39 protein-coding genes, 1 rRNA gene and 1 pseudogene are annotated in these 44331 nt (G+C 70.0%); 19 read left to right on the plus strand and 22 right to left on the minus strand.

Annotated features, from left to right (window positions below; all coding sequences use genetic code 11):
• Positions 1-86: ribosomal RNA gene (gene rrf / locus Amac_RS25640) — 5S ribosomal RNA — on the plus strand; the annotation flags it as partial.
• A 59-nt stretch (positions 87-145) separates the two neighbouring features.
• Here the strand turns inward: rrf and Amac_RS25645 are convergent.
• Both Amac_RS25645 and Amac_RS25650 read right to left on the minus strand, forming a co-directional pair.
• A complete protein-coding gene (locus Amac_RS25645; RefSeq protein ID WP_155356958.1) occupies positions 146-2542 on the minus strand; it encodes an ATP-binding cassette domain-containing protein in 2397 nt (798 codons plus the stop codon).
• Positions 2543-2624: 82 nt separating this feature from the next.
• Positions 2625-2978, minus strand: a complete 354-nt coding sequence (locus Amac_RS25650; protein WP_155356959.1) for a VOC family protein — start codon at positions 2976-2978, stop codon at positions 2625-2627.
• Between the two features lie 256 nt (positions 2979-3234).
• On the opposite strand from Amac_RS25650, the gene Amac_RS25655 reads away from it, so the two are divergent.
• The gene (locus Amac_RS25655; protein ID WP_155356960.1) at positions 3235-4113 is read left to right on the plus strand and encodes a phenylalanine 4-monooxygenase; all 879 of its coding nucleotides are present in this window, start codon (positions 3235-3237) and stop codon (positions 4111-4113) included.
• Here Amac_RS25655 and Amac_RS25660 read toward each other — a convergent pair.
• From Amac_RS25660 to Amac_RS25680, 5 genes are all read right to left on the minus strand, one after another.
• Positions 4103-5587 carry a phosphodiester glycosidase family protein gene (locus Amac_RS25660; protein WP_155356961.1) on the minus strand — a complete coding sequence of 495 codons (1485 nt, stop codon included), beginning with the start codon at positions 5585-5587 and terminating at the stop codon, positions 4103-4105. The two genes, Amac_RS25655 and Amac_RS25660, sit on opposite strands and share 11 nt — an antisense overlap.
• A gap of 107 nt (positions 5588-5694) precedes the next feature.
• Complete coding sequence (locus tag Amac_RS25665) at positions 5695-5940, minus strand: hypothetical protein (RefSeq protein ID WP_155356962.1); 246 nt, start codon at positions 5938-5940, stop codon at positions 5695-5697.
• A 138-nt stretch (positions 5941-6078) separates the two neighbouring features.
• Positions 6079-7143, minus strand: coding sequence for a DmpA family aminopeptidase (locus tag Amac_RS25670; RefSeq protein ID WP_155356963.1), 1065 nt, complete (start codon positions 7141-7143; stop codon positions 6079-6081).
• A complete protein-coding gene (locus Amac_RS25675; RefSeq protein ID WP_155356964.1) occupies positions 7140-8750 on the minus strand; it encodes a PucR family transcriptional regulator in 1611 nt (536 codons plus the stop codon). The genes Amac_RS25670 and Amac_RS25675 overlap by 4 nt, the downstream gene beginning before the upstream one ends.
• Before the next feature lie 38 nt (positions 8751-8788).
• A complete protein-coding gene (locus tag Amac_RS25680) occupies positions 8789-9637 on the minus strand; it encodes a nucleoside hydrolase (RefSeq protein WP_155356965.1) in 849 nt (282 codons plus the stop codon).
• Between the two features lie 59 nt (positions 9638-9696).
• On the opposite strand from Amac_RS25680, the gene Amac_RS25685 reads away from it, so the two are divergent.
• Genes Amac_RS25685 through Amac_RS25705 form a run of 5 tightly spaced genes read left to right on the plus strand, consistent with a single transcriptional unit; the run spans position 9697 to position 13313 of the window.
• The gene (locus tag Amac_RS25685) at positions 9697-10224 is read left to right on the plus strand and encodes an RNA polymerase sigma factor (RefSeq protein WP_155356966.1); all 528 of its coding nucleotides are present in this window, start codon (positions 9697-9699) and stop codon (positions 10222-10224) included.
• Positions 10221-11039, plus strand: coding sequence for a zf-HC2 domain-containing protein (locus Amac_RS25690; RefSeq protein WP_155356967.1), 819 nt, complete (start codon positions 10221-10223; stop codon positions 11037-11039). The genes Amac_RS25685 and Amac_RS25690 overlap by 4 nt, the downstream gene beginning before the upstream one ends.
• Positions 11036-11881: an ABC transporter ATP-binding protein gene (locus Amac_RS25695; RefSeq protein ID WP_155356968.1), complete on the plus strand. Its 846-nt coding sequence runs from the start codon at positions 11036-11038 to the stop codon at positions 11879-11881. The genes Amac_RS25690 and Amac_RS25695 overlap by 4 nt, the downstream gene beginning before the upstream one ends.
• Complete coding sequence (locus tag Amac_RS25700; protein WP_155356969.1) at positions 11878-12675, plus strand: hypothetical protein; 798 nt, start codon at positions 11878-11880, stop codon at positions 12673-12675. Before Amac_RS25695 ends, Amac_RS25700 begins: the two co-directional genes overlap by 4 nt.
• Positions 12676-12704: 29 nt before the next feature.
• A complete protein-coding gene (locus tag Amac_RS25705; protein WP_155356970.1) occupies positions 12705-13313 on the plus strand; it encodes a hypothetical protein in 609 nt (202 codons plus the stop codon).
• On the opposite strand, the gene Amac_RS25710 is transcribed toward Amac_RS25705, so the two are convergent.
• Complete coding sequence (locus Amac_RS25710; protein ID WP_155356971.1) at positions 13196-13975, minus strand: TetR family transcriptional regulator; 780 nt, start codon at positions 13973-13975, stop codon at positions 13196-13198. The two genes, Amac_RS25705 and Amac_RS25710, sit on opposite strands and share 118 nt — an antisense overlap.
• A gap of 53 nt (positions 13976-14028) precedes the next feature.
• Between Amac_RS25710 and Amac_RS25715 the strand changes: the two genes are divergently transcribed.
• The 3 genes from Amac_RS25715 to Amac_RS25725 are packed head-to-tail and all read left to right on the plus strand — an operon-like array spanning position 14029 to position 18300.
• A complete protein-coding gene (locus Amac_RS25715) occupies positions 14029-15504 on the plus strand; it encodes an MFS transporter (RefSeq protein ID WP_155356972.1) in 1476 nt (491 codons plus the stop codon).
• 40 nt (positions 15505-15544) lie between these two features.
• Entirely contained in the window at positions 15545-16828 is a 1284-nt protein-coding gene (locus Amac_RS25720; RefSeq protein WP_155356973.1) for an aspartate aminotransferase family protein, read from the plus strand.
• Positions 16825-18300 carry a CoA-acylating methylmalonate-semialdehyde dehydrogenase gene (locus Amac_RS25725; protein ID WP_155356974.1) on the plus strand — a complete coding sequence of 492 codons (1476 nt, stop codon included), beginning with the start codon at positions 16825-16827 and terminating at the stop codon, positions 18298-18300. The genes Amac_RS25720 and Amac_RS25725 overlap by 4 nt, the downstream gene beginning before the upstream one ends.
• 221 nt (positions 18301-18521) lie before the next feature.
• On the opposite strand, the gene Amac_RS25730 is transcribed toward Amac_RS25725, so the two are convergent.
• Positions 18522-19949 (minus strand): DHA2 family efflux MFS transporter permease subunit, encoded by a 1428-nt coding sequence (locus tag Amac_RS25730; protein ID WP_218041280.1) that lies wholly within the window; start codon positions 19947-19949, stop codon positions 18522-18524.
• A gap of 470 nt (positions 19950-20419) precedes the next feature.
• Between Amac_RS25730 and Amac_RS25735 the strand changes: the two genes are divergently transcribed.
• Together Amac_RS25735 and Amac_RS25740 are read left to right on the plus strand one after the other, a co-directional pair.
• Positions 20420-21418, plus strand: coding sequence for an extracellular solute-binding protein (locus tag Amac_RS25735; protein ID WP_170322640.1), 999 nt, complete (start codon positions 20420-20422; stop codon positions 21416-21418).
• A 291-nt stretch (positions 21419-21709) separates the two neighbouring features.
• On the plus strand, positions 21710-22912 hold the full coding sequence (locus tag Amac_RS25740; RefSeq protein ID WP_155356977.1) for a saccharopine dehydrogenase family protein: 1203 nt from the start codon (positions 21710-21712) through the stop codon (positions 22910-22912).
• A 4-nt stretch (positions 22913-22916) separates the two neighbouring features.
• Here the strand turns inward: Amac_RS25740 and Amac_RS25745 are convergent, their stop codons facing one another.
• Together Amac_RS25745 and gabT are read right to left on the minus strand one after the other, a co-directional pair.
• The gene (locus Amac_RS25745; protein ID WP_155347677.1) at positions 22917-23129 is read right to left on the minus strand and encodes a hypothetical protein; all 213 of its coding nucleotides are present in this window, start codon (positions 23127-23129) and stop codon (positions 22917-22919) included.
• Positions 23130-23306: 177 nt separating this feature from the next.
• The gene (gene gabT / locus Amac_RS25750; protein ID WP_155356978.1) at positions 23307-24659 is read right to left on the minus strand and encodes a 4-aminobutyrate--2-oxoglutarate transaminase; all 1353 of its coding nucleotides are present in this window, start codon (positions 24657-24659) and stop codon (positions 23307-23309) included.
• 103 nt (positions 24660-24762) lie between these two features.
• Between gabT and Amac_RS25755 the strand changes: the two genes are divergently transcribed.
• Positions 24763-26232, plus strand: coding sequence for a PucR family transcriptional regulator (locus Amac_RS25755; RefSeq protein WP_155356979.1), 1470 nt, complete (start codon positions 24763-24765; stop codon positions 26230-26232).
• Here the strand turns inward: Amac_RS25755 and Amac_RS25760 are convergent.
• Positions 26216-26842: a TetR/AcrR family transcriptional regulator gene (locus tag Amac_RS25760; protein WP_155356980.1), complete on the minus strand. Its 627-nt coding sequence runs from the start codon at positions 26840-26842 to the stop codon at positions 26216-26218. The two genes, Amac_RS25755 and Amac_RS25760, sit on opposite strands and share 17 nt — an antisense overlap.
• A gap of 255 nt (positions 26843-27097) precedes the next feature.
• On the opposite strand from Amac_RS25760, the gene Amac_RS25765 reads away from it, so the two are divergent.
• Positions 27098-28525: an aldehyde dehydrogenase family protein gene (locus Amac_RS25765; RefSeq protein ID WP_155357052.1), complete on the plus strand. Its 1428-nt coding sequence runs from the start codon at positions 27098-27100 to the stop codon at positions 28523-28525.
• Positions 28526-28561: 36 nt separating this feature from the next.
• Positions 28562-29482 carry a polyphosphate kinase 2 gene (gene ppk2, locus Amac_RS25770; RefSeq protein WP_155356981.1) on the plus strand — a complete coding sequence of 307 codons (921 nt, stop codon included), beginning with the start codon at positions 28562-28564 and terminating at the stop codon, positions 29480-29482.
• On the opposite strand, the gene Amac_RS25775 is transcribed toward ppk2, so the two are convergent.
• Together Amac_RS25775 and Amac_RS25780 are read right to left on the minus strand one after the other, a co-directional pair.
• Positions 29479-30372 (minus strand): trypsin-like serine peptidase, encoded by an 894-nt coding sequence (locus tag Amac_RS25775; RefSeq protein ID WP_246268689.1) that lies wholly within the window; start codon positions 30370-30372, stop codon positions 29479-29481. The genes ppk2 and Amac_RS25775 overlap by 4 nt on opposite strands.
• Before the next feature lie 51 nt (positions 30373-30423).
• Positions 30424-31473: a trypsin-like serine peptidase gene (locus Amac_RS25780; RefSeq protein ID WP_218041281.1), complete on the minus strand. Its 1050-nt coding sequence runs from the start codon at positions 31471-31473 to the stop codon at positions 30424-30426.
• 165 nt (positions 31474-31638) lie between these two features.
• On the opposite strand from Amac_RS25780, the gene dxr reads away from it, so the two are divergent.
• Together dxr and ispG are read left to right on the plus strand one after the other, a co-directional pair.
• A complete protein-coding gene (dxr, locus tag Amac_RS25785) occupies positions 31639-32811 on the plus strand; it encodes a 1-deoxy-D-xylulose-5-phosphate reductoisomerase (RefSeq protein WP_155356982.1) in 1173 nt (390 codons plus the stop codon).
• Between the two features lie 106 nt (positions 32812-32917).
• Positions 32918-34084: a flavodoxin-dependent (E)-4-hydroxy-3-methylbut-2-enyl-diphosphate synthase gene (ispG, locus tag Amac_RS25790; RefSeq protein ID WP_155356983.1), complete on the plus strand. Its 1167-nt coding sequence runs from the start codon at positions 32918-32920 to the stop codon at positions 34082-34084.
• On the opposite strand, the gene Amac_RS25795 is transcribed toward ispG, so the two are convergent.
• Positions 34077-34766 (minus strand): hypothetical protein, encoded by a 690-nt coding sequence (locus tag Amac_RS25795; RefSeq protein ID WP_155356984.1) that lies wholly within the window; start codon positions 34764-34766, stop codon positions 34077-34079. The two genes, ispG and Amac_RS25795, sit on opposite strands and share 8 nt — an antisense overlap.
• 78 nt (positions 34767-34844) lie before the next feature.
• Positions 34845-36017, minus strand: a complete 1173-nt coding sequence (locus tag Amac_RS25800; protein WP_155356985.1) for a lytic polysaccharide monooxygenase auxiliary activity family 9 protein — start codon at positions 36015-36017, stop codon at positions 34845-34847.
• 438 nt (positions 36018-36455) lie between these two features.
• Here Amac_RS25800 and Amac_RS25805 point away from each other — a divergent pair, with 438 nt between their 5' ends.
• Together Amac_RS25805 and Amac_RS25810 are read left to right on the plus strand one after the other, a co-directional pair.
• Positions 36456-38045: an alpha/beta hydrolase gene (locus Amac_RS25805; protein WP_155356986.1), complete on the plus strand. Its 1590-nt coding sequence runs from the start codon at positions 36456-36458 to the stop codon at positions 38043-38045.
• 39 nt (positions 38046-38084) lie between these two features.
• Entirely contained in the window at positions 38085-38927 is an 843-nt protein-coding gene (locus Amac_RS25810; RefSeq protein WP_155357055.1) for a GNAT family N-acetyltransferase, read from the plus strand.
• A gap of 6 nt (positions 38928-38933) precedes the next feature.
• Here the strand turns inward: Amac_RS25810 and Amac_RS25815 are convergent, their stop codons facing one another.
• The 6 genes and pseudogenes from Amac_RS25815 to Amac_RS53810 all read right to left on the minus strand — a co-directional run.
• The gene (locus Amac_RS25815) at positions 38934-39332 is read right to left on the minus strand and encodes a PIN domain-containing protein (protein ID WP_155356987.1); all 399 of its coding nucleotides are present in this window, start codon (positions 39330-39332) and stop codon (positions 38934-38936) included.
• A complete protein-coding gene (locus Amac_RS25820; RefSeq protein WP_155356988.1) occupies positions 39317-39574 on the minus strand; it encodes a type II toxin-antitoxin system Phd/YefM family antitoxin in 258 nt (85 codons plus the stop codon). Before Amac_RS25820 ends, Amac_RS25815 begins: the two co-directional genes overlap by 16 nt.
• A gap of 39 nt (positions 39575-39613) precedes the next feature.
• Positions 39614-40939, minus strand: a complete 1326-nt coding sequence (locus Amac_RS25825) for an alkyl sulfatase dimerization domain-containing protein (protein WP_155356989.1) — start codon at positions 40937-40939, stop codon at positions 39614-39616.
• 48 nt (positions 40940-40987) lie between these two features.
• Entirely contained in the window at positions 40988-43042 is a 2055-nt protein-coding gene (locus Amac_RS57715; RefSeq protein WP_307729757.1) for a LuxR C-terminal-related transcriptional regulator, read from the minus strand.
• Positions 43043-43186: 144 nt separating this feature from the next.
• Positions 43187-43606, minus strand: a pseudogene (locus Amac_RS57415) (ATP-binding protein); the annotation flags it as partial.
• A gap of 199 nt (positions 43607-43805) precedes the next feature.
• On the minus strand, positions 43806-44331 hold a 526-nt coding region (locus tag Amac_RS53810; RefSeq protein ID WP_170322639.1), incomplete at its 5' end, for an LPXTG cell wall anchor domain-containing protein.

The raw sequence follows: 44331 nt of genomic DNA on the forward strand, positions 1-44331 counted from the left end.
GTTACATTCCGAACCCGGAAGTTAAGCCCTCCAGCGCCGATGGTACTGCACCGGGGACGGTGTGGGAGAGTAGGACGCCGCCGGACAATCTTTATCGAAAGGCCCCAGCCGTTTGGCTGGGGCCTTTCGTATTCCCGGGGTACGGTCAGGCGCCGACGTAAGCCGCGAGGTGTTCGCCGGTGAGGGTGGAGCGGGTGGAGACGAGGTCGGTGGGGGTGCCCTCGAAGACGATACGGCCGCCGTCGTGGCCGGCGCCGGGGCCGAGGTCGATGATCCAGTCGGCGTGGGCCATGACCGCCTGGTGGTGCTCGATGACGATGACCGACTTGCCGGAGTCGACGAGCCGGTCGAGCAGGCCGAGGAGCTGTTCGACGTCGGCGAGGTGCAGGCCGGTGGTCGGCTCGTCGAGGATGTAGACGCCGCCCTTCTCGGCCATGTGGGTGGCCAGCTTGAGCCGCTGCCGCTCGCCGCCGGACAGCGTGGTGAGCGGCTGGCCGAGGCTGAGGTAGCCGAGCCCGACGTCGGCGAGCCGGTGCAGGATGGCGTGCGCGGCCGGCGTGCGCGCCTCGCCGGTGCCGAAGAACTCCTCGGCCTCGGTCACCGACATCGCGAGCACCTCGCTGATGTCGCGCCCGCCGAGGTGGTATTCGAGCACCGACGCCTCGAACCGCTTCCCCTCGCACTCCTCGCAGGTGGTGGCGACGCTGGCCATGATCCCCAGGTCGGTGTAGATGACGCCGGCCCCGTTGCAGTTGGGGCAGGCACCCTCGGAGTTGGCGCTGAACAGCGCCGGCTTCACGCCGTTGACCTTGGCGAACGCCTTGCGGATCGGATCAAGCAGTCCGGTGTAGGTCGCCGGGTTGCTCCGTCGCGAGCCGCGGATCGCGGCCTGGTCGATCGACACCACACCCGCGCTGGCGGGGATCGACCCGTGCACGAGCGAGCTCTTGCCGGAGCCCGCCACGCCGGTGATCACGCAGAGCACCCCGAGCGGGATGTCGACGTCGACGTCTTGCAGGTTGTTGGCGGTGGCCCCGCGGATCTCCAGCGTGCCGGTGGACGTCCGCACCGTCTTCTTGAGGGTGGCTCTGTCGTCGAGGTGGCGGCCGGTGATGGTGCCGCTGGCACGCAGCCCCTCGACGGTGCCCTCGTAGCAGACGGTGCCGCCCGCGGTGCCGGCACCGGGGCCGAGGTCGACGACGTGGTCGGCGATCGCGATCGCCTCCGGCTTGTGCTCGACGACGAGCACCGTGTTGCCCTTGTCCCGCAGCCGCAGCAGCAGGTCGTTCATCCGCTGGATGTCGTGCGGGTGCAGGCCGATGGTGGGCTCGTCGAAGACGTAGGTCGTGTCGGTGAGCGAGGAGCCGAGGTGGCGGATCATCTTGACGCGCTGCGCCTCGCCGCCCGACAGCGTGCCCGCCGGCCGCTCGAGCGAGAGGTAGCCCAGCCCGATCTCCACGAACGAGTCGAGGGTCTGCAGCAACGCGGCCAGCAACGGCGCGACCGACGGCTCGTCGAGGCCACGGACCCAGTCGGCGAGGTCGCTGATCTGCATCGCGCAGGCGTCGGCGATGTTGATCCCGCCGATCAGGGAGGAGCGGGCCGCCTCGCTGAGCCGGGTGCCGCCGCACTCGGGACAGGAGGCGAAGGTGACCGCCCGGTCCACGAACGCCCGGATGTGCGGCTGCAGCGCGTCGGGGTCCTTGGAGAGGAACGACTTCTGCACCTTGGGGATCAGCCCCTCGTAGGTGAGGTTGATGCCGTCGACCTTCACCTTGGTCGGTTCCTTGTAGAGGAAGTCGTGGAGCTCCTGCTTGGTGAACTTGTGGATCGGCTTGTCCGGGTCGATGAAGCCCGACTCGGCGAAGATCTTTACGGTCCAGAAGCTGTCCACCTTGTAGCCGGGCACGGTGATCGCGCCCTCGGCGATCGACTTGGAGTCGTCGTAGAGCTGGGTGAGGTCGATATCGGTGACCCTGCCCCGGCCTTCGCAGCGCGTACACATGCCGCCGGTACGGGTGAAGGTCTGTTTCACGGCCTTGCCGGCACTGGCGCCGCGCTCGACCGTGATCGCACCGCTCGCCCGGACCGTGGGGACGTTGAAGGAGAACGCGTTGGGCGAGCCGATGTGCGGCTGCCCGAGCCGGCTGAAGAGGATGCGCAGCATCGCGTTGGTGTCGGTGGCGGTGCCGACCGTGGAGCGGGGGTCGGCACCCATGCGCTGCTGGTCGACGATGATCGCGGTCGTCAGCCCGTCGAGCACGTCGACCTCGGGCCGCGCCAGCGTCGGCATGAAGCCCTGCACGAAGGCGCTGTAGGTCTCGTTGATCAGCCGCTGCGACTCCGCGGCGATCGTGCCGAAGACCAGCGAGCTCTTGCCCGAGCCGGAGACGCCGGTGAACACCGTCAGCCGGCGCTTCGGGAGCTCGACGCTGACGTCCTTGAGGTTGTTCACGCGCGCGCCGTGCACGCGGATCAGGTCGTGGCTGTCGGCAACGTGCGGCGCAGGCGACAGCGTCTCCGGTCTCGTGGCAATGCTCATCGTGTCTCCATATCTGTTAGGCGAGGCCGCCGATGCTCGGTGTCGCGGCGACGCTGAGCGGGGGAGCGGGGATCGGCACTCATCAGTCCTGAAGCAGCCCGAGGACGTTACCATCGGGGTCGGTGAAGGTGGCCACCAGTCTGCCGCCACCGACGTCGTGCGCGGGCTCCTTCACGGTGGCGCCCGCGGCGGTCACCTCGGCCAGTTTCGCCTCGATGTCCGGCACGTGCCAGTAGGCCACCGGGGTGGTCATGCCCTGCGGTCCACCGCCCGGCACCAGCCCGATGTGCTGGCCCTCGGCCTCGAAGCCGACGTAGTAGGGCGCGTCGGCGATCGGCGGCACGCCGAGCAGGGCGGCGTACACCTCCTTGGCCTTCGCCAGGTCGGAAACGGGGTGCAGCACGGTCTTGATTCCCTGGGTGGATGAGCCGGTCATGGTCACTCCTGAAGTCGTGGGGAGCGGACGAACGGGCAGTCCGGTGACGTCCGTGCAGGTCACGCTAGCTGCGGCTCGGGGGTCCGCGCTTCTCGAATCCTGACCGATGTGGTCGCCCGTCTCGCGACGCAGCCTTAGTACGGACCTGGTCAGATTGTCCAGTCGTGACCGGCAGACTTCGGGCACGTTAGGCGGATTGTCTAGGTTTGGCTGAGCACACTTGCCAGTGGCAGGCCCAAGTTGATGTCATTTATAGATGTTCGAGGAAGCTCAGTATTTCGCTCCGGTCGCAGCGAATGAGGACGGTTCCGTCACCGTACAGCTCGCGGCCAGCCACCCCGGCTTCGCCGACCCGGTGTACCGCGCCCGCAGAAACGCGATCGCCGCCCTGGCAGTGGGCCACACCAAGGGCGATCCCATCCCCCACGCGGAGTACACCGACGAGGAACACGAGGTCTGGGCCCTGGTCACCAGAGAACTGGCCGCCAAGCACCACAAGTACGCGGTGACCGAGTTCGTGAACGCCGCTGAGGAGCTAGGTCTCCCCACCGACCACATCCCCCAGCTGGAAGAGGTCAGCGACCTGCTCACCCCGCTGACGGGATTCCGCTACCTCCCGGCCGCCGGCCTGGTCCCCCTCCGCGAGTTCTACGGCGTTCTGGCTGACGGCTACTTCCACTCAACCCAGTACATTCGCCACCACTCGGTGCCGTTCTACACCCCAGAGCCCGACATCATCCACGAGGTGATCGGCCACGGCAACACCCTGGCCTCCCGCCGCTTCGCCGACCTCTACCGGGTGGCCGGCCGCGCCGCCCAGCACGTGGAAACCGAAGAAGCCCTGGAGTTCGTCTCCAAGATCTTCTGGTTCACCCTGGAGTTCGGCGTCATGAACGAGAACAACGAACTCAAGGCGTACGGCGCGGGCATCCTGAGCTCGTACGGCGAGATCGAGGAGTTCCGCGGCATGGACATCCGCCCCCTCGACCTGGCCGCCATGGGCGCCACCGAATACGACATCACGAAATATCAGGATGTCCTGTTCGCCGCGGCCTCCCTGAACCACCTGGAGGACGTCGTCGGCTCCTTCTGGGCCACCTGCGACGACGACATGATCGACAAACTCAGGGCTTGACCAGCAACGCGTCCCCGACCGCACGCTCCGAGCCGTCGGACGGCTTGTTGACGACCTTTCCGCGGACGACCATGGCGCTGGACCCGCCGCCATCGAGGTTGATCGCGTCCCGCGCCCCGAGCCACCGCATCACCTGGGCCGCCTCCAGGAAGGACGCCCCCACGGTGGCGCCGGGCGCCCGCCCGTCGATGACCGCGAGGATCAGCTTCCCGGTCTTGCTCACGCCCACCAGTGTCCGCGGATGCCGCCGCAAGATCATGTTGAGATTGGCCATGCCATCCGTCGACGCCGTGATCCAGGTCTTGCCATTGCGGATGAGCCCCACCCCGCCACCGACGACATAGGTGTCAGGCGTCAACGGGATGGTCCGCTTCTTCCGCAGATCACTGACGATCGTCTTGACGGTGACGGTCTGCCCTTCCGTAGCGTGCGCCGTCAGCCATTCGGCCGCGGTGCCAACCCCGTGCAGCACCCGCCGGCCCTTGGTGACCTTCCCCCCAGCCGTCCGCACTCCCAGCACCTGACCGGTCTCGTCGAGCACGACTTCCGTCCCCCCGGTGGACGGCGTCTTCGTGCCGAACTCCTCGGTGTACAGCACGAGCTCGTTGGGCTTGGGCACCCGGTTCACCCCGGAGACAGCCAAGTTCGCCTTATCCGCGGCCGTCGCCGTCACCCTTGAGGCGAGCTCGGTGATGCGCACGGTCCGCCCCTTCATCACCACCGCCGTACGCCCGGAAACAGCTTCACTGAGCAACTTGCCCCCCACTATCGAGATCCCCGTCGGATCCCCCCGGTAGGCGGCGGAGGTGTGGATGTCGAAGAACCCCCCGTTGACGGCGATCGACGCGCCCCCGGCTTTCGCCATCGCGGACACCTTCTCCCGCTTGGCGGTGCTGCTCCCCAGCGAGGAGGCGAACGTGCCGCGGAAGGTCCGCGGATCGACGGTGACCACCCGCATCGACCAGGGCCCTGAGGTCAGGAAGCCGTCGTCGCCGAGATAGTCCACCTTGGAGCTGATCCCCGCGTCCTTGAGCTCATTGGCGACCTCGGCCGCCTGCTTCTTCTGCTTCAGGGTCCAGTTGCCGATCCGTACCATCCAGTAGTCCTGGGCGGGGAAGTCGGCGACGGCGGGACGCGTGAACTGCACGATGGTCGGCTCGAAGCCGGCCGACTGGGCGGAGACGGCGAGGTTCTGGGCGGTGGTCTCGGTGAAGGCGTCCTTGCCGGCGCTCAGGAGGCTGACGGTGTAGCCGTCCTCGGCGGTGCCGTGCTTGAGGGTGAAGTATTCGATTCCGGCGCCGAGCGCCTTTCCGGCCGAGGTGGGAATGCCTGGGACCCCGAGGGGGAACTTGGTGGAGGGCAGTCCGGCCGGTATGGATTCCGTTGATGCGGCTGTCGCGGACAGTGCTGGTGCCGACACAGCGGTGACTGTGGCGATCAACGCGGCGGTTCCGACGGTCAGGCGGCGTCGCATGTTGGTTCTCTCCCAATTAATGGCCTAAGGGACCATCGTGGCGACATTGATCGTGCAGGGAGAGCGAAACACGCCAAAGAGTATGAGAATTCGGCGTTGTCAGCCTTTTACAGGTTGTTTTGTGGTGAGCGGTATTCGATGTCTCGCGCCTTTTGTACGAATTCGGCCGCGGATTGCGCTTCGACGGAGACGAACGCGCCTCCCGCTCGGCGGGACATCCCCCAGTAGTGGTTGGTGGACTCCCCCCACCAGATCGTCCAGCCGGGGAAGCGGCGGGAGAGAGCGCGGACCGTGGTCGCGGGATCGGGCGGCGGGACCGTCCCATTCGTGATCGCTGGCTCGGTTAGGGTCACCGCAGCAGCCAAGCACGATCGGTCCGTGATGGCGAGCATACGGAGGGTAATCAAGTGGAGTAGCTCTTACACCCGGTGGGGTGTGATTTCTCCCCCGCGCCCCTGACCTGCGGCGCTGTCAGGTGGTATCAAGCCTTGTCAGGTGAGGAGGTTCGCCAGGACGGCGCCGTCCAGGCCCGGGATGGTCAGCCCGTCCGCGCCGGTCATCGTCTCGGCGGTGACCAGCACGTTGACGATCGCCTCCTCGGTGGCCTCGATCACCGCGTAGAAGAGCGGATCGATGTGCTCGTCGGCGAGCACGGTCACCTGGTAGGTCCTGGGCGGATCGGCGTCCAGCGCGTTGGCGGGCAGGTTGCGGTTGCCGGTGGCGAAGCAGAGGAAACCGTCGCCACTGGAGTTCTCCCCGGCCCCGCCGGTCCTGGCCACGCCGAGCCCGGCCCGCTGGGCGAGCCGCCGGCACTGGTGCGGCAGCAGCGGCGCGTCGGTGGCCACGATCCCGATGATGGATCCGGCCCCCTCGTACGGCGCGGGCGACGCCGGCAGCCACCGCCCCACGTTGACCCCGTTCACGGTGAGCCGATCCCGCCTCCCGTGGTTGGCCTGGACGAGCACGCCGACGGTGTAGCCGTCCACGACCCGCGAGGCGGTGCCGACGCCGCCCTTGAAGCCGTGGCAGATCATCCCGGTGCCCCCGCCGACCGAGCCCTCCTCGACGGGCCCGCCGGAGGCGCGCGCGTACGCCTCCCGCACATGCGCCGCGGTCACATGCTGGCCGTCGATGTCGTTGAGCGACCCGTCCCACGTCTCCCCGACAACCGGCAGCGACCAGGACACCGCCCCCTTGCGCAGCGCGCCGACCTCGATCTCGACGAGCGCGTCCCGGACCACGCCGACCGAACCGGTGTTGGTCAGCCCGATGGGCGAGCCGAGAATGCCGTACTCCCGCAGGAACGCCATGCCGGTGATCTCGCCGTTGCCGTTGAGCCAGTGCAGCCCGGCGTACACGGGTTCGTCGAAGGCCGAGCCCTCGTGCGGGAGGACCACGGTGACGCCGGTGCGCACCGGCCCCGAGCCGACCACGCGCGGGCCTTCGCCGCTGATCAGCGTGGTGTGCCCGACCCGCACGCCCGGCACGTCCGTGATCGCGTTGTGCGGTCCGGGCGTGCCGGAGCCGACGATGACGCCGTGGTCGCGTGCCCTCACCGGGTTTCCCTCCGGAACGACTCCAGCGCGAGCAGTGCCACGTGCAGGGAGAGGCAGGATTCGACGTCGTCGAGGTCGGTGTCCAGGATGCGCTCCAGGCGGCGCAGCCGGTCGTAGAAGGCGGGCCTGGACAGGTGCGCCCGCTGGGCGGCGACGGCCTTGTTGCGGCCGGAGTCGAGGTAGATGCCGAGGATGCGGGTGAGGTCGCCGTTGCGCTGCGCGTCGTGCGCGAGCAGCGGGCTCAGCTCCCGCTCGGCGAAGGTCTGCAGCCGGGCGTCGTCCCTGAGCAGGTGCAGCAGCCCGCGCAGCCGCAGGTCGGGCAGCCGGTAGTAGGGCCGTCCGTCGGGCTGCCTGACGGCCACGTCGGCGACCTGCTCGGCTTCCAGGAAGCTGCGCCGTACGTCCCGGACGGACTCCACGATCGACCCGGCGGCCAGCACGAAAGGGTTGGGGAAGGAAGCACGCAGACGGTCGGCGAGGGCGGCCAGCGCGGCTTCGGCGGCGGTGCGGGGCGGGAGCGGCAGCAGCACCCCGACGCGGGCTTGGTCGAGGGCGCCGACCAGGGCGGGGAGGCGGGCGTCGCGGCAGGCGGAGGCGGTGGCCTCGGCCAGGTCGCCGAGGCGGACCTGCTCGTCGAGCGCGGTGTCGCCTTCGGCGATGGGCCGCAGCACGACGCTGATCAGCTTGCGGCCGGTGAGCGGCACGCCGACCGCGCGGGCCCGGGCGGCGGCCTCGTCGGGGTCGGCGTACGCGTGGGTGAGGATGCCGGTGATGATCGTCCCGTGGGCCTGGCGTTCCAGTGACTCCTGGTGGCGTTCGAGCAGGCGGCCGAGGGCGAGCGTGGTGGCCGCGCGCTCGGCCAGCACGATGTCGCGCGGGCTGGGCGGCCCGTCGCAGAGCAGGATCAGCCGTCCCCAGTCCTGCCCGCGCGCCCCGACGGTGGTGACCAGCCACCCGGAAGTCCCGTCGTACGCCGTGCGGCCCTCGGTGGCGACGGCCCGGGAGCGGGATTCCCAGCTGGCCAGGAGCGCGCCGGTGTCCTGCCCGGCGGACTCGCAGGCGAGCACCTGGTGGGCCAGGTTCTCCAGCAGGGCCGGCCGCCCGGAGAAGCGGGACACCTGACCGAGCACGTCGGCGGGGGAGGCGCCTTCGACGGAGAGTTCGGTGAAGACCTCGTGCAGCTGCTCGGAGGCGCGCAGTTCCTGGAGCTGGATGTCGATGATGCGGGCGTGCACGGATTCGGTGATCTGGACGAACGGGGTTTCCCTGGCGAGTGTTACCAGCGGGAGCCCGTGGTCTTCCGCGGCCCGGACCACGGCTCTGGGCAGTTCCTTGACGAACCTGCGGCCGAGTTCGACGACCAGGCCCGACGCGCCGACCGCGGCGAGGTCGGCGACGTATTCTGCGAGTTTGTCGGGCTCCGACGGCAAGGCCACGCCGGTGGTCAGCACCAGTTCGCCACCCCTGAGCAGGTGGGCGATGTCGCTGATTTCCCCTACATGCACCCAGCGAACCCGGGTGTCGAGCCGATCGGCGCCCGCAACGACGCGCGGGTTTCCGCGCCGGACGGCATCAAGCGAGAGCACGTCCGCGACCGTGGGGAGCATGCAGCGAGGCTACCGGATCAGGGTGTAAGTATGAGACATCAATCCCTGACACTATGCAGGGTTTGCCGGAATCGTTCCTGGTCTAGGGCGAGCACGAGTGCGGCTGTGCCGGGCCCGAGGTCCATCGTGCCGGTGCTGCCGACGGTCACGGCGACGCTCGCGCGGCCGGTGGCGAGGGCCGGATCGAGCACGATCGCGGCGGCGATGGCGTCCCAGGCGGTTAGCTCTGGACTGCGGGCGAAGAAGTGCCTCAGCGCGGGGCTCACGTCCGTCTTGGGCACGGGAAAGCCGACATCCATGGGAACGACCGTCTTGTGAGGGAATGGGGTGTTGACGGCGATCTGAGCGGCTTCCGGGTCGAACCACCAGTTGAACTCCTGCTCGTTGCCCGTGCTGCCGCCCAGGTAGACGACGTGTTCAACCAGCGGGACCATGTCGGGGTGGGTTTGTACCGCTTTCGCCAGATTTGTTGCCGGGCCGATGGTGAGAATTGTCACCTCGCCCGGATATTTGGTGACCTGTTCGGCGATGAAGTCCGCCGCCGGGCCGCGGCGGGGGTTCGTGCGCCGATATTCGACCGCGCCCGAATAGCCGCTCCGCCGTTCCGGTGTCGCAGTATCGCCCAAAATAACCGGAATGTCCGGATGGGTGATGAGCAGGCGGCGGGCGAAATCCAGGCCGTCCTCTGGCCAGGTGTTGCCGCCGACGATGGTCACCCCCAGGATCTCCACGCCGGAAGCGGCCAGCAGGACGGTGGCGAGCGCGTCGTCATTCAGATTCCCCATGTCCGTATCGATGATGATTTTTCGTGCTTTAGGTGGCTGCTCGGCCGAGGTACAGCCCGTGCTGATCAGCGTGACGGCCAGCAGGGCGAGGAGACGCTTCATGCCCTCCCTGTCGGGCGCACCCCGTGAACCGGTTCCGGCCAGGACCCCGACAGAGGGGTATGAACGAGCACGAGGCGTGGCCGGACGCCCGCCTGCTGGGCGCGGTCGCCGAGGGGGACCGGCGCGCTCTGGAGATCATCTACGCCAGGCACGCCCCCTGGCTGGTCCTCCGCCTGACCCGGCGCTGCGCCGACGCGACCCTGGTCGACGAGGCCGTCCAAGACACCTTCGTGGCGGTCTGGCGCACGGCCGCCGCCTGGAACGGCAAGGGTGAGGTGGCCGCTTGGATCTGGGGCATCGGCATCCGCCGGTTACTCGACCACCTGCGCAAACGGCCGCTGGTGGTGCTCCCCGCGTACGAGCAGGTGGTGGTGTCGGCCGAGGAGCAGGTGCTGCTCGGCATCGAGTACGGCGACCTGGGCGGCGCGCTCGGCAAGCTGTCACCGGAGCTGCGCGCGGTCGTGCAGGCCACCGTGCTGGACGGCCTGACGACCAGGGAGGCCGGGAAACTGCTCGGCATCCCCACCGGAACCGTGAAGACCCGGATGATGCGGGCCAAGGCCATGCTGCGGGAGGGACTGGCATGACGGAGTGGCATGTCGACGACGAGCTGGCCACCCGGTACTCCGGGGGCGCCCTGGGCGGGACCGCCGCGGCCTCGGTGGAGGCGCATCTGCTCGCCTGCGAGCGCTGCCGGGGTTCGGTGGCGACAGCCGTACCCGAGGAGCGGCTGCGGAAGATGTGGGGGGAGATCGCCGAGGCGGTGGACGCGCCGGTGCCCGGGCCGTTCGAGCGGCTGCTGCGCCTGGTCGGGATCAACGAGCCGACGGCGCGGCTGCTCGCGGCGGCCTACTCGCTGCGGTTGCCGTGGCTGGCCGCCAACGCGGTCGCGCTGCTGTTCGCGGTGCTCGCGGCCGGGATCGACGACCGGTGGGGGCTGCTGTGGTTCCTCGCGGTGGCGCCGGTGCTGCCGGTGGCCGGGGTGGCGCTGGCGTTCGGGCGGGGGGCGGATCCGGCGTACGAGATCGGGCTGGCCGCGCCGTATTCGGCGTTCCGGCTGATGCTGGCGCGGGCGGCGGCGGTGCTGGTCACCTCGGCCGGGCCGGCGTTCGCGGCCGGGTTCGCGCTGCTCGGCCGCGACTGGGCGGTAGTGGCGTGGTTGCTGCCCGCGCTGGCGCTCACCGCGCTCACGCTGGTGCTGTCCAGCCGGTTCGAGCCCGCGCCCAGCGGGGCGGTGCTGTCGCTGCTCTGGCTGGCCGGGGTCGCCGCGTTCGCGGTCAGGGACGAGCCGCTGGCCATGTTCGGCACGGCCGGTCAGGTCACGGCGCTGACCGTCGTGCTGGTCTCGGCCGCCCTGCTGTTCCTGCGCCGCGACCGCTACCAGAGCGAGGACTCCCGATGAACACCGTCGTCGTCACGAATGTCGTGAAATCGTATGGTCGGCATCGGGCGCTGGACGGGCTCTCGTTCACCGCGGGGCCGGGGGTGACCGGGCTGCTCGGGCCGAACGGGGCCGGGAAGACCACGTTGATCCGGATGCTGGCCACCGTGCTCGCCGCCGACTCCGGCACGCTGCGGCTGCTGGGGCGCGATCCGTCGGCCGAGCGCCTGCAGATCCGGCGGCGGCTCGGCTACCTGCCGCAGGAGCCCGGCTTCCATCGGGCCTTCACCGTCTTCGAGTTCGTGGACTATGTGGCGATCCTGAAGGAGATCGTGGATCGCCGGGCACGGCATGACGAGGTGCGCCGGGTGATCGCCGAGGTCGGGCTCGCGGAGGTGAGCGGCAAGCGTATTCGCGCGCTCTCTGGCGGCATGCGGCGGCGGGTGGGCATCGCGCAGGCGCTGCTGGGGGAGCCGGAGCTGGTCCTGCTGGACGAGCCCACGGCCGGGCTCGATCCGGAGCAGCGGCTGCGGTTCCGCGAGCTGATCTCCCGGATCGGGGAGAACCGCACGGTGGTGCTGTCCACTCACCAGACCGAGGACGTGGCCGCCCTGTGCGGGCGGGTGGTGGTGTTCGACGGGGGCCGGTGCATGTTCGAGGGCACGCCGGAGGAGTTGCGGCGGGTGGCCGAGGGGCAGGTCTGGTTGTCGGCGGAACGGTCGGGGGTGTTGTCGTGGCGTACGGGGGAGGGGTTGTTCCGCAACATCGGGCAGGCGCCGGACGCCGCGCGGCTGGCCGAGCCGACCATCGAGGACGGTTATCTGCTGCTGCTCGGGGACGCCGCCGTGGGGGTGCGGTCGTGACGGTCGAGGTGAGGGTCTCCTCGGTGCCCGCGCTGGCGGTGGCCAAGGCGCGGCGGCTGCTGCGGCATCCGCTGGTGCTGGCGGGGTTCGCGCTGTTCGTGCTGGCGTCGGTGGTGGAGTTGCGCGACTACTGGGGGCCCAGGCCCGCGTTCAGCCTGCTCACCAACGGGATGGCCCTGTGGCCGGGGGTGCCGGTGTTCTTCGCGGCCGAGCTGGTCGCGAGCGCGTCGCGGCGGGCGGGCGGCGACGAGCTGCTCGGGGCGCTGCCGGCTTCGCGGACGCAGCGGACGGCCGCCTCCTGCCTGGCCGCGCTGGGTCCTTTCCTGGTGGCTTGTGCGGTGCAGATGGCGCTCTGCGTCGGATACGCGGTTCAGGGTGTTTCGCTGGAGCGGTTCCCCACGGTTTTCGAGCTGGCGTTGGGGCCGCTGTGTGTGCTGGGGGCGGGGCTGCTCGGGGTCGCGTCGGCGCGCTGGCTGCCGTGGGCGGGGGCGTCCGTGCTGGTGATGGTGGCGTTGGTCTTCTTCAATGTGGTGGTCAACGGGAACGAGGCGACCGGGGGGCATCTGTTCGGTTTCTATGCCGAGCTCGCGGTGTGGGGGCCGTGGCCGTACCGGGCGGCGATGGGGTTCAATCCGGGGCACACCGGCTGGCATGCGGTCTACCTGCTGGCGCTGTGCCTGGGGGCGGGCGCGCTCGCGATGTTGCGAGATTCGCCGCGCAGAAGGTTCTGGCTCGGCGCGGGGGCGCTGACGGTGATCGCGGTCGCGGTGGCGGGGCTGGGGCAACTGCCGTGAGGTGGCGTCAGATCGGGTCGATGGCGGCGATGGCTCCGCGACTGCTGCGCTGGCAGCCGCTGGCGGGGGCCGTCATGATCGTGGCGGTCGTGCTGGTGTGGCCGGACGCGGGCTGGAAGGGCGGGGTCTGGTCGCTGCGCGCGGTCGCGCTGGTGCTCACGATGGGGGCGCTGTTCTTCCTGGACGACGCCTCGGCGGAGGTGACCGCGCCGGTTCCGGCTCCGCTGTGGCTCAGGACCGTGGTCCGGGCTGGGCTGGCGCTGCTGGTCGCGCTGCCGGTGTGGATCGTCGCGCTCCTGGTGGAGCGGTCGCGTCTGCCTGAGGTGTGGCTCTTGTGGCTCAGCGTGGAGTTCGCGGCGCTGTTCGTCGGCGGGCTGGCGTTCGCGGCGCTGCTCGGCCGGGGCGCTCCCGAGCCTGGAGTGCTGGCGGTGCCGGGCCTGGTGGTGTTCACGCTGGCCGCCCTCGCGGCGCCGGGAGAGTGGACCTTGCTGGGCCTCCAGACCACCGACTGGACGATCGCTCACGTGCGCTGGTCGGTGGTGCTCTCCGTGGCGCTCGCCGGGCTGGCCTGGGCCTCGCGCGATCCCGCCTGGCGCAGGCGTTCGGCGAGACCGTCGAGCATGGCCACCAGGCCGTAGTCGAAGCCGATCTTCCTGGCCAGCTTCGGGTCGTAGTCGCGGGCGTGGTAACTCTGGTAACGCTCGTGCAGCGCCGGATGTTCGGCCGCGACCCTGTCGATCACCGGCCCGAGTGCCTCCACCTGCTCCTGCTCGGTGCAGTCCGTTCTGATGGCCGCGCTACGCCAGGAGGCTTCCGGCAGGGTCGCCCCCAGCGTGTACGACAAGACGGCCGCCACCGCGAAGTCGACGTCCATGCCCCGGAACCCGCCCCGATCGAACGCGTCCACCAGCATGGCCGAACAGCGCAGCGCCTGCGGCCCCAGGCTGGGCACCACGCCGATCAGCGAGGCCAGCCAGAGATGGTGCAAGATCGCCCCACGCAGGCCATAGGAGAAATCGCTGGCCGTCTCCCGCCAGGATCGGCCGGGGTGCAGCACCACATCTGCATACGCGCCGTCCATGGCGAGTTCGAGGAGCTCGTCCTTATTCGCCACGTGCCAGTAGACGCTCGTGGCCCCCGAGCCCAGCTTCGCGCCCAGCTTGCGCATGCTCAGCGCGTCGAGTCCTTCGGCGTCGAGCAGCTCCATGGCGGCCTTGACGATCTGGTCCCGGGTGAGCCCGCGCTCCCGCTGACCACGCGGTTCCCGCATCCAGACCGAGGTGAACTTCTTGGGTGTCACCACCCCACGATATTCTCTCGCACGCTGTACGAGAACTGTCGTACAGTGTGCGAGTGACCTCGAACACTGTACGAGATCCCCGTCGCTGGTGGATTCTCCTCGTTCTCTGCCTCACCGTGCTCGTGCTCGTCGTGGACAGCACGGTGCTCAACCTGGCGATCCCGGCGCTCATGCGCGACCTGGGCGCCACCCCCGCCGACATCCAGTGGATCCTGGACTCCTACGTCCTGGTCTTCGCCGGTCTGGTGCTCACCGTCGGCTCCCTCTCCGACCGGTACGGCAGGCGCCGCGCCCTCATCATCGGCCTGATCGTCTTCGGCCTGGCCTCCGGTCTTGCCACGCTGGCGACCGAGCCCTGGCAGCTGATCGCCGCCCGCGCGCTGATGGGCGTCGGCGGCTCGGTGCTGATGCCGTCCACACTGTCGATCCTGATCACCGTCTTCGACGAGGACGAACGCCGCAAGGCCATCGCCGCGTGGAGCTCGGTGGCCATGATCGGCGTGATCGCCGGGCCCACGCTGGGCGGGGTGCTGCTCCAGCACTACTACTGGGGTTCGGTCTTCCTGATGAACGTGCCGATCGCGATCGTGGCCGTCATCGCCGCCGTGACACTGATGCCGGAGACGTACGGGTCGAGCCGGGGCCTGGACCCGGTCGGCGTGGTGCTCTCGATCATCGGGATGAGCTCCCTGGTCTGGGCGGTCATCACGTTCCCCGCGGACGGCTGGAACCTCGGCCTGGTCGCGGCGGCCGTGCTCGGTCTTGGCGGCTTCGTGCTGTGGGAGCGCAGGACCGAGCACCCGATGTTGCCGCTGGGGCTGTTCAAGGACCGGGCGTTCAGCGGCGCCTGCGCGGCGATCGTGCTGCTGGCCTTCGGCTCGGGGGCGCTGATGCTGGCGCTCACGCAGTATCTGCAGTTCGTGCTCGGGTACGAGCCGTTGCAGGCCGGGATCGCGCTGCTGCCGTACGTGGTGGCGGCGATGGTCTTCAACGGGGTCGGCGCGGGGCTGGGCAAGAAGGTCAGCAACCGGACGCTGATCGCCCTGGGCCTGGCCGTCATCGCGGGCGCGTTCGGGCTGCTGTCCACGCTGGACAGCTCCGATGGGTACCTGCTGCTGGTGGTCAGCCTGATCGTGATGGGTGTGGGCGGTGGCCTGGCCGGTCCGGCGGCGTACACGGCGCTGATGGGCGCGGTGCCGCCGGAGCACGCGGGCGTCGGGTCCGCGCTCAACGACACCGTGCAGCAGGTCGGCATCGCATTGTCGATCGCCATTCTCGGCAGCGTGCTGTCCGGCGCGTACACCGCCTCGATGCCGGAGTCGGCTCCGGCCGCCGCCCGCGCGTCGGTGAACGTGGCCCTGGACAGCGGCGACCCGGTGCTGGTCGACGCGGGCAAGGAGGCGTTCCTGTCGGCGATGTCGGTGGGATCGCTGGTCGGCTTCGGCTTCGCGATCGCCGCCGCGATCGTCGCGCTGGCTGTCCTTCCCCAGCAACGTGTAACGGAAGTTTCGCCTATCCCGACACATTGATTGGTGGGAGGGGCCACGGCCAGCCGGGATACTCGGAGGTATGTCGGACCTTCTTGCCCGCCATCGCGCGGTAATGCCCAACTGGCTCGCCTTGTACTACCAAGACCCCATCGAGATCGTCAGCGGCAAGGGAAACCGAGTCGTCGACGCTTCCGGGAAGAGCTACCTCGACTTCTTCGCGGGCATCCTGACGAACATGATCGGGTACGACGTGGCCGAGGTCAGGGAGGCGGTGGAGCGGCAGCTGGCCACCGGCGTCGTGCACACGTCCACGGTCTACCTTCTCCGCGGGCAGATCGAGCTCGCGGAGAAGATCGCCCGGCTGTCCGGCATCCCGGACGCCAAGGTGTTCTTCACCAACTCCGGCACCGAGGCCAACGAGACCGCCCTGCTGCTGGCCACCTACGCGCGCAAGTCCGACCAGGTCCTGGCGATGCGGCAGAGCTACCACGGCCGCTCGTTCGGCGCCATCTCCGTGACGTCCAACCGGAGCTGGAAGAACAACTCGCTCTCCCCGCTCAACGTGCACTTCCTGCACGGCGCGGACCGGCACCTGACCCAGTTCAAGGGGCTGTCGGACGCCGACTACATCGCCGCCTGCGTGGACGACCTGCGGCACGTGCTCGCCACCGCGGTCGCGGGCGACGTGGCCGCGCTGATCGCCGAGCCGATCCAGGGCGTGGGCGGGTTCACGATGGCCCCCGACGGGTTGTTCGCCGCCTACCAGGAGGTGCTCGCCGCCGAGGGCATCCTGTTCATCTCCGATGAGGTGCAGACCGGCTGGGGCCGCACTGGATCGGCATTTTTCGGGATCCAGAATCACGGGGTCACGCCGGACATGATGACCTTCGCCAAGGGTCTCGGCAACGGCTTCGCGGTCGGCGGCGTCGTGGCGCGCGGCGATCTGATGGACGCGCCGCACGCGGTCGGCCTGGCCACCTTCGGCGGTAACCCGGTCGCGATGGCCGCCGCCAACGCCACCCTCGACTTCGTGCTCAGCCACGACCTGCAGGCCAACGCGGCCAGGACCGGCGCGATCATCCTGGACGGCCTGCGCGCGGCGGCCCCCCGCTTCCCGATCGTCGGCGACGTCCGCGGCAAGGGCCTGATGTTCGCCATCGAACTCGTCGACCCCGAGACCGGCGCTCCCGCGCCCGCCCTGGCCGCCCGCTACATGGAGGAGACCAGAAACCTCGGCCTGCTGGCCGGCAAGGGCGGCCTGTACGGCCACGCCATGCGGATGGCCCCGCCGCTCACCCTCACCGAGGACGAGGCCCGCGAAGGTCTCGCCATCCTGGTGACCGCCCTGGAGAACATCTCGTGAAGCACGTGACCCACTGGATCGACGGCGCGCCCGCCGGCACCCCCGAGCGCACCGCGCCGATCTTCAACCCGGCCACCGGCGCGGAGAGCGGCCGGGTGTTCCTGGCCGATGTCGCCCAGGTGGACGAGGCCGTCGCCGCCGCCGCCCGGGCCTTCCCCGCCTGGCGGGACGCCTCCCTGGTCAAGCGCGCCCAGGTCCTGTTCCGGTTCCGCGAGCTCCTGGCGGCGCACAAGGACGAGATCGCCGCGCTGATCAGCGCCGAGCACGGCAAGGTGCACTCCGACGCGCTCGGCGAGGTCTCCCGCGGCCAGGAGGTGGTGGAGTTCGCCTGCGGCATCCCGCACCTGCTCAAGGGCGGCTTCTCGGAGAACGTCTCCACCAACGTGGACTCCTTCAGCATCCGCCAGCCGCTCGGCGTGGTGGCCGGGATCACCCCGTTCAACTTCCCCGCCATGGTGCCGATGTGGATGTTCCCGGTCGCGCTGGCCTGCGGCAACACCTTCGTGCTCAAACCGTCGGAGAAGGACCCTTCGGCGTCCCTGCTGATCGCCGACCTGTGGCAGCGGGCGGGCCTGCCCGACGGCGTCTTCAACGTCGTCCAGGGCGACAAGGTCGCCGTCGACCGGCTGCTCTCCCACCCGGACGTCAAGGCGGTCAGCTTCGTCGGCTCCACCCCCATCGCCCGGTACGTCTACGAGACCGGCACCGCCCACGGCAAGCGAGTCCAAGCCCTCGGGGGCGCCAAGAACCACATGCTCGTCCTGCCCGACGCCGACCTGGACCTGGTCGCCGACTCGGCCGTCTCCGCCGGATTCGGCTCCGCGGGCGAACGCTGCATGGCCATCTCGGTCGTGCTGGCCGTGGACCCCATCGGGGACCAGCTGGTCGAGAAGATCGCCGAACGCACCCGGGCCATCAAGATCGGACCTGGCGACGACCCCGCCTCCGAGATGGGCGCCCTGGTCACCCGCGAGCACCGCGACAAGGTCGCCTCCTACCTGGACCTCGGCGAGGGCAAACTCGTCGTGGACGGGCGCGAGAACCTGCCGGACGGGGACGGGTTCTGGCTCGGCCCGACCGTGCTCGACCACGTCCCGGCGAACTCCCGGGTGCACCGCGAGGAGATCTTCGGGCCGGTGCTGTCGATCGTCCGGGTCTCCTCCTACGAGGAGGGCCTGAACCTCATCAACACCGGCGAGTACGGCAACGGCACCGCCATCTTCACCAACGACGGCGGCGCCGCCCGGCGCTTCCAGAACGAGGTCGAGGTCGGCATGGTCGGCGTCAACGTGCCGATCCCGGTCCCGATGGCCTTCTACAGCTTCGGCGGCTGGAAGTCATCCCTGTTCGGCGACACCCACGTCCACGGCGTCGAAGGCGTGCACTTCTACACCCGCGGCAAGGTCATCACCTCCCGCTGGCTGGATCCCTCCCACGGCGGAGTCAACCTGGGCTTCCCGACAAACCGCTGACCAACTCGGCACCGTAGGCCGAGACATTCGTGGCTGGCGTGGGCACGCCTGGCGTGATCGAGGGCGCGCTCACGCTCACCGATGGCCTCGGCCAGCACTTGATCGGTGGGGCCTCAGCAGGTCATGCCGGTGCCCCGGTCAACAGGCTCACGACCTGTTCGCGCATCACTTGGACCCACGGCCAGAACGCGGGCGCGCCGCACTCTGCTGCCGTGTGATGGTCACCGCCCTGGTTCGGGAGCCGGGGAGTGGCCGGCTCCGCGGGGGAGGACGAGGAGGACCACGGCGACGGTGATCGCCATCAGGCCTGCGCCCACCAGGAATGCGGCGCTTGAACCCTGGGCGGGGGTGGCCTGGGTGGCGGCTACTGTGGCGAGGGCTGCGAGGCCGAGGGAGCCGCCGACCGTGCGGGAGGCGGTGAGGAGGCCGGAGACCAGGCCGGAGTTGGAGCGGTCGATTCCGGCTGTGCCGATGAGGGCGATCGGGGTGTACGAGACGCTTGCGCCCGCGCACATCAGGAAGCCTGGGATCAGGATGCCGGTGATGTAGCCGTCGGCCATCTGGGCCTGCCAGACCATGCCTGCCAGGCCGACCAGCGCCCCGGCGACGATCAGAGTGCGGTTTCCCATGCGGCGTAAGAACCAGGGGGCGGCGCGGGATGCGACGATCATCGTCAGGGCGTGGGGGAGGAAGCCGATGCCGGCCTGCAGGGGGGTGTAGTCCAAGTCGTCCTGCATGTGCAGGGACAGGAAGTACCACATGGACAGGAAGATCGTGCCCATCAGGAACATGGCCAGGCTGCTTCCGGCTACCAGGCGGTTCCGCAGCAGGCCGAGCGGCACCAAGGGCTGGGTCGTGCGCGACTGCACCAGCAGGAAGGCCGCCAAACTCAGCACGCCCGCCCCGAGCGGCACCAGAACCTCGGCCGACACCCAGCCGTGCTCGTGTGTCTGCACCGTCCCGTATGCCAGCGCGGTGAGTCCGGCGGTGACCAGGATCGTGCCGAGCACGTCCAGGCGCCGCCCCTGGCCGTAATGCGAGCGGGTGATCACGATCAGCGCGGTGATCACCAGCGCGATGCCGATCGGGACGTTGATCAGCAGGGTCCAGCGCCAGGACAGGTACTCGGTGAGCACGCCCCCGAGCGTGCCTCCGGCCGCGCCGCCCGCCGCGCCGACGGCGGTCCAGCTGGCGATCGCCTTCGTCTGGCGCGGGCCTTTGGGGAACGTGGTCGTCAGGATGGTCAGCGTGGTCGGGGCGAGCACGGCCGCGCCCAGACCCTGGACGGCTCTGGCGACGATCAGCTGGGTGGGTGTGGTGGCGATCCCGCCCAGCAGGCTGGCCAGCGTGAACAGGGACGCGCCCACGACGAAGACGCGCCGCTCCCCATAGATGTCGGAGGCCCGGCCGCCGAGCAGCAGCAGACCGGCGAACGCCAGCACGTAGGCGTTGATGACCCACTGCAGGCCGGTCGGGGTGAGGTTCAGCTCGGTGCCCATGGCGGGAAGCGCAACATTCACAATCGACGCGTCCAGAACCCCCACGAACTGGCCCATACAGGCCAGCACGAGGACGGCCATCGCCTTGCGGTCGGAGGAGCCGGGCTCCGGGTCGAGGGCGTGCGAGGGCGGAGGGAGCTGGGCGGTCATGCCCATGACTGTACGCAGGGCCTCCGACAATCCGCCGCTCGGTTTTTGGGCCCCAGGTGTGCCGAGTAGGCTCGGGGCGTCTAGCTCAGGGGAGGGGAGTCGTGCGGATCGCACGCCCGATGGTCGTCGCGCTGGCCGTCGCATCGGTGCTGCTCACCATGGGCTGCGGCCATGCGGTAGCAGGCTCGGCGCTGCCGGGCTCCGCGGCGCCAGGCTCCGGGGCGGTGAAGTCAGCATCGCCGGGCTTAGCGTTGCCAGGTTCCGTAGCGGCGGGTTCCGTAGCGGCGAAGTCAGCGTTGCCGGGCTCAGCGTTGGCGGGCGTTGAGGGAGGCGTGCGGGAGAGCGCATCGCCCATGTTGAGCAAATCGCCCAAAGCCGCCAGTCCCTCGTCCGCGTCCTCCTCCCCATCGCCCACCCCAAGCCCCAGTCCCAGTCCGAGTCCCGCCGGCACTGGTGAAGGTGCGCTCGTCGTGCTCGCGCCACGTGGGCACGTGGAGTGGGGTGGCACCGATCCGCAGGTCAACTGGGTTGGTGCGTTCGAGGCAGCCAGCGGGTGCAAGGTCAACTACCTGCCGTTCGCCTACGACCCGGCCGTCGATCAGAGCGAGACCCTGGATCCTGACGCGTTCGACGTGATCGCGGCCCCGCCAGACCTGGCCGGGCGTTTGGTCGCCGAGAAGCGGGTGGTGGAGATCGATACCGATCGGGTGGAGGGCTACCAGGACATCCCCAAACGGCTGCGCGAAGCGGCGGGCGGGCACGGTGTGCCGTATCTGTGGGATAAGAATGTCCTGCTTTACGACAGTGACAAGGTGAAGCCGCGGGACGCCGAGGCGATGTACGCGGACGCGGGTCCGGTGTTCGTCAGGGATACGCCGTTGAGTATCGCGGACGCGGCGCTCCGGCAGGGGGTCGAGGATCCGTTCGCGTTGACCGCCGAGCAGCTCGACGATGCGGTGGGCCTGCTGGAGAAGAAGGCCGAGCGTGTCTACTGGCGGGATCCGCTGAAGGTGGTCACCGGGTTCGCGGTGGGGTCGGCGCGGTTCGGGCAGGGCACGCCGTACCTGCTGGACGCGCTGGATCGGGCCGGGAAGCCGGTCAGGGCGGTCGCGGAGGCACGGGTCACCGGGCAGGTGGATTCTTGGCAGGTATCGGCGGAGGCGGCGCATCCGGAATGCGCCTACCTGTGGCTGAGCTGGGTGACCTCGGTGGAGGTCCAGCGTAAGGCGGTCGCCTGGACCGGCATGGCGCCGGCCAACGCCGAGGTGTGCGAGGCGGCGCCCAAGGACGTGGATCCCGCGGTGCGGGAGCGGGCCGAGCGCATCTGCGGCCTTTATGGGGTTGGCACGTCGCGGGCGTTCAAGGGGGTTTCCTTTGCCGATTACCCGGCAAAGGATTGCCAGGGCCGGGACGGGGAATGCACTGACTATGCGCAGTGGGTCGACCGCTGGAAGCAGCTGGTGGATTAGCCGCGCGATCCTCAACGCGGCTTGGCTCCTCAGCGACTAAGCCCGCCGTGCCGGAAGCATGGCCATAGATACGGCTGTCCGAAGAGCGAGGCTCTCTCAGGACCGCGAGCGCGCCCGTCCCCCGCGGGGAGGCGCTTGCCAACAGGGGCGTTTCGAGTGCTCCCCCCGACCTCGGAACGCCCCGCGGCATGTCTGGCCACACCCCCGGCTACGGATTTCGTTGATTGAACGACCAGTCGAAACTGGTTCCTTTATTGAATGGTCAGTCAGTCAACTGATACCGTCTCCCGCATGCGTATCCTGCTTGTCGGCGCAGGTGGTGTGGGCTCCGCCGTGGTGCCCATCGCCGCTCGCCGTGACTTCTTCGAGCACATCGTCGTCGCCGACTACGAGAAAGACCGGGCGGCCGCCGTGGTCGACAGGGCGGGAGACCCGCGGTTCAGCGCGATCGCGCTCGACGCCTCGGACGCCGACGCGGTGGCGGCCGCGCTGCGCGATCACCGGTGCGATGTGCTCTTCAACGCCGTCGACCCGCGCTTCGACATGCCGCTCTTCCGGGCCGCCCTGAACGCGGGGGCGCACTACCTGGACATGGCCATGTCCCTTTCGGTGAAACACCCCGCCAGGCCGTACGAGCTGCCGGGGGTGAAGCTCGGGGACGAGCAGTTCGCGCTGGCCGACCAGTGGCGGGCCAAGGACCGGCTGGCGCTGGTCGGGATGGGCGTGGAGCCCGGCCTGGCCGATGTGTTCGCCCGGTACGCGGCCGATCACCTGTTCCAGAGCATCGACGAGATCGGCATCCGCGACGGCGGGAACCTCACCGTTGACGGGTACGACTTCGCCCCCACGTTCTCGATCTGGACCACCATCGAGGAGTGCCTCAACCCGCCCATCGTCTGGGAGGACGGCGACTGGCACACCACCGAGCCGTTCAGCGAGCCCGAGGTCTTCGACTTCCCTGACGGCATCGGCCCGGTGGAGTGCGTGAACGTCGAGCACGAGGAGGTGCTGCTGGTCCCGCGCTGGGTGGACGCCAAGCGCGTCACCTTCAAGTACGGCCTCGGCAACGAGTTCATCGAGGTGCTCAAGACGCTGCGCAAGCTCGGCCTGGACTCGGCCGACACGCTCACCGTGAAGGGCGTCCAGGTCTCGCCGCGCGACGTGGTGGCGGCCAGCCTGCCCGATCCGTCCACGCTGGGCTCCCGGATGACGGGCAAGACCTGCGCGGGCACCTGGGTGAAGGGCGTCGGCAAGGACGGCGCGCCGCGCGAGGTGTACCTGTACCACGTGGTCGACAACGCCTGGTCGATGCGGGAGTACGGCTGCCAGGCCGTCGTCTGGCAGACGGCCGTGCATCCGGTGGTGGCGCTGGAGCTGGTCGCGACCGGCGTCTGGCGCGGCACCGGGGTGCTGGGGCCTGAGGCGTTCGACTCGGTGCCGTTCCTGGAGCTGCTCACCGCGTACGGGTCGCCGTGGAGCATGCGCGACCAGTAGGGCCTCAGGAGAACGCGCGCAGGTGGCGCGGGTTGGGGACCGTGCCCTCGTGCGGCGGCAGCAGCGCTTCGGCGCAGTCGTCGCAGGCGTGCACGGGCGCGGAGTCGGGCAGCCGGCCCACCAGCACGCGCGGCCGGGGCCACTTCTTGTGGCAGACCACGCAGGCGTCGCCGTCACGTTGAACCGCGGTCAGGCCGACGGGGTCGAAGGTCAACATGATGATCCGCCCGCTTTCCGGTCCATTCGGCCATCCCTTCGGTCGCATACCGGAACCGTTATAACGCGGTTACCGCGCGTGATCGACTAGCGCGATGTCAAGGGGCGGTTAAATGAAGGGAACGCGGAATAACAAAAGGGGCACCCGACCGCAAGCCGGGTGCCCTAGTGCGGATTCTCAGAGTTCGGAGACCGCCTTTTCGAGGATGGTGAGCCCTTCCTCAAGCAGGTGCTCGGGCATCACCAGCGGCGGGAGAAAGCGCAATACATTCCCATAAGTCCCCGCGGTCAGCACGACCAGGCCTTCCGCGTGGCACCGCTTGGCGATCTCGCCCGCGGCGGTCGGGTGCGGGTCCTTGGTGCCGGGCACGACCAGCTCGATCGCGGTCATCGCCCCCCGTCCCCGGACGTCGCCGATGATCGCGAACCGCTCCTGGAGCCCGCGCAGCCGGGGCAGCATGATCTCGCCGATCCTGGCGGCCTTCGCGACCAGCCCGTCCGCCTCGATCGTCTCCAGCACGCCGAGGGCCGCCTCGCAGGCCAGCGGATTGCCGCCGTAGGTGCCGCCGAGCCCGCCCACGTGCACCGCGTCCAGCAGCTCGGCGCGCCCGGTCACCGCCGCCAGCGGCAGGCCTCCGGCGATGCCCTTCGCCGTCGTGATGATGTCCGGAACGATCCCCTCGTCCTCACAGGCGAACAACGCACCCGTACGGGCGAAGCCGGTCTGCACCTCATCCGCGATGAACACGATCCCGTTGGCCTTGCAGAACTCCAGGATCCTGGGCAGGAACCCGCGTGCCGGCACGATGAACCCGCCCTCGCCCGCGATCGGCTCGATCACCACGGCGGCCACGTTCTCCGCGCCCACCTGCTTGCTGATCATGTCGATGGCCTGCGCGGCCGCCTCCTCCGCGCAGTTCTCCGGACCGGTCGGCCACCGGAACGGGTACGCCAGCGGCACCCGGTACACCTCCGGCGCGAACGGCCCGAACCCCTGCTTGTACGGCATGTTCTTGGCGGTCAGCGTCATCGTCAGCAGCGTGCGCCCGTGATACCCGTGATCGAACACGACCACCGCCTGCCGCCCGGTGGCGCTCCTGGCCACCTTGACCGCGTTCTCCACGGCCTCCGCGCCGCTGTTCACCAGGAACGTGCGCTTCTCGTGGTCCCCCGGCGTGAGCGCGTTGAGCTTCTCGCAGACGTCCACGTACGACTCGTACGGCGTGACCATGAAGCACGTATGGGTGAATTCGCCCACCTGCCTCCGGACCCGATCCACCACCCGCGGCGCCGCGTTGCCGACGCTGGTCACCGCGATGCCGGAACCGAAGTCGATCAGCGAGTTGCCGTCCGCGTCCACCACGACACCGCCGCCCGCCTGGGTCACGAAGACCGGCAGGGTGGTGCCGATGCCCGGCGGCACGGCCGCCTGCTTGCGGGCGAACAGCTCGCGCGAGCGCGGCCCGGGGATCTCGGTGATGAGGCGGCGCTCCTGCGCGAGTCCAGGCCCGCCCTCAGCTGTGGTGCTCATGCTTTCGACGGTACGGCTCCCGCTCCCGCCTGCCGATGCTCCGCCATGGAACAATTGGCACACCCGGCTTGGCCGGAATGCACAACCCCGGAGGTAACACGGCATGGCGCCGAGTTTGCGCAGGGTGGCGGCGCTGGAGGCGCTGCGCTTGCGGCTGCTCGCGGGTGGGGGCGCGCTGGATCGGCCGGTGCGCTGGGTCGCGGTCAGCGAGCTGGAGGATCCGACGCCGTTCCTCGAAGGCGACGAACTCGTGCTCACCACGGGCATGCGGCTGACCTCGGACGACGCGAAGCTCTACGTGTCGCGGCTGGTCACGCGGGGGGCGGCCGGGCTCGGGTTCGGGGTCGGGCTGACGCACGAGGAGGTGCCCGCGGGGTTCGTGCGGGCGGCCGAGGAGGCCGGGCTGCCGCTGGTGGAGGTGCCCCGCGCCACGCCGTTCATCGCTGTCGGCAAGGCGGTCAGCGACCTGCTCGCGGCCGAGCGGTATGAGGAGATCCGAGGCGCTTTCGCCGCGCAGGGCCGGCTGACCCGGGCGGCGCTCCAGCCGGAGGGCATGGACGCGGTCGTCGACCGCCTGGCCCGCGAGATCGGCGGCTGGGTGCTCCTCCTCGACGAAGCCGGAAATATCCGGCATGCGGCGGGGGAGCCCGGCGGGAAGAAGGACGGGGCCGCGGAACTGGCCGCGAAAAGGGCTGCCGCGCTGGCGCCCGAGGTCGCCCGGCTGCGCGCCGCCGGAGCGCCGTCGAGCCTCGCCCTCGCCGCCCCCGACGAGCACGTGGTCGTCCAGCCCCTGGGCCGGCGCGGCTCCTTCGCCGTCGGCTCGGCCCGGCCGTTCTCCGCCATCGGGCACACCATCATCAACGCCGCCGCCTCCCTGCTGACACTCGGCCTTGAACAGGGGAGCGGTCCAAAGGAGGGCGGCCGTCGCGTCCGCGCCGCCGTCCTGCGCCTCCTGCTGGCCGGCGAAGTCCAGGGCGCGACCGAGACAGTCGCCGAACTCGGCGCGGAACTCCCGTCAGGACCGCTGATCGTGCTCGCCTGCGACACCCCCGACCCCGACGCGCTGGTCGCCTGCCTGCCCTGCTTCACCGCGCCCTACGGAGAGATCACGATCGCCCTGGCCCCGGCCGCCGAAGCCGAGGACCTGATCGCCCTCGCCGCCGCCCGCGGCCGGGTCGGCGCGAGTAACCCCGCCAGCGACCCCAAGGACCTGAGCACGGCCATCGACCAGGCAGAACAAGCGCTCGTCACGGCCAACCCCGTGGCCCGGTTCGCGGAACTGGCCGGGCAGGGACTGCTGTCCCTGGTCGACCCGGAGGCCGCCCGCGCCTTCGCCGCCGCCCTGCTCGCCCCCCTGCACGCGTACGGCTCCCGCGCCGACCTGGTCAGCTCGCTCCACGCGTACCTGGCCAGCAACGGCCACTGGGACGCGGCGGCGCAACGCCTCGGCGTGCACCGCCACACGCTGCGCTACCGGATGCGCCGGGTCGGCGAGCTGCTGGGCCGGGACCTGGACGACCCGGCCACCCGCGCCGAACTCTGGATCGCCCTGACGTTCAACCCCGGCGGATGAGGAAGTGGCTGATCGTCGCGGCCGTGACAGCGTCATAGGTGCTGCTGTCGGACAGATGCCCGGCACGTTCCAGACTGATGGCGCCCTGCGCCGCCGCCCACAGCGCGTCCGCCACTTTGCGGGGTTGCGTCGGCGTCATATACCCGGCCGAGATGCAGTCCGCGATCACCCGGTCGATGATGTTCAGCGCCGCCCTGGCCAGCGTCCTGGCCCGCTCGCTGGGGACGAAGCCCGGGATCGCCCGCTCGAACATGAGGCTGTAGTAGCCGGGCTCCGCCAGCGCCGCCTCCCGGTAGATCGGCTGCAGCGCGACCAGATACTCGTACGGATCCGGCCGGGGCGTGACCGCCGCCAGCCGCCGCCGGAACCGCTCGAAGCCCTCCAGGTAGAGCGCCTCGGCGAGGCCTTCCTTGCTGCCGAACATGGTGTAGATCACGGTCGTCGCGCAGCCCGCCTCGGCGGCGATCCGCCGTACGGTGAGGCTCTCCGGTCCTGACGCCATCAGCAGCTCGCTGGCCACGTCGAGGAGCCGGGTGCGAAGCTCGTCGTATCCGCTGCGCTGGCCGAGGGCGTAGGCACCTTGAAGACCGAGCGGCGCCGGGGTACCCATGAGCCACGAGCCCTTCTCGTCGAGTGGGCCCTCGCGTGGGCCCGCGTCTTGACTTAACCACGCCACGAACCCTTCAAACCGCCTCGCAACGGAAAACATCCTGAAATTGCTGCGCATCCGTGACATCAATCTGAAACATGGGAAGTTGTCCAGCGTGGCGGGGTTTGGACAGGAGATTGTGCGGCCCGGAGTAAGGAGCGTCCGGGCGGATGGGCATAGCGTGAATGTATGACTATCTCGTCGGGAACACCGGGAATTCCCCTTCGCCCCTTCTGGCTGGCCGGCCGTCCCGCGACCGGCGAGACCGAGCTGACCGTCACCAACTCGCATGACGGGCGGGTGGTGGGAGTGCATGCCGTACCCACGCCGGATCAGGTGGAGGAGGCGGTGGCCGCGGCGCACGCGGTGCGCAAGCAGGCGGCGGCGCTGCCGCTGCACGTGCGGGCCGAGGCGCTGGCGCACGTATCGCGGCGGATCGCGGAGCGGGCCGACGAGATCGCCCGCGTGATCAGCGGCGAGAACGGCAAGCCGATCTTCTGGGCGCGCGGCGAGGTGGGCCGGGCCGTGGCCACGTTCCGGTTCGCCGCCGAGGAGACCCGCAGGTTCAGCGGGGACGTGCAGCGGCTCGACACTGAACCGGCCGCGCAGGGGCGCCTGGCCTATGTCACGCGCGTGCCATACGGCCCAGTGCTGGCGATCACGCCGTTCAACTTCCCGCTCAACCTGGTCGCGCACAAGGTCGCCCCGGCCATCGCGGTCGGCGCGCCGGTCATCGTGAAGCCCGCGCCCGCGACCCCGCTCTCGGCCCTGCTGCTGGGCGAGATCCTGGCCGAGACCGACCTGCCGGAGGGCATGTTCTCGATCCTGCCGGTGCCCAACGACCGGGCCGGGTCGCTGGTGGAGGACCCGCGCCTGCCCGTCGTCTCGTTCACCGGCTCCGGGCCGGTCGGATACGCGATCATCGACCGGGTGCCGCGCAAGCACGTCACGCTCGAACTCGGCGGCAACGCGGCCGCGGTCGTGCTGGCCGACGCCGACCTGGACTGGGCGGCCGGGCGGGTCGCGCTGTTCTCCAACTACCAGGCCGGGCAGAGCTGCATCGCCGTGCAGCGCGTGATCGTCGAGGACGCGGTCGCCGACGCGTTCACCGACAAGCTGGTCGCCGCCGTCGGCGGGCTGGTCACCGGCGATCCCGAGGACGAGAAGACCCAGGTGGGGCCGCTGGTCTCGGTGCAGGCCGCCGAGCGGGTGGAAGCCTGGGTGGCCGAGGCCGTGGACGCCGGGGCCAAGGTGCTCGCGGGCGGCACCAGGGACGGCGCCACCGTCGCCCCCACCGTGCTGGCCGACGTGCCCGCCGGCGCCAAGGTCATCGCCGAGGAGGTCTTCGGCCCGGTCCTGGTGATCCAGCGGGTGTCCGGCGTGGACGAGGCCTTCGCCACCGTCAACGACTCCCGCTACGGCCTGCAGGCCGGAGTGTTCACCCGCAGCCTCGACACCGCCTTCCGGGCCAACCGGGAGCTGGAGGTGGGCGGGGTGATCATCGGCGACGTGCCGTCGTACCGGGCCGACCAGATGCCGTACGGCGGGGTAAAGGAATCCGGCATCGGGCGCGAGGGTCTGCGCTCGGCCATGGCTGATTTGACTTATGAAAAGGTCATGGTCATCACAGGACTATCCCTCTGATCCGAGATGTTTACCAGGATGTGCAATCCTGGTCACATGACCCCGAAACAGGACGATGTGGTAGATCTGCTCGTCCACACGCCTGGGCTCTGGGTCGACGACGACGATGACGACGACCCGGTTCTGGTCCGGGCGGACGGGCGACCGGTCGACACCTGGCGCGAGCACTACCCGTACGACGAGCGCATGGACCGCCCCCGGTACGAGCGCGACAAACGCCTGCTCCAGATCGAGCTGCTGAAGCTCCAGTACTGGATCAAGCGTTCCGGGGCGCGGGTCGTGATCCTCTTCGAGGGGCGGGACGCGGCCGGCAAAGGCGGCACCATCAAACGGTTCATGGAGCACCTCAACCCGCGTGGCGCCACCGTGGTCGCGCTGGAGAAGCCCAGCGAGCGCGAGAGCACCCAGTGGTACTTCCAGCGCTACACCGCCCACCTCCCGGCCGCCGGGGAGATCGTGCTCTTCGACCGCTCCTGGTACAACCGGGCCGGGGTCGAGCGGGTGATGGGCTTCTGCACCCAGGCCGAGTACGAGGAGTTCATGTTCCAGGCGCCGCTGTTCGAGCGCATGCTGGTCAGGGACGGCGTCTCACTGATCAAGTTCTGGTTCTCGGTGTCCCGCTCCGAGCAGCGCACCCGCTTCATCATCCGGCAGGTCGATCCGGTCCGCCGCTGGAAGCTCTCCCCGATGGACATCGCCTCCCTGGACCGCTGGGACGACTACACCGCGGCCAAGGAGGACGTCTTCCTCAACACCAGCACGGACATCGCGCCGTGGACGGTGATCAAGAGCAACGACAAGAAGCGCGCCAGGCTCGAGGCGATGCGCCATGTGCTGTCGCTGTTCGACTATGACGACAAGGACAAGCAGGTCGTCGGCACGCCGGACCCGCAGATCGTGCGCACCGCCGCCGAGAGCATGGAAGAGGACCACAGCGGCCACGCGTACGAGCTTTAGGCGCGTTCCGCCGTCTGGTGCAGGGTCTTGATGGCGCTGCCGAAATACGGGCCGTACATGGTGCTCCGGTCGTTGCTGTACTTGAAGCTGCTCACCGAGGTCACCGTGCCCTTCCCGGTGGCCTGGTCGAAACCGGACAGCCACGGGCCGCCGCTGGCCCCCGCCGTGAGGTCGCAGCGCAGCCCTTGGTCGTAGGTCTGCTCGTTCGGGTCGGGTTTGGTGCCGCCCGCGCAGTACATCAGGCTCTCCCCGTTGTACGGCGGATCGGCCGGGAACCCGAAGCCGTAGGCGTGCCTGCCGCGCGGCGCGTTGAACCCGATCTCCTGGGCGCCCACCACGTCCGCCAGGTGCTTTCCGCCCCGGGTCGCCACCGCCACCATGCCGACGTCGTAGCTGTCGTCGGCGCTGCGCGACCAGGGCCCGGCCACGAACATCCGCCGCGCCGGAAACGACCCGTAGGGCTCCCGCCCGGCGTCGTACCCCGGGACGAACATCCAGTTCGCCGCCCACGACCCGGTGCCGTCCTTGACGCAGTGCCCGGCGGTGACCACCAGATCCTTGTTCGCCCCCCGCACCGACCCGGCCGAGCAGACGAAGTCCACGCCGTCCATGGTCAGGAACACCCGCCCGGTGGTCCTGGCCACCGCGCCCCCCGCGCTCCACCGCGCCCCGCTGGTGGCCGCCCCGCCCCGCTGGTGCCGCGCGGCGGGGGCCACCTGGCTGAGCACCGGCAGCAGGTCGATCGGCAGCGCGGCGGCCATGCGCTCCGCGGTCCAGTAGCGGACGGGAGCCACGGCCGCCGTGTGCTCGATCACGTCGGGCAGCTTGGCCGGTCCGGACGGCCCGAACAGGGCGAGCGAAACGGCAAGCAGGGGGATGCTCGGGGTCATGGCATCCGAGTTTGGACCACGAAACGTGTTCCAGTGGCTACTTTAGGTAAATCATGTGAGAGAGGTGCGCTGCGCGGCGTTGTAGAGGGCCTGCGCCTCGCCGCCGAAGTAGGGCCCGAACATCCAGTAGTTGGCGAAGTTGTACTTGAAGCTGTTCACCGAGTTGAGCAGCCCGAGCCCGGTGCTCTCATTGAAGTTGATGAGCCAGGGCCCGCCGCTGGACCCGCCGGTCATGTCACAGTTGAGCCCGACATCTTCCGACATCAGGAAGTCGTCGAAGGCCCGCCCGCTGCAGTAGATCAGCCTCGACCCGTTGTACGGCGAAGCCGCCGGATACCCGAAGGCGTACATCTGCCGGCCCCGGCTCTGGTTGAACGCGATGCCCTGCCCGCCGACCGCCTCGGTGAGCAGCCGCCCGTCGAGGGGGGCGACCACGGCGGCGCCCAGGTCGAAGTTCATGTCCTCGCGGGAGTTCCACTGCGGGGTGGTGAGCAGGCTGGTGGCCACCCAGGTGCCGTGCGGGCGGTTGCCCTGGTCGTAGCCGGGCACGAAGACCCAGTTGCTGTGGAACGAGCCGCCGATCTTCACGCAGTGCCCGGCGGTGATCACCACGCTCCGGTTGGCGCTGGTCACGGCGTTGCCGGAGCAGGAGGCGTTGCGGCCGGCGCTGGAGCCCGAGGTGACGGTGAAGAAGATCCGGCCGACCGTGTCGGTGATCGCGCCCTCCGAGGTCCACGGCTCGCCGGTGCTGCGCGGCGAGGCCGCGGCGGCCTCCGCCGTGAGGGTCATCGTGGGCTTGACGCTGAGGGGCTTGCCGTCGGGCACGTCTAACTGGGCGGAGCTGACGAACCGGCGGGCGGACTCGGCGGGCGCGTCCAGCGGTTTGGCCGCCGCCATCCGCGCCGCGGTCCAGTAGGAGGCCACCGAGCGCTGCTCCGTCTTGGTGTCGGCGGCGTCGTAGGTGATCGGCTTGGGCGCGGCCGTGGCGCTGTGGGCGGGGGCGGCGGGCAGCAGTGCAACGGCGAGCGCGGGCGAAAAGAGGGCGGGCAGGGTGAGAAGAGGAGCCAGGCGGGCGAAGTGGCGACGCGCCGAGCGGTGCATTGCGTACCTCCGTGATGGATGTCCTGACGCGCGAAATTAGCGAGCGTTGTAGCGCTATTTCTCTTCGTATGCAGATACGGATATGGCAGGACTCGGACACAGATGAACTGATTTCTCCTGGACCTCAGTTGTTGGGGCTCCGGGTCCGTACACGAGAATGGGCGGATGGATTCCGAAACGCCGCGGTCGGTCGTCCTGCTCGGCTCGACCGGCTCGATCGGCACTCAGGCGCTCGATGTCATCGCCCGCAACCGGTTCGAGGTGGCCGCGCTGGCCGCCGGGGGCGGGCGGGTGGATCTGCTGGCCCGGCAGGCGGCCGAGTTCGGGGTCGCGGCGGTGGCGGTGGCCGATCCGCGTGCCGTACCGGAACTGAAACGGGCGCTGGCCGCGCGCGGAGCAGATCCGGTCGTGCTGGCCGGGCCGGAAGGGGTCGCCGAGGTGGCCGCGTGGCCGTGCGACATCGTGCTCAACGGGATCACCGGGGCGCTCGGGCTGACCTCCACGCTGGCCGCGCTGGAGGCCGGGCGGGTGCTGGCGCTGGCCAACAAGGAGTCGCTGATCATCGGCGGCCCGCTGGTCAAGCGGCTGGCCAAGCCCGGCCAGCTGCTCCCGGTGGACTCCGAGCACTCCGCGCTGGCCCAGTGCCTGTGGGCGTCCGGTCCGTCCGGAACCGATCTCCGGGTGGTACGGCGGCTGGTGGTGACCGCCAGCGGCGGCCCGTTCCGCGGGCGGACCCGGGCGGAGCTGGAGGGGGTCACCCCGGAGATGGCGCTGAACCACCCCACCTGGTCGATGGGGCCGGTGATCACCATCAACTCGGCCACCCTGGTCAACAAGGGCCTGGAGGTGATCGAGGCGCACCTGCTGTTCGACATCCCGTTCGACCGCATCGAGGTGGTCGTGCACCCGCAGTCGATGATCCACTCCATGGTCGAGTTCGTGGACGGCTCGACCGTCGCCCAGGCCAGCCCGCCCGACATGCGCCTGCCGATCGCCCTGGCCCTGGGCCATCCCGACCGGCTCCCTGAGGTGTCCGCGCCGGTCGACTGGACCCGGGCGCACACCTGGACCTTCGAACCCCTCGACGACCGCGCCTTCCCCTCCGTGGCGCTGGCCCGCTACGTCGGCGAGCAGGGCGGCACGGCCCCCGCCGTCTACAACGCCGCCAACGAGGTCTGCGTGGACGCCTTCCAGAAGGGCGCCCTGCCGTTCCTCGGCATCGTGGACACGGTCGCCCGGGTGGTCGGCGAGCACATCCCCGGCCAGGCCGAATCGCTGGAGGAGGTGCTCGGCGCGGACGAGTGGGCGCGCGCCCGGGCCAGGGAACTCACCGCGTAACGTCACATGAAGCTGGAGTGACTGGTGGGCGCATGGGTTGGCGTGTTCATGGCACTGCCTAGACTTGGGCTGTCGGGGAACGTGGCCATGAGCGCAAGGTGCAGAAATGTCTGTTGATCTCGGGATTCCGTCAATACCGATGAAGCCGATCGCCACGCGGCGGGTGTCGCGGAAGATCCACGTCGGTTCGGTGCCGGTGGGCGGGGACGCCCCGGTCTCCGTGCAGTCCATGACCACCACGCTGACCTCGGACGTGAACGCGACCCTGCAGCAGATCGCGGAGCTCACGGCGTCCGGTTGCCAGATCGTCCGGGTCGCGGTGCCGTCCCAGGACGACGCGGACGCGCTGCCCATGATCGCCAGGAAGTCGCAGATCCCGGTGATCGCGGACATTCACTTCCAGCCCAAGTACGTCTTCGCCGCCATCGAGGCGGGGTGTGCGGCCGTCCGGGTCAATCCCGGAAATATCAAGAAATTCGATGACAAGGTGGGCGAGATCGCGCGGGCGGCCAAGGATCACGGCGTGCCGATCCGGATCGGCGTCAACGCGGGTTCGCTCGACCCCCGGCTGCTGCAGAAGTACGGCAAGGCCACCCCGGAGGCGCTGGTCGAGTCGGCGCTGTGGGAGTGCTCGCTGTTCGAGGAGCACGACTTCCGGGATATCAAGATCTCGGTCAAGCACAACGACCCGGTGGTCATGATCAAGGCGTACCGGCTGCTGGCCGAGCAGTGCGACTACCCGCTGCACCTGGGCGTGACCGAGGCGGGTCCGGCCTTCCAGGGGACGATCAAGTCCGCGGTGGCCTTCGGCTCGCTGCTCGCCGACGGCATCGGGGACACCATCCGGGTCTCGCTGTCCGCGCCGCCGGTCGAGGAGATCAAGGTCGGCATCCAGATCCTGGAGTCGCTCAACCTGCGCAAACGCGGCCTGGAGATCGTCTCCTGCCCGTCCTGCGGGCGCGCCCAGGTGGACGTCTACACGCTGGCCGAGCAGGTGCACGCCGGTCTCGACGGCCTCAAGGTCCCCCTCCGGGTGGCCGTCATGGGCTGCGTGGTGAACGGCCCCGGCGAAGCCCGCGAGGCCGACCTGGGCGTCGCCTCCGGCAACGGCAAGGGCCAGATCTTCGTCAAGGGCCAGGTCATCAAGACCGTCCCGGAATCCCAGATCGTCGAGACCCTGATCGAAGAGGCCCTCCGCCTGGCCGAGGAGATGGGCGTCGACGTCGATCTGGACGATGACGACGCTCCCGGTCCTCAGGTCGTGGTCAGCTGATCGCGACCGGCGGCGGTTTCTGCCCGTTCTCGAAGCGGTCGCGGGCCTTTTCCAGGGTGTCCGGGTCGAAGTAGTTGCTGAAGGCGGATTCCAGGAAGTAGGGCGGGATCAGCTCGCGGACGTGCTCGGGATAGCCCTCGCCGGAGAGGGGGACCTCGATGACGGGCTCCTTCTTGTCGAGGGTGACCGCGAGCGGTCCGGCGACGCGGATCGACTTGGCCCAGGGGTCGCCGAATTCGTCGACGGCGCACATGTGCTGGGCGTAGACGGTTTTCACTTCCTCGCGCGTGGTGGCGGTGACCGGTTCGACGCCGAAGGGATCGACCGCGCAGACGACGCGGAGCTCCTGCTTCTCGTATTCGTCGCCGAAGTCGTGGCCGTGGGCGTGGTGCTGGGCGGGGGAGGACTTCTCCAGGATCGTGGTCACCTCGATGGCGAGCTGCGCGCGCAACGCGTCGGAGAGGGCGTACACGGGGGAGGGCCGCTGCTGCGGCAGGCCGTCGACCGAGCGGCCGCCCGGGCCGGAGGAGGAGCTCACGCCGCGCAGGAACAGGGCGACCATCACCAGGACCAGGAGCGTGGCTCCGACCGTCCACAGCACGCGCTCGCGAGAAGCGCTCGGCGCGCTGTCCTGTGCTGAGCGGTCCTCGCTGACCTGCTCGGATGCCGGGGTGTCGAGCATCGGGTCCTCCTGACCTGGGCGGCGGATGTCAGCCGGAAGGGGCCCGGCGCGGCGCGCCGGGCCCCAGGACGTATCCGGTTACGGGCTGGTGCAGGTCAGCGTCGGAACCGGGCTGGGCGCGTTACCCGCGCCGTTGAAGCCGAACGAGGTCGTCGAGCTGGGCCCCACATTGCCGTTGTAGTTGGCGTTGCGGACCCCGACATTGGGCGGGTTCGAGATCACCGTGCCGTTCCATGGCGCGCCTTCGAACGTCTGGCCGCCGCTGAAGGTCCAGCGCACGGTCCACCCGTTGAGCGGGGTCGTCGCGCTGTTGTTGCGGACGGTCACCGTGCCCTGGAAGTGGCCCGGCCAGTTGATCGCGTTGTTGGTGTAGGTCGCGGTGCACGCGCCGTTGCCCGGGGACGGGCTGCCCGGCGAGGGGCTACCGGGAGACGGGCTGCCTGGCGAGGGGCTGCCCGGGTTGGGGCTGCCCGGGTTGGACGGCGAGCTCTGGTTCGGGCCGACGCCGGTGACCTGGCCGGTGCCGCCGTCGAAGACGACGTCAGAGCAGCTGAAGAAGTTCTCCGCGCTGTCCGAGCGCACCCACTGGATGTAGATGATGTGCCGGCCGCTCTTGCCCGAGGGCAGCTGCTGGTTCCAGAAGTAGTAGTTCAGGGCGCCGGGACCGCCGCTCTGCGGCGGGTTGGTGACGCTGCCGAACGACTCCAGGTCGGACCAGGCCAGCGGCCCGTTCGCGTTCCAGCCGTTCCGGGTGATGTACAGGTGGAAGGTGCCCGGGTGGGCCGCCCAGTTGCTGTACCGGAACTGGTAGCTGGCGCCCGAGGTCAGGTGCGTCGTCGGCCAGTCGGTCCTGGCGGCGTTGTAGCCGGAGAAGTTGTAGGGGCCACCGGTGCCGCCGCTGCAGATCTGACCGTCCGGGATGAAGCCGGTGGTCCGGCCGGCCGCGTCGGAGCGGAGCACGGCGAACCAGTTGTACAGCGGCGTGGTGCCGTTGGCGGCGATGGCGGAGGCGCATGCCGGGTTGTACGCCTGGATCTGCCCGTTCTCACGGAGCCCGTCCTGCCAGCACAGGAACGTACGAGCGCCGGGGAACATGTTGACGCCGTGCGCCGTCGCCTGGGTGGGGGTGACCACGAGGCCAGTCCCGAGCGCCAGGAGCAGTGCGGCGGCCCAAACGGTCAGACGTCTCCTGATTCTCTTTCCTTGATCCAGCGTGGCTCGCAGAGCCACGTTGCCTGTCGAGTTCACCATGAGTTCCCTTCCGGCCAGCCCGGGAATAGCGGGGATGGCCGTAGTCCAGCCTCAGAAAGCGGGCGTCTGGCTTCGCTGCGGGCCCCGGCCGCGACGCCGACTCCCCTGCAGTGCCTTGATGGTGCGGGTGATTTTCTGGGGCGTACAGGACGGCGCTCTGCGGGCCGCCTGAACCGGACACGCGAGGACCGGCGAGGGCGTGGCGCGGGCCCCGGATCACGTGCGCAGACACTCCCGCGAAGATCGCCCCCAACGGGAATATTGGCTGGTGAACCCGTTGAAACATTCATCACTTAGGGAATCTCGGACATGGTGAATGTGATTACAGAGAGCAACATTGTGACTACACAGTGATAGCGATCAGGGGGTGCGTGTGGTAGCCGAGCCGTTACGGAGGGGAAGCTGGTCTGTACCCGTCTGAATAGAGGAGTAGTGGGCGTGAGGCGAGTCGTCGGGGCGGTATCGGGGGTTGCGGTGCTCTGCACCGGACTGGTCGTGGGCCTTGGGCCCGGGGGCGCGTCGGCCCGCCCGCAGTCGATCGCCTGGGTGGCCTGCGGGGGCGCCAGCCGGGCTGAATGCGGTTCGGTCCGCGTGCCGCTCGACCCCGCGGAGCCGTACGGGCAGCAGATCACGATCGCGGTGAACCGGATCAAGGGGTCGGCGCCCAGGGATGGCAACCATCTGGGGGTCCTGCTGGTGAACCCGGGCGGGCCCGGCGCGTCCGGAACCGCCCTGGCGGCGTATGTCGCCACCAAGCTGCCGAAGGATCTGGCCGCCCGCTACGACGTGATCGGCTTCGACCCGCGCGGGGTCGGGGCCAGCAAGCCCGCGCTCAGCTGCGTGGACATCAAGCGTTACTACGCGGCGCCGCGCGCCGACAGCGTGCCGCAGAGCCACGCGGAGGAGAGCGTGCTGCTCGGCCGCGCCGAGGAGTTCGCCACGGGCTGCGCCAACCGGTGGTCCTGGTTCCTGCCGTATCTCAACACCGAGAACACCGCCCGCGACCTGGACGTGATCCGCCAGGCCCTGGGCGAGGAGAAGATCAGCTACCTGGGCTACTCGTATGGCACCTATCTCGGCGCGGTCTACGCCACCCTGTTCCCGCAGCGCGTGCGGCGCATGGTGCTGGACAGCGTGGTGGACCCGGAGGAGGTCTGGTATCAGGCGAACGTCGCCCAGAACTACGCCTTCGACCGGCGGCACCGCGACTTCCTGTCCTGGGTGGCCGCCAACGATTCCGTCTACCGGATCGGCAACACCCTCAGGGCCGCCGAGTTCGCCTGGTATGCGATGCGCCAGCGGCTGCGGAGCCGCCCGGCCGGGGGGGTCGTCGGCCCGAGCGAGCTCGACGACATCTTCATGGTGGGCGGCTACACCAACCTCGTCTGGCCGCAGCTGGGCCGGCTCTTCTCCGAATACGTCCGCTCCGGTGACACGACCGGCCTGGTCGAGGCCTACCACAAGCACGCGGAGAACGACGCCGCCGACGAGAACGGCTACGCGGTGTATCTGGGCGTGCAGTGCCGGGACGCGGCCTGGCCAAAAGCCTGGGCCCAATGGCATGCCGACGCCGCCCGGGTGCACGCCAAGGCGCCCTTCATGGCCTGGCCCAACACCGTCTACAACGCGCCCTGCGTGTTCTGGCCCGAGCGGGGCGTGAAACCGGTCAAGGTCGGGACGAAGGATCTGCCGCCGGTGCTGCTCGTCCAGGCGGAGCGGGACGCGGCCACGCCGTACGAGGGGGCGCTGAGCATGCGGGCGGCGTTCCCGACCGCGCGGCTGGTGACCGAACCCGGGGGCAACCACGGGGTCGCGCTCAGCGGCAACGCCTGTGTCGACCGGCAGGTCCTCACCTATCTCCGGGACGGGGTGCTGGCGCCGCAGCGGAAGGCGGGCCGGGCGGCCGATCTGACCTGCCCGACGCTGCCGGCGCCCCGGCCGCTGACCCCGATGATGGCGGGGGCGTCGAGCGGCAGGGGGTCACTGGCGGGCATTCTCTTGGGGGATATCTCCCAGATTCCGGGGTGACTACCAAAATCGAGGTCGTCGCGTAGGCTTGGGCCCGTGATGCTGCGCACTTCGGCGTCGCGCGTGCTGGACGACAACGATCGAGATGAGGTGCTGGGGCTCCTCGATTCCGATCCGGTCGCCAACGTCTTCGTCGCCTCACGGGTCAGAGCCGTCGGTCTCAACCCCGCCCGGCTCGGCGGTCAGATGTGGGGATTCGGCCCGCGCGGCGGGCTGACCTCCCTGTGTTACGCCGGGGCCAACCTGGTCCCGGTCAACGCCGGCCGCGAGGCCGTGCACGCCTTCGCCGACCGCGCCCGCAAGCAGGGCCGCCGCTGCTCCTCCATCGTCGGCCCGTCGGCCGCGGTGGAACTGCTCTGGGAGCGCCTGGAACCCCACTGGGGCCGGGCCAGAGCCATCCGCTGGGCCCAGCCCGTGATGGCCACCTCCTCGGCCCCCCTGGTCACCGCCGACCCCGAGGTCCGCCGCGTCCGCCCCGAGGAGTTCGGCACCCTGCTCCCCGCCTGCGTCGCCATGTTCACCGAGGAGGTCGGCGTCTCCCCCGACAACGGGGACGGCGGCGCCCTCTACCGCTCCCGCGTCGCCGAACTCATCAGAATCGGCCGCTCCTACGCCCACATCGAGGACGGCCAGGTCATCTTCAAAGCCGAGATCGGCGCCGTGACCCCGCAGGCCTGCCAGATCCAGGGCGTCTGGGTCGACCCCCTCTACCGTGGCCGCGGCCACGCCGCCACCGGCATGGCCACCGTCGTCGAACAGGCCCTCAAATACTTCGCCCCGATCGTCACCCTCTACGTCAACGACTACAACCTCCCGGCCCGCGCCGCCTACAAGAAGGTCGGCTTCCGCGAGGTCGACACCTTCACCTCGGTCCTGTTCTGAGCCTTTCTAGGGCTCCACGGCGATGACACCCGGCAGATCTCCGAATCGGGCCTTCGAATCGCGACTCATCACCATGCGCCCGGATTGCAGCGCATGCGCCGCGATGATCAGGTCATGGGCGCCTCGCGGCGTGCCCGATCGGCGCACGTGCGCGAGCAAGCTCGCGTGCATGGCCGCGGTCGTCTCGGTGTAGTCGAGGACGTCCACCACCGAGGTGATCGCCGCCAGTGCCCGGGACCGGTCGGCGGCCCGCTGAGGCGTGTCGGCGAGTTCGATCCCGACCCGGTATTCGGCGATCGACACGGCGGCCACCGCGAGCTCGTCGGAATCCAGCGCGGCTCGGTCGATCGTGCCGCGTTCGTACGCGATCAGGACGTTGGTGTCCAGGATCAGGCGCCGGCCCACGGGTCCGCCTCCTCGGTGACGACCAGTTCCAGCGCCGCCGCGATGTCCTCGGTGAAACGCTCGTCAGGCGGCGGAATGTCGGCCAGGGCCGCGCGCAGATCCGCGCCGGTGCGCCGGCTGGCCGGGCGGATCTCCGCGACCGGGTGATGGCCCCGGGTGATCGTGACGGTCTCCCCGCGCTCGATCGCGTCCAGCAGGTCGGAGAAGTTGCGGGATGCCTCGGTGGCGGTCATCGTACGCATGACTCAAGTCTATCTGATAATCAGATTCCCATAGTGAGATCAGTTTCGGTCGGCGGTGCCGGCGGGGATCCACCACATGCGGCCGTCGGTCACCTCGTGGTAGACGTCGAGGAGGTCGCTGCCGGTGACCTTGCTGCGGGATTCGGCGGCGGCCCAGGCGTAGACGCCGCGGGCCATCGCGCCGGGCTCCTCCTGGACGCGGAGGGCGTAGACGCGGGCCCGGATTTCGTGGATCTTGTCGTCGTCCGGCTCGGCCTGGACCGCCAGTTCGGCGAGCTGGCAGGCGAGCCGGAGATCACCCTCCGCCGCCGCGACCACCGCCCGCCCGGCCACCGTGCCCGCGCCCGCCGACAGCTCGGCGATGGCGCGGGCGAAAACCGCGTCTGGCGCGGGTTTCAGGTTGGCCGGGTTGCCATCGTGCCAGCCCCCGTGAAGCCGCCAGATGTTACGCACGATGAACTCGGGCTCGTCGTAGTACGGCTGCAGGTACGGCCGCTGCGACAGCTCCAGGGGTGGTTTGACGGTGTGCAGGATCTCGTCGAGGCGAGCGCCCGCGTTCATCAGGTCGAGGGTCTGCTCGACCAGGCTGTCCAGGTAGTCGGCCGTGTCGACCAGGGCGCGGCGGACCCGGATGGAGCCGGAGATGGGCAGCCCGTGGCCGGGCAGCAGCAGCTCCGCGTCCAGGGTCGCCATCGTGCGCAGCGCCACCGCCCACTCGTCGGGGTAGCGCTGCACCCGCTGCGGATTACCGGCGCTGGGCGTCACCCAGACGAACAGGTCGCCGGTCAGCAGGATGCCGTGCTCAGGAACGAACGCCCAGGTGGCGTCATCGGTCTCGCCGCGCGCGTGGCGCAGCTCGAAGGTGACGTCGCCGAGCGAGAGGGTCAGCCGCTCCTGGTAGGTCAGGTCCGGTACGCGATGAGTGGCCGGCCAGTGCATCTGGGCGAACCCGAACTGCCGCTGATTGATCACCGAGTTGTACCCGGCGGTCCTGGCATATCGGGCGAACCTATTCGCCACCCCCTCGTGTGCGACGACGACTGGCCGGGAGCCCTCCTCCTCGTCGAAACACTCCATTCCCCCCACGTGGTCGAAGTGTCCGTGCGAGAAAATCGCGTACCGGACCGGCTCGGTCGACCAGGAACGCACGGCCCGGTGCATGGCCGGGGCGTCCATCGCGTTACCTGTGTCGAAAAGTGCTAGACCGGCTTCCCCCCGGATGGCGTACACGTTGCCGAACGCGGGCCACATGGCCACGCCTTCGGCGACCTCCTGGGCGCCACTGGCGCGTAACTCGGCGAGCGGCACTTCGTAGGCCTGCACCGAGCCCCGCCACACCTTGTCCGCATATTCCAGGATCCCCATGCGAGAATCCTGTCGCCCGGCTGCCCGCCAGGCCCAGTAGGGAGATCCCTAAAGCTCGCCTCGCTCGACCGCTAGGGCGAGTTCTACCCGGGATTTGAAGCCGGTCTTCGCATACACCCGGGTCAGGTAGACCTCGACGGTCTTGCGGCTGTAGTGCAGCTCGTCGGCGATCTGAGGGTTGCTCAGGCCGCCCGCCACCAGCTCGATCACCCGGCGCTCGGTCGGAGTCAGCGCTCCGGCGGGAGCCAGGCCGGCGCCGCGCATCAGGCGGGCGGCGCGGTCCCGCCACGGGATCGCGCCGAGCGCGTTGAAGGCGGTGTGCGCGCGGGTCAGCTGGGCGTGGTCGCCGATCGTGCCCAGCACGAGCCGGGCTCTGGCCTCCTCGAACGGCAGCCCGTCGGCTCTGGCCCGCTCCAGCGCGGCCCCGGCCCTGTCGGTGTCCTCGAACGCCCAGCCCATGGCCAGGTCGGCGGACATCCTGGCCCGGGGCGTGCCGTTGGCGCTCTCCTCGTCCAGCCGGGCCGCGGCCAGCCGCCCGCCGTCACGATCCCCGGCGGCGGCGTGGATCAGCACCCGCACGGCCAGCGCCCGGTGGACCACGTCGGCGATCCCCTCCGCCAGCGCCCGGTCCGCCCAGTCGCGGGCCGCGACCAGGTCCCCCAGGCCGAGCGCCAGCCGGGCGCGCATGGTGTACCGCAGCCCGGCATGGGTCGCGCACACGGGTGGCGGATCGTCCAGGACGATCGCGGCCTCCTCGTATCGCCCCTGGTCGAGCAGGATGTCCAGCTCGATGTTGCGCAGCAGGCCGTGGTTCTCCAGCAGCCCGGCCTCCGCCAGCGGGCCCGCGCCGGCCTGGATTTCGGTGAGCGCGCGGTCCCACTCCCCGGCCAGCCGCCGGATCAACGCCTGCACCCGGACGTTCTGCCCGGCGATGTCATGCCAGCCCAGGCCGCGGTGGATCTGCTCGGCCTGCTCCAGCATGGCGGTCGAGCGGGCCCGCAGCCCGGCGGTGCTCGTCACGTGGGCGGCCGATTCCAGCGCCGCCAGCCGGGCCCCCGGCGGGAGCGCGGCGGCGAAACCGAGCAACTCGTCGACGGCGCGCTGCGCTTCGGGCCAGTCGCCGTCCAGCAGGGCGCGCAGGGCCAGGCAGCCCGCGGTGATGATCCGGTCCTCCGGCGGGCAGCTCGCCAGGCCGTCCCAGGCCTGCTTGACGTGGTCGCCGAGCGGGCGGCCGAGCTCGGCCAGCAGCAGGGCGCGCTGGGCGAACAGCGCGGTCGGGTCGTCGGCGCGCGGGACCTGCTGGGCGGCGACGGTCAGGGCCACGTCGTACCAGCCCATCGCGTGCGCCGCGCCCACCACCGTGTAGGAGGTCCTGGTGCGCCGCCGTCCCGCGGGCAGCAGCGCCAGCGCACGCTGCCCGGAGTTGAGCGCCAGCGCCGGGCGGGAGCCCTTCCAGTAGGACATCGACTGGCGGGCCAGCAGGTCGCCGCGCTGGCCCGCGTCGTCGGCGACGTCGGCGGCCCGGCCGTACCAGTGCGCGGCAGACAGCGGCGCGGTCCAGCGGGTCAGGTCGGCGGCGCGCAGCATCGCGGCCAGCGCGGCGGCGGGCGGGCCGCCCTCGGCCAGGTGGGTGGCCCACTCCAGCACCCGGCGGGCGCCGGTCAGGCCTTGGCGGTGCAGCAGTTCGGCGATGCGCGCGTGCAGGCGGCGGCGCTCGCCCGCGTTCAGGTCGTCGTAGAGCGCCTCGGCGACCAGCGGGTGGGCGAAGGCGTACCCGTCGCCGGTGTAGACGAGCACGCCGTCGCGGACCAGGCCGACCAGGGCGCGTTCCCCCGCCCGGGCGTCCAGACCGGCCAGCTCGGCCACGGCTTCGAGGGTGCCGGGCGTGTCGATCGCGGTGGTGTCGCGGGTACGGCCCAGCGTGGCCAGCACCCGGGCCAGGTCGCGGCCAGGCCGGTCGCGCTGGAAGACCCGGGACAGGATCGCGCCGCGCCGGGCGTCCGGGTCGGGGGAGCGGACCGCGCCGCCCTGCACCAGGGCCAGCACCGACTCCCGCACGAACCAGGGGTTGCCGCCGCTCTCGTTGTGCACCCGGTCGATCATGTTGTCGCTGGGGGTGCGGTCCAGGAGGCTGGTGATCAGCGCGCTGACCTCCTGGCGGGTGAGCGGCTCCAGCCGTACGGTCTGGTCCACGTCGAGGGCCGGGACGTGCCGGGCCGTACACAGGATGGCCAGGCTGGGGGCGCTGCGGGGGAGGGCCGCGAGCAGGCGCAGGGTGTCGGCGTCGGCGTGGTGGATGTCGTCGATGGCCAGCAGGGTGCGGCCCGGCAGCGACTCCAGGAGCTGGGCGGCCAGGACGGCGGGGGCGGCCACCGGGTGGCCGGGGGTCTGGTTGGCGGGGTGGCCGAGCGCGGCGCGGTCGATCGCGTCGTAGAGCTCCCACAGGCCGGGCTGGGAACGTTTGTCGCGGCCCAGTGACTCGATCGCGTCCACCAGCGGCGCGTACGCGAGACCTTCGTCCAGCTCGCGGGCGCGGCCGCGCAGCACGCGGAAACCCGTCGCCCTGGCGGTCAGCTCGCCGAGCAGATGGGTCTTGCCGAGGCCGGCCGCACCGACGATGAGGACGGTCTTCGGCGTGTCGCGGAGGGCGGACTCCAGCTCGCCGACGAGCCGGGCACGACTGGTGACCCTGTCGACCTGACGTCACCCCCTTTCACGTGTGTCACAGAAGTGACGCCGTGATCCGGTTGAACGTTCACCCAGCGGGCGTAGGAATCGTAAATGGCCGGAGCGGCGGTGACCAGGGTCTCAAACGAAGAGCTCCCGGGGTCGCCGGGAGCTCGTCGCGGTCGTGCCGTCGCGGCCGTTAGATGTTGCGCCGGCGGCGGCGGGTGATCAGCAGGATGACGCCGCCCAGGGTGAGCAGGATCACGCCCGCGCCGAGGACGGGGATCATGATCGTGCCGGTCTGCGGCAGCAGGGGCCCGGGTGTGTCGCAGCAGGTGGGGCCGGTGTCGCAGCAGGTGGGACCGTGGTCGGGACGGTCGAAGTCGTCGCCATGGTCCGGGTGGTCGAAGTGGTCCGGGTGGTCGAAGTGGTCCGGGTGGTCGAAGTGATCGCCACGGCCGGGATGGTCGAAGCGGTCGACATCCACCGGGATGGCGTTGTCGATTTGGTCGGGAATGTGGACGGGATGCTCGCGGGGCACGCAGGTGTCACGGTTGAACGGTTGCTCATCTGTCCCGTGGTCTGCCTGAGCTACGGGCCTCCCCTTGTCGTCACACCAGTTGATCTCGGTGGGCGTGTCCTCCTTCACATGCACCCGTACCCGCTCCGGTGCCTCGTCGATGTCGTCGATGGCGATCTTCAGCGCCGGGGGTCCGGGCTTCGGG

This window comes from Acrocarpospora macrocephala (genome assembly GCF_009687865.1).
GTDB classification, from domain to species: Bacteria; Actinomycetota; Actinomycetes; order Streptosporangiales; family Streptosporangiaceae; genus Acrocarpospora; species Acrocarpospora macrocephala.

Bases quoted from the DNA above. Each gene is read 5' to 3' on its own strand.
- Amac_RS25645 (WP_155356958.1), bottom strand. From the start codon at position 2,542: ATGAGCATTGCCACGAGACCGGAGACGCTGTCGCCTGCGCCGCACGTT.
- Amac_RS25650 (WP_155356959.1), bottom strand. From the start codon at position 2,978: ATGACCGGCTCATCCACCCAGGGAATCAAGACCGTGCTGCACCCCGTT.
- Amac_RS25655 (WP_155356960.1), top strand. From the start codon at position 3,235: ATGTTCGAGGAAGCTCAGTATTTCGCTCCGGTCGCAGCGAATGAGGAC.
- Amac_RS25660 (WP_155356961.1), bottom strand. From the start codon at position 5,587: ATGCGACGCCGCCTGACCGTCGGAACCGCCGCGTTGATCGCCACAGTC.
- Amac_RS25675 (WP_155356964.1), bottom strand. From the start codon at position 8,750: ATGCTCCCCACGGTCGCGGACGTGCTCTCGCTTGATGCCGTCCGGCGC.
- Amac_RS25680 (WP_155356965.1), bottom strand. From the start codon at position 9,637: ATGAAGCGTCTCCTCGCCCTGCTGGCCGTCACGCTGATCAGCACGGGC.
- Amac_RS25685 (WP_155356966.1), top strand. From the start codon at position 9,697: ATGAACGAGCACGAGGCGTGGCCGGACGCCCGCCTGCTGGGCGCGGTC.
- Amac_RS25690 (WP_155356967.1), top strand. From the start codon at position 10,221: ATGACGGAGTGGCATGTCGACGACGAGCTGGCCACCCGGTACTCCGGG.
- Amac_RS25695 (WP_155356968.1), top strand. From the start codon at position 11,036: ATGAACACCGTCGTCGTCACGAATGTCGTGAAATCGTATGGTCGGCAT.
- Amac_RS25705 (WP_155356970.1), top strand. From the start codon at position 12,705: ATGGCTCCGCGACTGCTGCGCTGGCAGCCGCTGGCGGGGGCCGTCATG.
- Amac_RS25720 (WP_155356973.1), top strand. From the start codon at position 15,545: ATGTCGGACCTTCTTGCCCGCCATCGCGCGGTAATGCCCAACTGGCTC.
- Amac_RS25730 (WP_218041280.1), bottom strand. From the start codon at position 19,949: ATGACCGCCCAGCTCCCTCCGCCCTCGCACGCCCTCGACCCGGAGCCC.
- Amac_RS25740 (WP_155356977.1), top strand. From the start codon at position 21,710: ATGCGTATCCTGCTTGTCGGCGCAGGTGGTGTGGGCTCCGCCGTGGTG.
- Amac_RS25745 (WP_155347677.1), bottom strand. From the start codon at position 23,129: ATGTTGACCTTCGACCCCGTCGGCCTGACCGCGGTTCAACGTGACGGC.
- gabT (WP_155356978.1), bottom strand. From the start codon at position 24,659: ATGAGCACCACAGCTGAGGGCGGGCCTGGACTCGCGCAGGAGCGCCGC.
- Amac_RS25755 (WP_155356979.1), top strand. From the start codon at position 24,763: ATGGCGCCGAGTTTGCGCAGGGTGGCGGCGCTGGAGGCGCTGCGCTTG.
- Amac_RS25760 (WP_155356980.1), bottom strand. From the start codon at position 26,842: ATGGGTACCCCGGCGCCGCTCGGTCTTCAAGGTGCCTACGCCCTCGGC.
- ppk2 (WP_155356981.1), top strand. From the start codon at position 28,562: ATGACCCCGAAACAGGACGATGTGGTAGATCTGCTCGTCCACACGCCT.
- Amac_RS25775 (WP_246268689.1), bottom strand. From the start codon at position 30,372: ATGACCCCGAGCATCCCCCTGCTTGCCGTTTCGCTCGCCCTGTTCGGG.
- Amac_RS25780 (WP_218041281.1), bottom strand. From the start codon at position 31,473: ATGCACCGCTCGGCGCGTCGCCACTTCGCCCGCCTGGCTCCTCTTCTC.
- dxr (WP_155356982.1), top strand. From the start codon at position 31,639: ATGGATTCCGAAACGCCGCGGTCGGTCGTCCTGCTCGGCTCGACCGGC.
- ispG (WP_155356983.1), top strand. From the start codon at position 32,918: ATGTCTGTTGATCTCGGGATTCCGTCAATACCGATGAAGCCGATCGCC.
- Amac_RS25795 (WP_155356984.1), bottom strand. From the start codon at position 34,766: ATGCTCGACACCCCGGCATCCGAGCAGGTCAGCGAGGACCGCTCAGCA.
- Amac_RS25800 (WP_155356985.1), bottom strand. From the start codon at position 36,017: ATGGTGAACTCGACAGGCAACGTGGCTCTGCGAGCCACGCTGGATCAA.
- Amac_RS25810 (WP_155357055.1), top strand. From the start codon at position 38,085: ATGCTGCGCACTTCGGCGTCGCGCGTGCTGGACGACAACGATCGAGAT.
- Amac_RS25820 (WP_155356988.1), bottom strand. From the start codon at position 39,574: ATGCGTACGATGACCGCCACCGAGGCATCCCGCAACTTCTCCGACCTG.
- Amac_RS25825 (WP_155356989.1), bottom strand. From the start codon at position 40,939: ATGGGGATCCTGGAATATGCGGACAAGGTGTGGCGGGGCTCGGTGCAG.
- Amac_RS57715 (WP_307729757.1), bottom strand. From the start codon at position 43,042: ATGATCGACCGGGTGCACAACGAGAGCGGCGGCAACCCCTGGTTCGTG.